Origin of the sequence: Brunnivagina elsteri CCALA 953 (assembly GCF_002289455.1) — a bacterium.
Lineage (GTDB): Bacteria > Cyanobacteriota > Cyanobacteriia > Cyanobacteriales > Nostocaceae > Brunnivagina > Brunnivagina elsteri.
The window spans coordinates 1-44,193 of sequence record NZ_NTFS01000004.1; the positions used below are offsets into that span (position 1 = coordinate 1).

Below are 44,193 nucleotides of genomic sequence, written 5' to 3' on the forward strand. Positions count from 1 at the left end.
AATTTTTTTTAATATAATAGTCCTAATCTTTCCTTCCTATCTTGGTTTTGATTAGTCTTATACTCTACAAAAAATAATCCATATCTATGGCAGTTCGATAATTTTCAGAACTCAAATAGGATTGGTACATAACATCAAATGACTATGAAACAAATATACATAAAATGAAACTATTTAAAAATTTTAGAGAGGTGATTGTGGAATTATAACCATTAATCACTATCTCTGCCAATTCGGCAATCAATAGTAGTTATCCACTGCTTAAATAGTCTCAAGATGACGAGTCTATTTGTGGCGGATATGATAGAAAAGTATCGCCGATTGATTAACAAATGGATGTTATAGGATTGTTCCCTCAAAAGCCAGTTCCCCAACCACAGTGAAAATTTATGCCATTTATCCCAAAAATGAAACGGCGAAGAATTCAGTTTTACCAACGGCTGTTCGTACTTTCTGTAGCGTTAGTTGTATTCTTGGGTGGATTTTTGGCAAGATTACCGATTGACAACACAAGCAATGCTGTCTTGGCATCTGAAGTAATCCAGCTACCACTATCAACCAGTGGTGCAAAAATTGTTGATGCCCAGGGAAAAACCGTATTATTCCGAGGTGTAAATTGGTTTGGGATGGAAGTCGAAACCCACGCACCTCATGGATTGTGGAAACGGGATTACAAAGAGATGCTTGCCCAAATCAAAAGCTTGGGATACAACCTCATCCGTTTACCATACTCAGTTGAAGCTTTACGTAGCAAAAGTGCTTCTGGGATAGACTACACCATCGGCAGCAACAAAGAGCTTCAGGGAAAAACCCCCTTGGAAATCATGGACTTAGTAGTTCAAGAAGCCGATCGCAAAGGATTGCTGGTTATACTTGATAGCCATCGTCTCAACGACAAGCGTATTCCCGAACTTTGGTACGGTGATGGTTTTAGCGAAGCCGACTGGATTGATACTTGGCAGATGCTAGCACGACGTTACAAGAAGCAAAAAAATATAGTTGGTGCGGATTTGAAAAATGAACCCCACGGTAAAGCTAGTTGGGGTACTAACAATCTGGCAACCGACTGGCGATTAGCTGCGGAACGGGCAGGGAATGCAATTCTTGGTATAAACCCTAACTGGCTAATCGTCATCGAAGGAATCGAGAACAACGTTCCCGGACAAAAACTTACCCATCATTGGTGGGGTGGAAATTTAGAAGGTGTCAAACGCTACCCAGTTCGCTTATCAAAACGGAATAAGTTAGTTTATTCTCCCCACGAATACGGTGAAGGTGTACATAAAAAGCCGTATTTTGATGATAAAAGCTTTCCCAAAAATCTGACACAACGTTGGGAAACGGGTTTTTATTATATTGCTCGTCAAAAAATTGCTCCCATCTGGATTGGGGAATTTGGCGGTAGACTTGTTGACAGCAAATCTAAAGAAGGGATTTGGCAAAACCAGTTTGTCAATTATATTCGCGATAAAAACTTAAACTTTGCCTATTGGAGTTGGAATCCTAACAGTTCCGACACAGGTGGAATTTTACTTGATGATTGGAAATCGATTGATGCACCAAAGCAAGTATTACTGTCTAAAATATTGCCTGTAAAATTCACCCCACCACCAGTAGCACCAGTAGCAATAATGCCGACTATACAGCCAATACAAGCGGGAAAAGCCCCATTCTCCAAAAATTCTTCCCCTTCTCCATCCTCTTTATCACCTCCTCCATCTTTATCATCTCCTCCATCTTCCTCACTTTCTGCTTCTTCTTCATCTAAGCAAATACAAGTGACCAGCAAAATAGATTCAGATTGGGAATCCGGGTTTTGCGTCATTTTCAAAGTGGAAAATACCAGCAGTAGTAAAATTAATAATTGGCAGCTTAAATTTAACATGAATAATGCTGCAATTAATAATTCTTGGAATGGTACTTTTAAACAACAAGGAAAGAGTGAATATGTTGTTAATCCTCTAAATTGGGGAATGACAATAGAACCAAAACAGGTGCGTGATACTGGTTTTTGTGCCAATAAGTTAGGTAGTGGAGATTATCAGCCCAAACAGATTGAAATCACCATCAACAATTAGAGGGCATTGCGTTTATAAACCTCATCTACCTTGAGAACTATAGAAATCCGAAGCGGACATGCTCCGCGATCGCAAGGTATTAAGCTAAAAATGAGTCCATGCGATCGCGACTTTACCTTCAAAACGCGGTAGTTGCTTCGCATTCTCGTAGAGTAGTGCCAATGATAAGGCTGAAATCTAATTTGCAAGTGAGCATAACCGCATCACGGTTACTGCTCAACTCGACTTTGAACTGCTTCATATTTGGGTAGGGACAGTACAGAAAGGCTATCTATATAGTCCTGAATATCAAGTTGTTGTAAGGTTTTTGTTTGCTGACAATCATGCGGTTGCCGTTCCGTAAAACGTTATTGCATAATAGGAGGAATATATTTACTGAGTTTCTTTTTACACTTCTCATACTAAAATCATGTCAGACGATTCTCAACGTAATTCCGCTACTAATGCTGCTGCTAGCACCCAAGTTCGTCACGCCCTGAGGGACGACATTAAGCAGTACACTCCAGAAAAGTTGGGGCATTTGAAGAGAGGTGGAATACGTAGTGGTCTGGGACGAGGTGACGCTCAAACTCAACAGATGATTGACAAAATACCGCCATCTCAACGTGCAGGCGTTGACGGTCAATCCGCTGCTTCCAAAGTCAAAGAGTATCTTGCAGACAAGGATGCCAGTCATGTAACACCTCACAGCAAAGGTGGCTCAAGCCATCCAGATAATATTAAATGGGAAAACAAAGCTGCGAATCGTGCTCGTGGCGATCAGCAAATGACTCGGCAAGAGCAAAAGCGGATTGATGTCAAAGTAAAAATTGACAATTTAACTGGCGCGTTAAAGTCCGGTCTACAAGCTGCGCCCAAAGGAGCAGTAATCGGTGCGATTACAACTGCTCCTTTTTCCATGCTCAGGAATGCGCTGCGAGTTATGCGAGGAGAAATATCGCCTCAGGATGCAGCTATGGAAACAGTCAAAGAAACTGCTATTGGAGGAGGGGTTGGTGCTGCAACAGCTTTTACGGTCACAGCAGTTGCTACAGCTTGTCCTCCTGTTGCTCTAGCGTTAACAGCAGTTTCTCCTGTTCTGTTAGCTGTGGGTGGTGCAGGCATGGTTTATGAATTCTTCAAGATTCTTGATGACCATAAGAATCAAACGAAAGAATATTATAAATCACTAACTCAGCGCGATCTAAACTATCTCAAAGAGGTTGAAAATGAGCTTTTATACGAACACACCAAAAATCTAGCGTTTTTGGATAATGCTCAAGCGCTAAACACTGAGATTTCAAATCGACCGATTGAAACTGGTGTTGAAGGAGCATTAAAAAGATATCTTGAGTCAGCCGCTATTGCCAAATCGTTAGGAGTTAGTCCAGTTGGTAGTAAGGCATTGCTTGGCTCTCAGGACTCTATTCCCTCTGCGTAAATAATTGAGTTAGGTAAAGCTATGTTTTTTATTTTACCTCTTGTTGGTGCTGCGGTCGGTGCTGCCTCTGCTGCTTTTGCTACTCATGCTGCTGGTGAAAAAGATCGACAAGCTGCAAAGCATCACAGGCAAGTTGCTAACGATATTTCAACCAAATATTCAAACTTAGAGAAAAAATACAATGAATATTCTGAGAAAAGCAAACAACAAATCCATGATTCGACTAAACAACATGCTCTCGATGAGGCAGAGAAAGATATTCTACGTCTAGCAATTAGGCTCCAGCAGTGTTTATATACGCTAATGTGGGACATTGATGACAATCCAACACACAAGTCCTTAGTAGAATTTGAAAAAGCAGTCTTAGCAACAAATACAGTTTTATTTGAACTAAGAGAAGAATTCATTCAAGTTCCTGATAAATACTTTTCTCGCAATTTAGAACGAGCTAATGAAGTAATTGCAGAGCTTCCAGGTGATGTACTTGGAGGTGATATATATCCAGTTAGACAATGCCTCAATTGTGGGCAGAAGAACAGAATTATCCCTCACAATCTTAGTCTTAATCCAATTTGCGGAAGTTGTCGGGCGAACTTATAGCTGGTATCAAAGAACAGGTAAAGCCAGCAAACAGGTCACTGTAGCAGACGGACAAAAGTGAGTGGGGTGGGGATGCCGAGGTTGTCTGCCGCGCTGCGTTTTGCCGTTAGTCAAGTTAATTGCTCGTTGCATCGACAAGGATACGATCGCAACTTTTGAATAAATACCAAAAAAGCGTCCCTAACTAATATTAGGAACGCTTTTTTTGCTGACATTAAGATGACTAGTAGTTATGAGCAAGTTATCAAACAATTAAACTAAAACCGCAGTTTAAATTTAATTCTAACTCCTAGCTTCCTACTTAAAAATCATCATCAACATCTATATCTACATCATCCACATCAGCATCATCAACTTCCTCGTAATCATCTTCATCAACGAGGTCGCTAACTTCAGGAACCATGTAATCATCTTCCTCGATAATAGCGCCACTACGTCTAGCACTAACACCAAAAGTTGCATCGGGAACACCAAGAGTAGGCGAATCCAAATTATAGTTACGAGCCGTGCGATCGTCGAGTACCATATCGAGTGGGTCGTCAACCTCATCTAAAACACTGCTGGTTAGTTCAGTGGAGTAGTCATCAACAATAGTAGGTTCATCGTAAGCATTGAAACCCGTACCCGCAGGAATTAAACGTCCGATAATTACGTTTTCCTTCAAACCGCGCAACCAATCTGATTTTCCTTCGATCGCAGCTTCAGTAAGTACCCTTGTAGTTTCTTGGAAAGATGCGGCGGAGATAAAACTATCGGTATTCAAAGATGCCTTAGTAATACCGAGTAGCATTGGCGTATATTGCGCCCTCGCACCACCAGTAATCGACATTGCTTCGTTAACTTGCTCGATTTGTCGCAATTCCACCAACTCACCAGGGAGCATTGTTGTGTCTCCACCATCATCAACCCGCACCTTCGATGTCATCTGACGAACGATAACTTCAATGTGTTTGTCGGCAACATCAATACCTTGGGATTGGTATACCGATTGGACTTCGTTGACGAGGAAACTTTGTACTTCCTGTAGTGCAATACTCGCACAAGCATAAATACCATCTTCATGACCGAGACTAAAGAACAAATCCAAAATCTCGTGAGGGTTAGAAGGACCATCAGTCATGGTTTGTCCGGCTTCTACTTGCTGCCCATCGGAAATATTCAAGTTTTGTCCGGGTCCAAGGTTGTATTCGGTGACAACGCCATTTGCTTCGATCACTTTAATTGCGATCGCTTCATCTCCATCACTATAAACAATCTTAACTTCACCGCTACGTCTTGCTAGAATACAACCTTCTTTTGGCTTCCGAGCTTCGAGCAATTCTTCGATTCTTGGCAAACCTTGGATGATGTCCCCAGTTTTGGCACGCTCAAACACCAGCAGCACCAAGTTATCACCCCGTTGTACCAAGCCACTATCTTCAATTTGCAGCACTGCACCAGGGCTGACGCGGTAAGGACGACCAATACGGGTTTTCACCGTGTGTTTTTGGGTTGCCAAAGCTGAGTCACCCCCACCAGTTCCAGCACCGCTAGAAACTTCGACAATTTGCCCAGATTCTTCAGCTACGGCACCAGTAGCAATTTCGCTACCCTCAACAATTAAGTCGCCAACTTTTACCTTGGGTTGATTCTTGCAGTGTGTAACTAGTACATCACTATTTCGCAGCACCAAACAACGACGTACAGCCTCCGTCCCCTTCTGGATACCCCTGACTACACCCCCTTCTTTACAAAGGATTTGAGTCCGGGCAACGACTGCTCCCGGAGCAATTGTCATTCCTTCCTCAACTTCGAGGTTGGTTTCCGTACTACCTTGGGTTGCATCCGCAGAAATATCGCGACGAACTACCAGGGATTCCAAAATAACCAGTTGCAAGCGTTGAATATCTGGGTCTTCCTCATCCGGAACTAGCTCGATATCGGCTGCTAATGGTGAGGCGCTATGGTCATGGTCGGCTTCTTGCTCGATTTCCAATACCAACTGAGTACGTAGTAGCTCGACACCTTCAACAGATTTGACCCGCTCAGAATCCTTATACGGCAAGCGTTGTACTGCACGCAATTGAATCGAACGTCCAGTTTGCTGACTTACTGATGTTGTTGATGGCACATCTGGTTGTTCGGGAACTTTAAACTCGACAGCCGGACGACTCAACAATGCTGGACCTTCGGGAGATTCAACATACTCGATGTAACGCAGTTCGGTGACAACTTGTCCCATCAACTCTTCGCCCGGTTGTACAAATGTACCATCACGTCCCATGACAGCTTCGGGATTATCGAGCATTAGTAGTTCACCCGGCTTCACCACGACTTCCCGCAGAATGTCGTTTTTCTGAGTCACTTCGACTACGCCGCTATTTTGGCAGAAGATGTCTTTAACAACTTCATCACCAGCATTGACAAATTGACCATCTTCAACTAGCAATAGCGAAATATCTTTGTTAACTTCATGGGTTTCTTCGGGAATCCATAGCAAGCTACCAGCTTGTACGACCTCATAACCTTGCTTTGCCTTACCTTTCTTCTGAACTTCCACACCAGCAAATTTGAGCAAACCACCTGTTGTAGTCCGGTAGCGATCGTCGATTAATTCGGCGACAACCTGACCGTTTTGTACTTTCGTCCCTGGGGTAGCTCTAAGGTTAAAGGCTTGATTGTTAATCGTAGTCACCAAGTAATTATTCCGACCTTGAGTACTTTGTGCCGTCACCGTTGCCTGGTCAAGTACTACCGATGCAGTAATAATTTCAATTTCCCTAGTATTCTTGCCTGGTTGCACTTCCGGCAAGCGAACTACACCACCGTGAACTGTTGTTAACTGGGTTTCAGCCAACACACCATTAGTTACGACACTATCACCTTCTTTGACAACGAGTTCTGCTCCCGGTGGTAAATTATAGACATCGCCTGAGAGTATCCAAATCAATCCACCTTTAGCGGCTGTAGTTGTTGTATTTCCCTGCCTGTCGGTTTTTTGCTCGGCAACAACATCTGAGAACTTGACTTCACCCGCCAAGTCTGACGCTACATCTTTTACAGCTTTCTCAGTACTTATACGTGTAGTTCTTCCACCCAGTGCAACTTCCGCGATCAGCTGCCCAACTTTGACCTTTTGACCGTCTGTAATATAAAGTGTAGAACCTTGAGTAAGCTCAACTTCTTTGATACCCGTTTCGCTGTTGTCAACAGTGACGATGCCGTTCATTTCCACAAATAATGCATCTTCACCGTGGCGGGTACGGAAAGGACGGGTGCGTAACTTGCGAGGAATCTTTACAGTCCCGTTAGTCTCCGATCGCACTTGTTTCGCAACTTCCCCGGTGAATACACCCCCGGTGTGGAAAGTCCGCATGGTTAACTGGGTTCCAGGTTCGCCAATACTTTGAGCGGCGATAATTCCCACAGCTTCACCCAAGTCAACCATTTTGGCATGTGCCAAACTCCAACCGTAACAGTGTCGGCAAACCGATCGCGCAGCTTCGCAAGTCAGGGGCGATCGCACCATCACTTCTTCAACACCAGCTTTTTCGATCTCGTTGGCTAATTCCTCGGAAATCGCGGTGTTGCGAACCGCAATAATTTCCCCTGTCTTGGGATGCACTATGTCTACATTGACAACCCGTCCCATCAAGCGAGTCGCTAGGGTCATCAAAACCTTAGAACCGTCTCTCATTGGCTGAATGGGAATACCCCGCATCGTTCCGCAATCAATTTCCCGAATAATTACGTCCTGGGATACGTCAACCAGACGGCGAGTTAGATAACCAGAGTCGGCTGTACGCAGAGCAGTATCAACCAAGCCTTTTCTCGCACCATAGGAAGAAATAATATATTCAGTTACAGTCAAACCTTCACGGAAGTTCGTTTTAATTGGTAAGTCAATGATTTCCCCTTGGGGATTAGCCATCAACCCACGCATTCCCACCAACTGACGTACCTGGGAAATATTACCCCGCGCTCCAGAAAACGCCATCATGTATACCGAGTTGAGGGGGTCAGTACTTTCAAAGTGCTTAACTACCTCATCTTTCAGGGCTTCAGAAGTTCCGTTCCATGTATCAATTACTTTCTGGAAACGCTCAACCTCAGTAATCTCACCCCGTTGGTAGCGCTCCTCTGTGGCGCGAATATCATCCTCCGCCGCATCAAGCAAACTCCGTTTCGATGGAGGCACCATCAAATCATCAACGCTGATGGAAACCCCAGCCTTTGTTGCGTAGCGGAAACCCAAAGCCTTGAGCTTATCTGCCATTACCGCCGTCCGTGACGATCCGTACTGGGTAAACGCCCAAGAAATCAAGTTTCGTAGTTGACCCTTGTTAACTACACGATTCCGGAAAACCATTTTTTCATTAGTCATTTGTCATTAATCCTTTAGTCATTAGCGATTGGGCTACGGGCATTGGGGAAATAATGGGCAATGGGAACGCTTTCGCTCTGCGGTCAGCCGCAGAATAGGGCAATCAGCAACAGAAATCTCTTCCTATGCGCTTTGCCCCATACCCGATTCCGATTCCCTAAGTTGCTAATGCTTCCTGAATCGCTTTATTGTAGATAACGCGACCCGGAGTAGTACGTATATATTGAGTCATCAAATTTCCCTGAGCATCTAGGCGGACGCGACGGAATTTATACATTTTGGTGACTGTGCCATCTTCATTTTTAGTCTCTTGCAATGGCTCCAAATCAGCTTCAGGGGATTCAACTTCGCCATCATATCTAACGAATACATAGGCATGTAAGTCGATTTGCCCCTGTTCAAAAGCCATAATTGCATCATCTAAAGACCCAAAATATTTTCCAGCACCTTTGGTTGCACCGGGATTTTCTGCGGTTAGGTAATAAGCACCCAAAACCATGTCTTGGCTAGGGGTAATAATTGGCTTACCAGTTGCAGGAGACAAAATATTATTAGAAGCCAACATCAACAACCGTGCTTCAGCCTGGGATTCCAATGATAGGGGAACATGTACTGCCATTTGGTCGCCGTCAAAGTCGGCGTTAAACGCCGGACAGACTAGTGGGTGCAGTTGAATTGCTCGACCTTCCACCAAAATCGGCTCGAATGCTTGAATACCCAAACGGTGAAGTGTCGGCGCACGATTCAGCATCACAGGGTGTCCTTCGATTACTTCTTCGAGAACATCCCAAACCTGTGGATCAGCCCGTGATATGAGTTTTTTCGCCGCTTTGATGTTATTTACCATCCCACTGCGAATCAACCGATTAATTACAAACGGTTGGAATAATTCGATCGCCATTTCTCTTGGCAATCCGCACTGGTGGATATGTAATTTTGGACCAACGACGATGACAGAACGACCGGAATAGTCAACCCGTTTACCGAGTAAGTTCTGCCGGAAACGACCTTGCTTACCTTCGATAATGTCTGACAGGGACTTCAATGGACGGTTATTTGCACCAACTACAGTCCGTCCACGACGACCGTTATCTATCAACGCATCAACGGCTTCTTGCAGCATCCGTTTTTCGTTACGGACAATAATTTCTGGTGCGAGAATTTCTTGCAGTCTTGCCAAACGGTTGTTACGGTTAATCACGCGCCGATATAAATCATTTAAGTCGCTTGTGGCAAACCGTCCACCATCTAACTGCACCATTGGGCGCAAATCGGGAGGAATCACGGGAATTACCGTCATTACCATCCATTCTGGTTTGGAACCAGTGGCGATAAAGTTGTCAATTACCCGCAACCGCTTAATCAACTTTGCTCGTTTCTGTCCCTTTGCAGTGCCAATTTCCTCGCGAAGATTTTCAGCTTCCTGCTCTAAATTAATATCAGCGAGTAAGCGTAGTAGTGCTTCTGCACCAATCCCCACCTCGACTCCAACTAATTGGGAATCTTCAGCATAAATCTGGTCTTCAATTTCCAACCACTGGTCTTCACTTAGGAGTTGCTTATAACTTAAAGTATCAGCGTTGCCCTGACTGAGAACCACATAGGAATTGAAATATACAATTTGCTCCACATCCCGCAAAGGCATATCCAGCAGGATGGCAATATAACTGGGAATACCTTTGAGATACCAAACGTGAGCTACAGGAGCCGCCAGTTTAATGTAGCCCATCCGGTGGCGACGCACTCGTGATTCCGTAACTTCCACACCGCAACGTTCGCAAACGATACCACGGTGACGAACGCGCTTATACTTACCGCAATGACATTCCCAATCCTTCGCAGGACCAAAAATACGCTCGCAAAAAAGCCCATCCATTTCCGGTTTGAGAGTCCGGTAATTAATAGTTTCTGGCTTGGTAACTTCCCCGACTACTTGACCGTTAGGTAACGTTCTCTCACCCCAAACTCGAATCCGTTCGGGCGATGCCAAGCCGATTTTGACGTAATCAAATTGGTTGTTTTGACCTGGTCTCATGTTTTTTATTACTGAGTTCTTACTTAAAGAGCTACTTTAAACACACGCTTTTATTAGTGCGTTGTGAGGAGTATTTAGTTGTCAGAGTTAGGAGTTGAGAGTGATGAATTAGAAGAAAGAAAATTTCAATCCCTAAGCCCTCACCCCCACTCCTAACTATTTTTTTACTCGTCTTCTTCGACTGAATCGCGGGATAGGGACTCATAAGTTGGACGAGGAGGTGTACGACGCGCTGATTGGTCTGCCATCAAATCGACTTCGACATCAAGCGAACTACCATCATTCTGAGTCTCAACCTTATGGACGGCAATATCCAAACCTAACGATTGCAACTCGCGCATCAATACCTTGAACGACTCCGGTGTTCCTGGTCGCGGAATTGCCTTGCCTTTCACGATCGCATTCAAAGCTTCGTTACGTCCTTGCATGTCGTCGGATTTTACTGTCAACAACTCCTGCAATGTATATGCTGCACCGAAGGCTTCGAGTGCCCATACTTCCATTTCTCCGAAGCGCTGACCACCTTGTTGTGCCTTACCACCCAAGGGTTGCTGCGTAACCAGCGAGTAAGGTCCGGTAGAACGAGCGTGGATTTTATCGTCTACTAAGTGTACAAGTTTGAGCATGTAAGCTACGCCAACTGTTATTGCACGGTCAAAGGGTTCCCCTGTCCGACCGTCGTAAACCATAATTTTGCCAGCATTGTCGGGGTTGTATAGCCAATCTCTACCAGTTTCATCCCGTGCTTCTTGTAATTTGCCGTGGACGATCGCACGTGAGGATTCTTCGCCGTACATTTCATCGAAGGGGGTAATCTTGAACCGCACGCCTAAGTGATGACCAGCCCAACCTAACATGCACTCAAAGACCTGTCCTACGTTCATCCGGCTCGGTACACCCAGAGGATTGAGGACGATATCAACGGTGCCACCATCGGGGAGGTAAGGCATGTCTTCCGCCGGTAATATCTTGGAAATAATCCCTTTATTACCATGACGACCAGCCATTTTATCACCGACTTGTATTTTCCGTTTTTGGGCTACATATACCCGCACTACCATATTGGCACCAGGTGGTAATTCGTCACCTTGTTCGCGGGTAAACAGCCGCACATCAACGACTCTACCTTTTTCTCCGTTGGGGACACGCAATGAGTTATCCCGCACATCCCGCGCTTTTTCACCGAAAATTGCTCTTAACAATTTTTCTTCGGGTGGTTGGTCCGATTCTCCTTTAGGGGTGACTTTACCAACGAGAATATCCCCAGCATCTACCCAAGCCCCAATCCGGATAATCCCTTGTTCGTCCAACTGACGCAAGGCATCTTCACCAACGTTGGGAATTTCACGGGTGATTTCTTCTGGTCCTAGTTTGGTTTGTCTTGCCTCTATTTCATATTTTTCAATGTGAATCGAGGTGTAAATATCCTCCTGTACCAAACGCTCGGAAATCAAAATCGCGTCTTCGTAGTTGTACCCTTCCCAAGGCATGTAGGCGACGATGATGTTTTGTCCGAGGGCTAATTCTCCACCTTCGGTAGAAGAACCATCTGCCAAAACCTGCCCTGCCACTACCTTTTCACCCATCCGCACCAAGGGCTTCTGGTTTAAACAGGTATCTTGGTTCGATCGCTGATATTTGGAAAGGTAATATTTAAGCTCTCTTAATTCTGGCGGGTTGAATCTGGGGGCTTCCCCTTCCATCACTTTCGGTCGTGGACGCACACGAATCTCCGTAGCATCAACGTAGGTTACATCACCATCGGTACGGGAGACAATTACCATCCCGGAGTCCCGCGCTGCCTGTGCTTCTAAACCAGTTCCCACTAAAGGACGTTCTGGTCTGAGTAGGGGTACTGCCTGCCGTTGCATGTTGGAACCCATCAGTGCCCGGTTTGCGTCATCATGCTCCAGGAAAGGAATCATGCTGGTGGCAACCGATACAATCTGGACTGGAGATACCGCCACGCAGTCTACCTGTTCGGGGGTTGTTGTCGAGAACTCCCGACGGTAACGGATGGGTACTATCCCTTTCAAATAACCGTTTTCATCGGTCATCGCGTCACCTGCTGCCACCCGTAAGTCGTCTTCTTCGTCGGCAGTCATGTAAATTACGGGCAAGTCTAGCCGTACTTTCGCATTTTCAACTTGACGGTAAGGTGTTTCCAAAAATCCATATTGGTTAACTCTGGCATGGGTTGCCAAGGAACCAATCAAACCCGCGTTGGGACCTTCGGGTGTCTCAATCGGGCAAATACGTCCGTAGTGGGATGGGTGAATATCCCGGACTGCAAACCCTGCGCGTTCGCGGGTCAAACCGCCAGGACCAAGGGCTGATAGTCGGCGTTTGTGGGTCAATTCCGCGAGGGGGTTGGTTTGATCCATGAACTGCGATAATTGGCTCGATCCAAAAAATTCCTTGATGGCAGCGACCAAAGGCTTGGGGTTAACCAAGGATGCAGGGGTGAGGACTTCGGCATCGGATACGGTCATCCGTTCGCGAATAATCCTTTCTAAGCGGTTTAAGCCGACTCTAACTTGGTTTTGCAGCAATTCGCCAACACTGCGGACGCGACGATTCCCTAAGTGGTCGATGTCGTCAGTATTACCAATATCAAATTCGAGGTTGATTAGGTAATCGACAGCTGCTAAGATATCGTTAGGAGTCAAAACTCGCACTGTATCAGGTACTTGCAGGCGTAGTTTCTTGTTTAATTTGTATCTTCCGACTCTTCCTAAGTCGTAGCGTTTTGCGTCAAAGAAGCGTGAGTCTAGCAGTTGTTGTCCGCCCAATACTGTTGGTGGTTCGCCGGGACGTAATTTACGATACAATTCCAGCAAGGCTTCTTCTTCAGAAAACTGACCTTCTTTTTCGATGGTTTTTTGGAAGTATTCGGGGTGACGGAGGGCATCGAAAATTTCGTTATCTGATAATCCCAAGGACTTTAGCAGTACTTGTGCCGAAAGCTTGCGGGTTTTGTCGATACGTACCCAAACTAAGTCATTACGGTCGGTTTCAAACTTTAACCAAGCACCTCGGTTAGGAATTAAGCTGGCTGAGTAGGTTCTGCGTCCGTTTTTATCGATTTCTGATTTATAGTAGACTCCAGGCGATCGCACAATTTGGTTAACGATAACCCGTTCTGCACCATTAATAATAAATGTGCCTCGATCGGTCATCAATGGCAAATCGCCAATAAATACATCTTGCTCTTTAATTTCGCCAGTTTCTTTGTTAATTAAGCGCGTCGGCACGTACATTTGCACTGCGTAGGTACTGTCCCTTCGCTTTGCCTCGTCAACATTATACTTGGGTTCCTTCATCTTGTAGTTATTACCCAAGAAATGCAGTTCGAGTTTGCCAGTGTAGTCAGTAATTGGACTAAAAGAATTTAGCTCTTCTACCAACCCTTCTTCCAAAAACCAGCGAAAACTCGAACGCTGGATTGCAATTAAGTCGGGTAATAGAAAGGCTGGTTCCATAATCGATTCGTTAGTCATGCCTCTACCTTTATCAACCTGGTTAAGCTTGTTGTTGAGATTGTTGTTAAGCTTATGATTAAGCTTGTTGAAAATACTGCGTCGAGCAATAATTGCTGCCTGCTAGTATCCATCTGACTTTACTTTTCGCTTTTTCCGATGTTTGCCAATTGCAGTAAAGAATGTTCTTTGTAGATAGATGTAGCGGTTCATCTATCTTGGATAAGTATTTTGACAAAAACATATCTACTTCCTCCAATTTATCGGAAGTAAATAATGCCAGAAGCTAGCTTTTAGCTTGATTCCTCTCAGTAGATGGTGTAGATGTGCTGGCATTTTTTTTGCTTTGCTCACTTCCCCTTCAAAAAGCCTGTTTGTTTCGATCCTGTGCAGACTACCACTCTCCATTGCCAGAAATTCCAGCAGGTTTGTGGTTGCTCTGTGATACTTTGCTACAAATCTTTGAGAATTATGCTTATAAAATAATTTTTAGCTAGTCAGGGTAATACCTTGGAATTCGTGGTTATGAAAATAATGGCTTCTTTCAGGCTAAATAATAATTGCCAGACTGTATTAAATGCAAATTAAATGCAAAAAAAAGTTATGATTTGTATACAAATCGCTACTTAATAAAGTCCGACTGTACGGATGAATCTAATTTGAGGTTGAAAAGATTTATTCATAGATTTTTAGTCGCATCCGTTGGTCGAGATGGGAGGATGGTCAAATCAAGTTAGCTTAAATTTGCCTCCTTAATCATTATGACGCAAGCAAGCCTTTTTTGGAGGAAATAATATTATCATATTTTTGTCCCCACAAAAATTTATTTTTCTTAATGCCAGTCTTCCGAAATCTAGTAGCGATCGCATTTAAAATCTTTAACCCAAATATGAAGCTCAAATCTTTAAACCAAATAACTTACAGGCATTTTCAGTTGTTTGTTGTGCGATCGCGTCTAGGGTTTCTCCCCGAAGATTAGCAACATGTTCGGCAACGTAACGAACGTAAGCAGGCTCGTTACGTCGCTCACCTCGTTTGGGAACAGGAGCCAAAAACGGACAATCTGTTTCGATTAAGAGGCGATCGCTACTAACCATTGCCGCACTTGATTGAATGGTTTTGGCATTTTTGAATGTGACTGTGCCGCTAAAGCTAATGTAGAAACCTAAATCTAGAAACCATTGAGTTTCTTCAGGTTCCCCACCCCAGCAATGCATGACACCCCGCACTCGTCCCCCTTTCATATCTGTCCATTTTTGCAGAATCTCTCTAACTGACGAAGCCGCATCACGACAATGGATAATGACAGGCAAATCAAGTTCTGATGCGATCGCAAGTTGCGACTCAAACACCATCACCTGATGTTCGTAATTATCAGCTTTATAAAAATCAAGCCCCATTTCCCCAATCGCAACAATTTTTGCATCAGAGCGGGCAAATGCTTTAATTTCATCTGCTGTCTTGTCACTCCATTTATCTGCATCCAATGGATGCAAACCTACAGCAACACTCAGTTCGGGAATTTGTTGAGCTATGGCTTGAATACTAGGAAACTCGGATGGCTGAACACAGGAATGTACCAAATGTACTACACCTGCTTCTTGCCATCGCGATCGCACCATTGCTAAGTCAGAAAGGAAAACCTCAAAGTTGAGGTGAACGTGGGTATCAATCAGCTGCATTTTGATTCTGCGAAATTAACTAGCTACCTTCTACTCATTTCCGACTCACAAGCAGCCAACGCGATCGCTTAAGCTGCTGTTTGTGCCAATGATTTTAATCGTTGTGCTAATCTCGATTTCTTCCTCGCACCATTATTGGTATGTAGGACACCACGCTTTACAGCTTTATCAATTTTGCTATAAGCCTCTGACATCCGAGCCATCATTTCTTGCTTGGACTCATCTGTGGGTTGAGCAGTATACGCTTCTAGTGATGCATAATACTTCTTCATTAGAGTTTTAACAGCCGACTTATAGGCTTTATTGCGTAGTCGGTTGCGTTCTGCTATTTTGGCACGTTTGAGAGCTGACTTATTATTTGCCACTGTTAACTTCCGGAAATAACTATCTATAAAATGTACACACACTGCTAGATATACTAATATAGCATCCATATTGCCAATATCAAGATTCGTAAAAATATTAATATCAAGAGTCTTGATTTGCAGCATATCCAAGCTGACATCTGCTTAAATGTTTGCCTATACATCTATATAGAGATATATACATACTAGTGAAACCAATTTAATCAGAAGCCGCACATTATTTCCACCCTACCCGAATCCTCCCCCTACGGATACTCGCGGAGCGAGAAGCTAGCTATATCAGTCGCCTATGGAGGGAGATGGATTCTTGTTCCCCATGCTTGAAAACGCGGGATTGAAATAGTGACGACAGATGCTCCTTTGTAATCCCAATATTTTAGATAAATAAAGTATCTAATACTACAAAGCAATCTAAACAATATTAAAATTTTATATTTTCAGCAGTGGGAATACTTAGTTAAAAATAGTAATAGCCAGTTTAATCATAACCAGTTCCGCATTTTAACTATTTAAAAAAGTAAAAAAGCACTAGCAGATACGCAAACAATCTATACATTTTTCTGCTTCTGAAATTACCTCTCTAAGAAGTATGAGCAATGAAAAACGTGCCATAAATATCACCAGATACTATTTCGTGGTATTTTGATTCAAGCATCGAAAGTGTGTCAATCCGCGTAATCTTACATAAACATCATCAATAAGTGTAAATGCTGTTTTAATACAATTTGATTAATGAAAAATTCATAAAAAATTTAATGATATATCCCATTTCTTCACAGCTTACATATTGAAAATTGAGCATTTTAAGATACAATTAGACAATAGCGCAGTAATCATATCCACTTAGTGTCATCAGGCTCTATTTATTATTTTTTACATAACTGATACTGGTGCTGCGGTCACACAGATATATACTTTTAACAAGCAATTTGACTTGAATTAAACATGAGCCTATCAGCACTGCGAAAATTTATTTTACCACCTGTCATTGCTTCCGCAGCAGTTTTTGCGGCAATGAGTTTTCCTCTAGCTGTACTAGGTGATAAGCCTATAAATATTAGGTTTGAGGAAGAACCAATTTTTGATGGCAGACTCAGAGATATTGCTCCTCCTTATGTGGTGGCAATAACAGCTTTAAGCTTAGGAGCGGGTATAGCTGCTGCTGCTGTTAGCGGATGGCGCAACTCTTCTCGTAAATCATCGGAGTTTGAGCAACAACTGACACAACTTGAAGAACATTTAGAACAAAAAGATAAATTACTCAAAGAATTAAATTTATCAGAATCACGACTGCAATTATCTGGTTTAAATAATTTCTTAGATGAGGAAGTTCCTTTCGATAGTTATGTAAATCGAAATACTCCACCAACTGTGGTGACTCAACCAGTTGTCGCCCAAATTCCAGTACAAACATATCAACAAGTTGTAAATTCCTTACCTTCGCGGGCTTCAAAACCACTAGTAAACCAATCAAAAGTCGCGAATGCATCATCAGCTTTTGCATCTGGGCAAAGTTATATGACGAAGCATGGGCAAGCACAAGCTAATGCCAAAGATGCTCAAGCTAGCGTTACAGCGCGGGAATTTGAAGCTCTACAAATCCAGCTTCGAGAAATGATGGAGCGGATGCAAATGATGCAGAATAGCCTGCAACAACAACCTAATGCTGTAAGTAACGTTGCGATCGCAAATAGATTTCAAGTCCATTACGAAGCTGCAACCACAGATGAAGTGAAGTTTTAAGGATTTTAATTTTCATCAAAAAATCAAACCGAGCAAGTTTTAGATACCTTGCTCGGTTTTTGCCAAATATAGAGATTAATTTTTAATTAGCATTTTTACGCCACCAATCAATCGTATTTTTCAACCCTTCCTCAAATCCGATCTGTGCGGTAAAGCCAAACTCTTTTTTCGCACGTTCCGTATCCAAGCAGCGACGGGGTTGTCCGTTGGGTTTGTCGGTTTCCCAAACAATCTCACCTTCAAATTTCATCAACCTACAGATTGTGGTAATCAAATCCTTGATGGAAATTTCGTAGCCAGTGCCCAAATTTACAGGTTCAGAATCATCATAAAACTGGGTTCCCATGACAATACCGCGAGCCGCATCTTCAGAATAGAGGAACTCACGGGTTGGAGTACCATCACCCCACACAGGTAATTGTTTGTCTCCCCGTTCTTGTGCTTCCTGGACTTTGCGGATTAACGCAGGAATGACGTGGGAACTGTTGGGGTTAAAGTTATCTTCCGGTCCATATAGATTCACCGGAAGTAAGTAAATACCGTTAAAGTTGTACTGTTGCCTGTACGCTTGGAGTTGAACTAACAGAGCTTTTTTTGCTATACCATAGGGTGCATTAGTTTCTTCCGGGTAGCCATTCCAGATGTCTTCTTCCTTGAATGGCACTGGTGTAAACTTAGGATAGGCGCAAATTGTGCCAACACAAACAAATTTTTCTACACCAGCTTCATAAGCAGCGTGAATTAATTGCGTACCCATCATCAAATTGTCGTAAAACAACTCTGCGGGTTTTTCACGATTCAAACCAATGCCGCCAACATGTGCCGCAAGATGGATGATAATATCTTGCTGGTCTGCTGCACGTTTGCAAGCTTCCATTTGGCATAAATCATAGTCACGCGATCGCACGACTGTAATTTTATCTTTGCTTGCCCCAGCTTTACACAACTGGTCGATTACCTGCTTACCCAGGAAACCAGCACCACCAGTCACGAGAATCCGTTTGTCTTTGAGTTCTAAGCCAGTCATAGGATTTTGGATTTTAGATTTTGGTTTAGATTTTGGTTTGGATTGTGGTTTATTAGGCTCTAGATTTTAAATTTAGGATTTTTGGATATTCTTGCAAACCAATTCAAAATAAGTTTTGAATCGAAGTTTTACAGCATTAACGACAACAGCAGCATTTTAATTGATTTTAAAATCTACCACTTAGGCAAAAGAGCAGATGACTGTGTAACTTTTACCTGAATCCCAAATCCCAAATCCCAAATCTAAAACCTAAAAATTAGAAGTGGAGGGCACGTAGTTCTTGACGGACTGTCGCTGTATCATTAGAAACTTCCGAGCCTTTACCATTTTCTGAAGTAATACCTAAAGCCTGCAAATCAGCTTCAACCATGAGTTGTACAAGCTGATCGAATGTTACCGAGGGTTTCCAACCCAATTGTTGCTGTGCTTTGGTTGAATCACCAATCAACAAATCAACTTCCGCAGGACGTAGATAACGCTCGTCAAATTCTACATAATCTTCCCAATTGAGGTTTACGTATCCAAACGCTTTTTCCAAAAACTGACGCACGGTGTAAGTTTCACCAGTCGCAATGACATAATCGTCTGGTTGTTCTTTTTGCAGCATCAACCACATCGCCCGCACGTAATCCTTTGCATAACCCCAATCTCGTTTGGAGTCTAGATTACCCATATAAATATTTTTCTGTTTGCCAGCAACAATCCGAGCCACCGCCATTGTAATTTTACGGGTGACGAATGTCTCACCGCGTCTGGGCGATTCATGATTAAACAAAATACCATTACAAGCAAATAAGTTGTAAGATTCGCGGTAGTTTATAGTTTGCCAGTGAGCATATACTTTCGCACAAGCATAAGGACTGCGGGGATAAAAAGGAGTTGTTTCGCTCTGAGGTACGGCTTGTACCAAACCATACATTTCTGAAGAACCCGCTTGATAAAAGCGTACCTGAATACCTGTACGGTGTTGGTAATCGCGAATTGCTTCCAATAAACGCAAAGTTCCTACACCCACCGAGTCAACAGTATATTCCGGTGAATCAAAGCTAACACGTACATGGGATTGAGCGCCCAAGTTATAAATTTCTACTGGTTGAACTTCTTCTAAAATGCGGCGCAGTGTGGTTCCATCTGTCAAATCACCATAGTGTAAAAATAAACGCACACCCTTTTTATGAGGGTCTTCATACATATGGTCGATGCGATCGGTATTAAATGTAGAGGTACGGCGAATAATACCGTGAACTTCGTAACCTTGTTCCAGCAGAAACTCGCTTAGATAGGAACCATCTTGACCTGTAATACCAGTAATCAGCGCTCGCTTTTGTTGCGTCATGCTCAATAATCCCTCGTTCTCTATGTTTGATTTAATCGATGAACTAGATAGATAGACATATCAACCTGGTATAAGCTAGCAACTACTAAATTTTTTGCCCAGTAGGGAACTTACTAGTTATTTGCATATGCCTGATTGCCATTTTAAGTAAATCCACTTATTTTGCTGGAATTTATGACTACCCCACTTAAGCTTAACTAGCAAAAGTCAAACAATCCTGTTAGTTTGTGCTGATATTCATGAAAACTTTATATTTTTAAAGAAGGATTGGGCACTATTGTAATATGCAATACAGATGCCCAATATCCAACAAAAAATATCTGTGAAATAAATTACCTCACAGATACTGTAAAATTCATACCCATACATTGCTAGCTATTTAGTATGCCCCGTTATTCTTGGGAATAATGACGACACCAATTGTTTTGAGAACAATCCACAAATCGAGCCAAAAAGTCCTAAATTTTACGTAATGTAGGTCTATTTGAACACGACGAGGGTAAGGGATGTCATTACGCCCAGATACTTGCCACAACCCAGTAATCCCAGGTTTGATAGTTAATATTTGCTCGATGTGACAGCCGTATTTTGGAAGTTCTTCCTCAACTAAAGGTCGAGGACCAACAACACTCATGTCCCCTTTGAGAACGTTCCAAAACTGAGGAAATTCATCCAAGCTGGTAATTCGCAAAAAATGACCAATAGGTGTAATTCTAGGGTCGTGCTTGAGTTTAAAGCTTGACTCGAACTCATCCCGCATTTGTGGTGAGGTTTCCATGATTTGCACGAGTATGTCGTCAGCATTACTCACCATTGTGCGGAATTTTATACAGTTGAAAGTCCTGTAGTTCTTTCCAACCCGTTCTTGAACATAAAAAATAGGTCCCTCCGAACCAGCTGCAATTAGTAAGGCTAACAGCAGATAGACGGGAGAAAACATAATCAAAACAAATAGCGAAAACGCTATGTCGAATAGTCGTTTGGCAAACTCTCCGTTGATTCCCGCAAAGGGTAAACCTCTAGGTTTGGGTTTCGGTATCCTTTTTAATTGACCGCGTTTTAAAAAGGTACGCGAAGATGCGCTAGCGGTCTGCCTTGGGCTTCGCTTTCCGGAGAGGAGTGAGCTCTGGGCAGTCATCATACTCCTTAAAATCCACACCACACATAGTCCCAATCTTAAAGCTAGACAGGTGCATCTGGGGTTTTATTTCCAAAAGCTTACCTATCGAGATGTTATGAACCAGGAACGACTTTCTTTTCTTCGCACAGACTGACAAATTCAAGATACTGCTGTGCAAAGACTTGGGAGGAAAATTTGGTAGCGTGCTTTTTCAAGTACTCGAAATCAAATTTTCCTTTATATACTTCAAATTCTTTTACAGCTTCTACTAACGCCGCTTCTGTTTGTTCTTTAAATAGAACACCCGTACCTGTCCCTGGCGGTGAGGAGCGAATATCCCGGACAGTCTCCGATGCTCCACCTTTGCCGTAGGCAATTACTGGAGTGCCACAGGCTTGAGCTTCGACAAGGGCGATACCAAAGTCTTCACATGCTGCATAAACGAACGCCTTGGCGGCAGACATATACTTTTTTACCACATCATCGGGTTGCCATCCCAGTATAGTTATATTGGATTTCGATATTTTTTCTATATTTTTCATTTCTGAACCTGTGCCAATCACTACCAATGGTTTTTGGAGTTGGTTGAAAGCTTTGACTATTAAAGATACTTGCTTGTAGCTAACTAGCCGGGAAACTATTAGATAAAAATCTTCTTTTTCGGCAGAAAAATGGAAATTATCGATGTCAACGGGTGGATAAATTACTGTTGCTTCGCGACGATAGCAGCGCCAAATTCGGCGTGCTGTGTGTTGGGAATTGGCAATAAAGTAATCAACTCGATTAGCACTTACTACGTCCCACTGGCGTAGACGATGTAGTAGGTAACGAGCCATCCATCCAGGTATCCCATTCCCTAGATTGCTTTCACGCAAGTAATCAAATGTTAAATCCCAAGCGTAACGCATGGGACTGTGGCAGTAGCAAATATGCAGTTGCTCTGGTGTTGTGAGTACTCCTTTGGCGACTGCGTGGGACGAAGACAGAATTACGTCATATTGGCGTAAGTCTAATTGTTCGATCGCCAATGGTAGCAAGGGTAAGTACTTTTGTATACCATTGCGGGATGCGGGAAAATGCTGGAGAATAGTTGTGCCAATTTGACGTTTATACAGGTAGCTATCGGGATTGACTGACTCAAAATCGATCAGGGCATACAAATCCGCAGCAACGTGATTCAGAATTTCGCGGACGACGAGTTCTGAACCGCCAGTGGCTTTTGGTGTGAGCCATTCATGCACTAAAGCATATTTCAAGGGCACAGCTAACTTTTGGGATAGGTAAAAAACAATACGTGCAAGTTACGAGATAGTTGGAGTTTAAATAGCAGGTGGACAGGAGTGGGAAGGATAAGGTGAACTCAAAAGTTCTCCTATGAATGAATGGGTAAGGTTCCATACCGTTTTTCCGACGAAATTCTCCCTTTACAGGTTCCGAAGGTACGCTATAAGCTGATAACCTCGTTGTTGAGATTAAATTTAACGGTCAGTAAGACAAAATAGAGGGGATTTATGCGAATTTTAATCATGGGTGGCACGCGTTTTATTGGTGTTTACCTCACACAGTTGTTGGTAGAACAGGGTCATGAGGTTGTTTTGTACAATCGTGGGAATCGTCCTGTGCCTGTGAAAGGGGTGGGACAGATTATGGGCGATCGCACTGATATTTCCCAATTGCAGGAAAAATTAGCTAGCGAAAAGTTCGATGCTATTTTTGACAACAACGGTAGGGAACTTACTGATACTCAACCATTAGCGGACATTTTTCAAGACAGGGTGCAACATTTTATATATATGAGTTCTGCCGGGGTATACCTGAAATCGGACGAAATGCCCCATATAGAAGGGGATGCTGTTGACCCCAAAAGTCGCCACAAGGGCAAATTTGATACAGAGTCTTACTTGGTAGAGCAAAATATACCTTATACTTCGATTAGACCTACATATATTTACGGTCCTCAAAACTATAACGATTTAGAAGCGTGGTTTTTCGATCGCATTGTCAGAAATCGTCCGATTCCCATTCCTGGCAACGGGATGCATATTACCCAGTTAGGACATGTGAAGGACTTAGCAACAGCGATGTCAAGGATTTTGGGTAATTCCCACGCTATCGGACAAGTGTACAATGTTTCGGGCGATCGCTTTGTCACTTTTGATGGTTTAGCGCGTAGTTGTGCGATCGCGGCTGGTAAATCTGCTGATGAAGTTAAAATAATTCATTACGATCCGAAGAAGTTCGATTTTGGTAAGCGTAAGGCTTTTCCGATGCGGGTACAGCATTTCTTTGCTTCGGTGACAAAAGCGATGAGTGAGTTGGGATGGCAACCGGAATATAATTTGGTTTCGGGGTTGAAGGATGCTTTTGAGAATGATTTTATGAGTTCGGGAAGGGATAAAAAGGAAGTTGATTTTTCGACTGATGAAGAGATTTTAAAAGCCGTCGGTTAGTAGGAATGTTTTGGTGGAACGTATGTATTTTATGACGAACCGCCAAGACGCAGAGGACGCTGAGAGAATAAAGAATAAATATTTTGGTTTTATCGAAAGCATTATTCAAATTTTTGTGTTTGCGCGTTAGCGTTCGCTCTTAGCGTTCCCGTAGGGTAGCTATCCGCAGGAATCGCATTTCCTGAAATGTGATCGAGATTTGTGATGTTTTGTAACATATTTACTCAAAAACTGCATAAGTTAACGTTGCTTACAGCTATCTAGTTTGGGTGGGGTAATTATTAAAATCAAAATTTTGTTATCTGTCAAAAGACTGATTTTTTTGTAATTAGTCTTTTGACAGATAATTCCCCAAAATATTGATGTTGGGTTACGACGCTTTCATTGAATTGTTTATTGAGCATCAAAGATTTATCGTGCGTCTAACCCAACCTACTCAAGCTACTCAAACTAAGCCATCATAGTAAGAACAGAAAATTACAAAATAATTTTATCCTGATGATGACGAATCAAAATCAAGCTCAACTTCCGATTCCCTCACATTTTAACCCTAATAGTGTTGGTGAAGTTTGGCGTGTACCTTATCAACAGCGTGCTGCGGAAGCACGAGAATGGGCAAATACACATAATATTCAACCTACATCAACTGATGAAAGTCGTATTTGTTTGCTTCTAATCGATGTCCAAAATACTTTTTGTATTCCTGATTTTGAATTATTTGTTGGTGGAAAATCTGGGAAAGGGGCAATCGAAGATAATGTCCGTTTGTGTGAGTTTATCTATCGCAATTTAGGAAAAATTACAACGATTATACCAACGCTGGATACCCATACAGCAATGCAAATTTTCCACCCGATTTTCTGGATTAATTCCGCAGGTGAGCATCCGATTCCCGCAGCAACTAATATTACACCAGATGATATTGATAAAGGTATTTGGAAGGTGAATCCGGCAGTTGCTTTTAGTTTGAATTATAGTTATGAATTTTTAGAAAAACATGCTTATCATTATGTTAAAAAACTCAGCCAAAATGGCAAATATCCCCTAACTGTATGGTCTTATCATTCTATGTTAGGTGGGATTGGACATGCTTTAGTTTCGGCTGTGGAAGAGGCTATATTTTTCCATTGTATTGCTCGAAATAGTCAAACACAATTTGAAATGAAAGGTGATAATCCGCTTACTGAAAATTATTCTATATTACGTCCTGAGGTGATGGATAGTTTTGATGATTTGATAATTGCTGAAAAAAACTCATTTTTGATTCAACAACTTTTAGAATATGATGCTGTGGTGATTGCTGGGCAGGCAAAAAGTCATTGTGTTGCTTGGACTGTGGATGATTTGTTAACAGATATTCAATTGGTTGATGCGAGTTTGGCGAAGAAAGTTTATTTGTTAGATGATTGTACTTCGCCTGTTGTTGTACCTGGTATTGTGGATTATAGCGATGCGGCAAGTGATGCTTATATGCGGTTTGCAAATGCGGGAATGAATGTGGTGAAGTCGGTTGATTTAGTATTTTGAATTGGATTAATGAAATTAATGAAATTAATGAAATTAATGAAATTTTAGACGTTCCACCGGAACGTCTCTACGAGGGTTATTTAAAATAATCTTGGGGTTTTTTTGCTACCCAACCTAAATCGGAACTGGTACGGATTTCAAAATGTAAGTGCGATCGCATTGATGTTGGCTTTCCACTGGTTCCGACTGTGCCAATTACATCACCTGGTTTGACTTCCTGACCAACGGCGACTTTAATTGTCTCTAGTTGGGCGTAACGACTTTGCAACCCGCTACCATGATTAATTATTACCAAATTTCCATATGTACCCTGGGTATCAGCAAACGCCACAACCCCTTCAGAGATGGAATTAACTGGTGTTCCGACTGGGGCAAGTATATCAATTCCGCTATGAAAAAATACTTCGCCTGTTTTCGGGTTTGTTTGCCATCCGTAGGCTAACAAAATATTTGTTACATCTGCTAGGGGATAATTTGCGAACTTTGTGGGAGTAGAATTAGAAGCAGGGAGTGGTGCTGACTGAATTGCAGTACGTACTATGGCGCGATTTGAGTCAGGTACAAAGACGAATCGAGGGTTTTTTTGACAACCATTGACCTCGAATAGTACATCTGCACGAATTTTATATCTTTTGGCGATATCGCGCCAAGTCTGATTTCGTGGTACTTCGATGATGATGCCATTATAGGGAGGTATCAGTATTTGCTTGCCGATTACGACTCCACGGTTTTGCAATCCTGGATTCATCGTCGCGATCGCGGTTTTTGTCAGGCTGTATTGTTGAGCAATGCTATCTAAGGTTTCACCACGGGACACGGTATGACGCAAAAAGCGTGATAAAGCTGAAGTCGGGCAACTTGACACTGTTTGCGCTAATGTCTTTTGTGCCGATGTGGTTGGCAGAATTGTTGATATTATCCCCACAGTGCTAGCTAATAATAGAAGAGATAAAGGGAAATGGGTAAAGGATGATTTCATGCATTAAGTTAAATGTGAAGCTGGATTTATCTAATTTAGTTAGGTATGACAGACTATTATTATCTGTGCGTGGCGCTACTAATGCTAATCTACTGTTGTGTATGGGACTTCCAGAAAATAAAATCTTCAAATTGTATACTTACCAACATTATCACGCGTAAGGGTGGGGAGACCCCACCCCTACAAAACCTGGATGGTTGTTACATAAGTATAAATCTGGTGGGAAGAGACTTAGTTTTAAGTTGTAGTTTGATTTTAGTCGGGTTTTAATCAGATTGTATTGAATGGTTAGTAAGTAGTTACGCAAAGCACTATAAGTAATTTTCTACTTTTTCTTAACTCCTAGTTCCTATTTTAAAATCAAGATTGTATGGGAGATGTGGGGGAACTAATGAATCCTGACAAGTGACTTACTGAGTAGTTGGTTGTGGCAAAAAAATTAGTTATAAAGCCTAAAATCCTTGACTGTGTTAGGTTTTCTAGCAAATGGAACTTTTAATTAGCTTTTTACTTGATTAAACTTATAAATTAGCGATCGCTTTATATTTCTTTTACATTTTTTTACATTTCTTCTGAATTTCTTCTAAATTTACTTCTCCTTCAGTGTAATGACTATGAAGTTCTCCTTAAAGCAGCTTGGCTTGTATTTCTCTTTGGTGACGATTGGCGGTATGTTTGGCGGTAGTGCGGTTTTGTTTGCCAGTTCTTTTCTCATCCCCCAGAAGCGAGTGTTTCAGGAGTTAAAAAGCATAACCCTGGGTTCTGTTCCCGAAACAAATGTAACTCCTAAAGTTGGTGGTGTAATTGGGGCTGTCGGTAGTAATGAGAATGTAAATTTTGTTGCTTCTGCTGTTCAGCGTACTGGTCCTGCCGTTGTGCGAATTAATGCAACCCGTAAGGTCGCTAATCCAATTTCTGATGCCTTTAAAAACCCACTACTAAAGAGGTTTTTTGGTGAAAATGAAGAACCCATACCCCAAGAGCGAATTGAACGAGGTACGGGTTCTGGTTTTATTTTGAGCCAAAATGGTCAATTACTCACAAATGCCCATGTGGTGGCTGATACTGACACCGTACAGGTGACGTTGAAAGATGGTCGGTCTTTTGAAGGGAAGGTGGTAGGTGTGGATTCTGTTACCGATGTTGCCGCAGTTCAAATTCAAGCTGAGAAATTGCCCACGGTAAAAGTCGGGAATTCACAAAATTTGATACCGGGAGAATGGGCGATCGCAATTGGTAATCCTCTCGGTTTGGATAATACTGTTACAATTGGCATTATTAGCGCTACCGATCGCACTAGTGCCCAAGTTGGTGTCCCAGAAAAACGAGTTAGTTTTATTCAAACTGATGCGGCTATTAATCCTGGAAATTCTGGTGGACCACTTCTAAATTCTCAAGGTGAGGTTATTGGTGTGAATACGGCAATTCGCGCTGACGCACAAGGATTAGGCTTTGCAATTCCGATTGAAACTGCTGTTCGTATTGCTAATGAATTATTCACTAAAGGACGTGTCGAACATCCCTTTTTGGGAATAGAAATGATAGATTTAAACCCTAATAAAAAGCAGCAGATTAATCAAGATAATAATTTCAAAATTAAACAAGACACTGGTATTTTAATTAAAGGGATAGTTGATAAATCTCCGGCGGAAAAAGGGGGTTTGCGTCGTGGCGATTTAATTTTAAAAGTGAATCGCAAGCTGGTAAAAACGGCAGCCCAAGTTCAAAAAATAGTTGAGTCTAGTTCGGTTGGTCAAATTTTAGAAGTAGAAGTCAATCGTGACGGAGCTATCCAAAGCTATAAAGTTGAATCAGGTGCCTATCCATCAAAGTAGTTAGTGGTTATTTGGTAGTGATGTTGTAGATTGTAGGGGCGGGGTAATCCCGCCCTTACAAATGGTTATGGTTGATAAATTTATAGTTGGGATATTGTATTTTTAGGGATTCCCTTATCTATCAACTGCGACCAATTAACTATTACCAATTAACTTAATGATTATTATTCAACTCGTCTAAATGCATCCGTTGTTCCATCTGACGCAGGAAATATCCCGTCATCATTGCCGATGCGATCATTCCGGCTAAATTGTCGCGATCGGTAGATATGTGGACATTGAAGTTATCCGCAGGCAACATCCCCACTAGCCCTTGGACATTTTGGGAAATAATTTGCTTGATTTCAGGGGTGACAGACTGGGCGACACGCGCTAAAACGTCAGGCGACTGGTGTTGCAGGTACTTGAGTAACTGGTTGGGATGTTCCTCAAAGCTCTCACTCAGAAGCTCGTTTGGGTATTCATCGAAGTTGTCGTTTAAAAAGTTAGGGTCAAACACCATTGGCAATTTTTTTTAGCTGAGTTGCTAATTCTACTCTAAACCATAGCATTTATGTGAAGCATATTGCTTTGGAAGGGAATGGGAATTCCGAATTTATATGGGGGGATAGACGACTCACCGAGTCGTCTCTACTAGCTTGCTTCTGCTTGTGGCTGGAATTCCAATTCTAGTTGACGTTCCTCTTGACGAGTGACGAATGGTTGGGGAAGTTGGTCGATTTGGAAGTATTGATTAAATTTAGGGGTAACTTGTAGGGAATGGGAGCGGGATTCGCCATCGCGTCGTTTGCGGACAAATCCTTGTTCGACTAGTTCTTGAACGTGTTGGTAAGCTCCAGAACCGCGCACGTTAATTAAATCGCTTTGCCGGATGGGATTGTGAAGCGCGATCGCAGCTAATGTTCTTAGTGCCCCTACACCTAATTCTACTGGTATCAAGGTTTGTACTAAATCTTGGTAGTCGGAGCGCACTTGCAGACAGTAACCACCTGAAGTTTCCACAACCTCCAAGGCTGTGTCTCTACGACCATATTCATCAATTAGTTCAATAATTCCTTCTTCTGCTGTTGCGCGATCGCAAGCTGCATATTCAGCAATTTCACCGATGGACAAGGGTTTGCCCTTTAAATAGAGAATCGCTTCGATTTTTGTCGCTGCTATAGTCATTTTTCTTGGTTCTCTAGTCATTAGTCATTGGTCATTGGTCATTAGTCATCAGTCTGTTGACAAATAACATTAATGACAAATCGGACAAATAACAAGTGGCACGGATTATATCACTGTTTAACTGAAATGTATATTAGATTTATTCCGGAATCTAAATTAAGAGTGAGCCACAAAATGAGTGATCCTCTATTGTCATGCTGTAGCTTGCTACTTACAGAAGAGCATTTCTTTCTGTGGAGTTCTCTAAATACATCTCTTGATTGTGTAGATTTATGTTGGGTTACTACTACTGAATTCTGACTACTAATTACCGAATCTAGTCTGAAGGATAAATTCTGCGATCGCTAAGTCTTGGGGTGTGGTAATTTTCAAGTTTGTCTCTTCCCCTTCTACGATTTTGACTTTATAACCACATTTCTCAAATAATGCGGCATCGTCTGTGACTTCCCAGCCTTGCTGTATGCCTTCAGCATGACATTGTTTCAATAAATTTACATCAAAACCTTGGGGAGTTTGGGCTGCCCATAAATATTGGCGGTTGGGGGTACTTTGAATTATGCCACTGTCATCAACTACTTTGATTGTATCTTTGACGGGAACAGCCGCAATAAAGCCGGGATAATTTAGTGCTGCATCGGCACATTTATCTAATAATTGGGGTGTAGCGAGGCATCTTGCCCCATCGTGAATTAAAACCTGTTGGGCATCATTGGGTAGGGCTTGCAAGCCATTATAAACAGATTCTTGGCGAGTTGAACCACCTACAATTAGTTCTACAGGCTTTTTCAAATTTAATTTAACCAAAATATTCTTTAAATCGTCCCAATCTTCGGGTTGTACGACAATCCCAATCCAGCGAATAGCCTGGGAAGCTTCAGCAGCAAGCAAAGTCCAAGCAATTATTGGACGCGATCGCAAGTTTAACAAAAGTTTATTGCGATCGCTCCCCATTCTCTTACCTATGCCAGCAGCCGGAATTAGTAAATACATAGTATTAGTTAATAGTTGATGAGTTAATGGTTAGTAGTTAGTGGTTAATGATTAGTGGTTAATGCTTGATAGCTAATCGGTTAATGGTATTTACCTATCCCTATCCCCAATGCCCAATACCTAATTAATCATTAACTACTAATAAAATAAAAAGTGAATAGGCGTAAACAAATATTATGCGAATAATAGCCCTAGTAAGCGGTGGAATAAGCGATCAGATTCTCTTCTTTCCGACTATCGATGACATCAAGCGCTATTACCCTAACGCGCAAATCGATGTTGTTACCGAACCTCGTTCAAAGATTGCTTACCGAGTCAGTAAGTCTGTATCGGATGTTATCACGTTTGATTTTCGCGATCGCAATAGTTTGGCTGACTGGGGTAACTTGGTTGGGACAATCCGCGATCGCGAATACGATGTTGCTATTACCTTTGGACAAAGCTGGTTTATCAGTTTGCTACTCTGGTTAACTGGGATACCTACCCGCGTTGGTTTTAAAGGTAAAGGTTCCGGCTTTCTTACCCATGCAGTGCCTCTCAATAAGCGTCAGTATGCACCTTTTATATACCATGACCTCCTCAAGGGCATAGGTATAAACTCACCTTGTCCCGAATTAACAGTCAATGTTCCAAAATCCGATATTGAATGGGCTACTAACGAACAAAAACGACTGGGAATTAAGGATTCTGGATATGTATTAATTTACGGTACATCCAGCGAGTCTCCTTCTGGTTTTATTAGTTCAAAAGAAATAAAACCTCTCTCGAAAACGAATTCACCCCAAATAAGAGGAACTGATAACATTTACCCAGTCGAAAATTGGGTTCATATAATTCAAGCTTTTCAACAAAAACAACCCGAAATGCCCATAATTGTCATTGCCGAACCCAATGACGAAGTATTTATACGCAGCATCAAAGAATCTATCCCCAATATCAAAGTTATGCTGGCTGATGATATCGGCAAGTTAACCGCAATAATTGCAGGTGCAAATTTGATGCTATGTACTGATAGTGCCCCCATACATCTCAGTGTGGCAGTACAAACCTACACGATTGTTTTGTTTGGCTCCGCAGAACCAACTACTCTACTTCCTCAAAGCGATAAATTCCTGGCAATTAAATCACTTACTGGCAAATTAACAGATATTCCTGTCGCAACCGTGTTAGAAAAAGTCTGGGGCGGCTAATAATCTTACTGAAAGCTATCTCACTGATTTGCTACTTAGGCAGGCACAAAAATTGCCTGCCAAATCCAAATTTTTATTCTCACAAAAATAATAGTTTATCTACTCCATCAGCGCGTCTCTACTCTCGTTCAACACTGGCTCAAGACCATTGCGTATCAAACAAGATAAAACAATAAGTCTGTAAAATGTATCATCCCTAATGTTAGTTTATTTTTATTTAAACCTCGTCTATCTTGAGAACTGTAGTTTTCCATAAAGACTTTGAGATTGCTTCCTTACGTCGCAATGACGTATTTGAATCGCTAAAAAACTCCGGGTTTCATCATCGACGAGGTTTACTAGAGAATTAACATCACAATTCAGCGATATTTTACAAAATGTAATATTTGTCTCAAAAGCATTTTATATAGTATTATTTTAGACATTGATATTGAAAAATAAAAATGAAAAATAAAAGCGAGTATGTCTCTGTAATTTATCTTCTTCAAGAGTATTTTGATATGACCATTAACAAACTAAATTGAGATAAAAGTATAGCTTGATACTAAAGCACGAGCTTAAAATCAGGTTTAGCATAAAATAGTGGAAAACAAAAAATCAAGTACTTAGCGTGACAATCACATATTTAATTTTTAAATTTTATTAAGTTCTAAAAGTACTGCCGAACACGACATTTAATAACTGAAATATGTAGTCCTAATTACATTTTAAGATTCAAATTAACCGAAATGTAGCTATTAGCTGAAATGAATGGTCTGACCCCTCTGTACAAACCAAGTCATGTCTAACTAAGATAATAATCTTCAAAAGAAGGTATTGAGTTTTAAGGTTAGTGCATTGAGTTGTGGTTTCTAGATGGGGATTGTTTGTTGAGCTAATTGAACGCTGATATTTGTCGTTGATAAATATTGCGATCGCACGTTAGTTATCGGTAGTTCTTAGTTAGAAACAAGGTTGTTAAACCTCGTCCATCATGAAAAGTGGAGTTTTGTCATTGCGACATAAGGTAGACGCTAACGCGGCTACCTTCGGAAGTCACTTCGTGCCTACCCGCAGGGTAGCAATCTCACAATCTTGATTTCAAACTACAGTTCTCAAAATAGGCAAGGTTTAGATTCAAATCGAAGCTGACATTTTAGCTTCGGTTCGTCATCAAGGTCAGCCAGAAAGTAAAAAGCTTACACAGCAAGGTTTTTCACAAGTTTAAAATTTTTTCGTAAAAATGTTAGTTTCAATAAGTTTCTGGGAATACTAGTAAAGACAAATAAATTAGCTTAGGAAAGCAGGTTTTCATTTAACTTGATTTCGCAGACTTGTATCTGAATTTTGGATTGTCGGGGTATATGTCACTTTCACAAGTATCATATATATTCCGTAGTATAAATTGAGCTAGTAAATCAGCTAGTACCACACGGCGCAAGTAAACCGACTATTGTGAATACCAAACCCGTCACAGCCAGAGAGCCAGAGGTTATAAACCTCTGTCTAATAGCGAAAGTCCTCTTTTAGAGGACTAAATTCAAGCCCTAAATGGTAGGCATATTTACGCCAAGCGGTACTAGTGAATTTAAATATTCCAAAAGAGAGATGCGATCGCGTGAAATTTCATTTTAATGGAAGGTTATTGCAATCAATTTTTAATCGTTCGGAAGTTTGGAGTCATTTAACAAAAAAAATCCACCAAAGTATAAAAAAGAGCTAGAACAAAAATAGAAAACTTGGTAAAGCAAGATATGTTTTTGTTATTTGATTAACAAATCAGTTAGCTATATTGGTTGGTGAGATTGATGTATAGGAAAATACAACTGTTATTTTTTGTGTTCTTTAACTTCCCTCTTGCTTTGAATCAGTTGCATCTAAAAAATTAATATTAATCTCAAGGGGATAAACAAAATGGCAATTAGATTACATAGTTTTGTAATTACTGAAAAACGATACGTACAAGTAGAAAGTCAGCCTTACCACATCACAGGCTTATTAAAACGAATAATTAATTCAGCTAATATACGTGGATGCGATTTTATTGATATTCATAATGCTTACTATTCTTGTGAAGAAGATGGTACAGTGACTTTCTATCAGGCAAATAGACCAGAGATTGAATGTCCTGGTATCTGGACTTATTTGTTATATGAATGTCCAAAAAGTCAAGAAAAAATCTTTCGTGACTCAAAAGTTAGCACCAGTATTGAACCTCTTTATAAATTGCTAGCAGGTGAAAAACTAATTCAAGAAACAGTAAATATTAATCAGTATTTAGAATATCAATATCGAGAAGGTGAATATCTTGATGTAATGCTTCCTTACAGTTGGGATAATCTGGAAGGAAGAAAAATTTCTCAGTTAATATTAAATGAATATACAGCTTTTAAATCATCAAAAATTTTTACAGAGGGAGTAGGTAAAGAATACATGGGAGTTGTATTAGAAGAATTTATTCAAGCTGGATCAGAAATATTAGAATCTGGTGGTAAATTGAATGAGTTTGAATCAGTACAATGTGGAATATTGAAAAAAATTAAAATTGATGAGATGGCAAATTTAATTTTGTCATATAACGATTACCGGATTTGGCAGACATTATTGCCAAGCAACTCAAAAGCTGTAGAATATGCATTTGATGTTGCTTTGCATCAAATGTCCTATATCAAGTAGATTATTTTCTTATTTTTAACCAAATCAAATATATATTACTCCTATCCCTGCCTTTTTAAAAAGGTCAGGGATATTTCAATTGTAGGTGACTTTTTATATCGAATTTACGAATTTACGAACTTACAAATTTATGAATTTATGAATATTAGATATACTAAAAACGGCTAGAAACTTAACTTTTTTAGTATGGCAAAGTTGAGTTTTTAAGCCTCTCTCCGCTATGCCTAACGGCAGGATTACGCCAACGGGGAGAGGTACCCTACGGGTATTCCAAAGGTAGCGCTACCCTAACGGGAACGCTCTATGGAGAGGGGTTCTATATTTAGTCAACTTTTAAGCCGTTCGCAGTATATCTCCTGACTAAGTAGTTATTAGTATCATTTTTAAAAATTTATATAGATAATTATTGACTTTTATAATGAAATGACTATAAATTTAGAGTAAGAGTATTGAAACTTATTCGCATTATTACTGCAATCTTTTACTAAAGGAGTACTACAGATGGCTTGGAGTCGTAAGAGTTTGTTCGCAGTCAGCGCTACATTAACAGCACTTGCTGGGTTTTTTATAAGTTCGGTTGCTGGAGTCGAAGTTTGGTCAAATCCTTATGCTGTGGGAAGCAAGCAAACAGTAGTAGCTCAAAGTACTAGAAATTTAACTATCGTTTTTCCTAGTAGATCGGATTCTAACGATTTGCAAAATAAAGCAAATGCAGTAGCTGCATTTCTTTCCAAAGAATTAGGAATATCTGTCATTGCTCAAGTTGGTGATGATACAGCAGCAGTAGAAGCGTTACGGGCAAATCGTGCTGACATTGCGTTTCTCAGCAGTCGTCCAGCATTGAAAGCAGAGCAACTGGCAAATGCTAAGTTGTACCTTGCAGAAGTGCGTGAAAATTACTCTGGTGGTTCCACATATAACTCAGTATTTGTCGTTCCTGCCAATAGTGCGCTCAAAGGCAAAAATACCGGAAAAGCCACACTCGAACAGTTGCGTGGTAAAAAGATGGCTTTTACATCACCTACTTCCGGTTCGGGTTTTATTTTCCCCACTAGTGAATTAGTCAAATTGGGATTGGTCCAAAACCGCGATCGCTTGGGTAATTTCTTTGGTCAAGTTAGCTATGGTGGTAACTACAGCAAAGCTCTGCAAGCGGTATTGCGCGGGCAAGCAGAAGTTGCGGCAGTGTCTGAGTATGCACTTTTTCCTCCCTACATCACAAATGAAGAAAGAGCAAGATTACGGATTTTGCATAAAATCCCAAAAGTTCCAGCACATGGTATCGCGATTGATGATGATGTTCCAGTGGAACTGCGTAATCGAGTCATCACTGCTATGTTGAAACTCAACCAAAAAGCTAATAATCCGTTACTTCGCAATCTTTATAACTCGACTAAATTGGTAACTGTTGACCATAATCGTCACCTTGCACCAGTTCGCGATGCTCTGAAACGTGCTGGTATTGACCAATAAACAATACATAAACAATACCAGAGAGACGACCCATCGGGTCGTCTCTACATATGCCCAATTCCCAATTCTCAATTCCCAATTCTCAATTCTCTTAAATAACGATGAACGAAACTGTAATCGATTGTCAGAATATGGAAACTATCTATTCTAAATCCCTCAAACGTCCTATTCTGAATGGAGTGAATTGTCAGATTCGACGCGGTGAGTTTGTGGTTTTGTTGGGTTTAAATGGTGCGGGTAAGTCTACATTGTTGCGATCGCTTGTTGGACTTGTACCTGTAATTAAGGGTAATATTCGGATTGACGGGGTTGTAATGAACTCGCAAACATTACCAAAAATCCGCCGAAAAATTGGTATGTTGTTCCAAGGTGGTGGGTTAATTCCCCAATTATCTGCTGTGGAAAATGTGTTATGTGGTCGTTTGGGAATACGAAAACCTTGGGAAACTCTATTTGGATTTCCACAAAAAGACCAATATTTGGCGATGGAATTGTTGCAGGAAATGGGTTTGCAGGAACATAGCTATCAAAAAACTAGCTTATTGAGTGGTGGACAACAACAACGAGTTGCGATCGCACGTGCTTTAATCCAATCACCACAAATTCTCCTCGCTGACGAACCGATCACTGGGTTGGATGTGATGGCAGCAAAACAAGTGATGGAAACGCTTTTACATTTAACCGAACTCGGTATTACTGTGGTGACAGTGCTGCACGATTTGGGTATGGCAATGGAATATGCTCAACGTGCGATCGTGATTGATGATGGATGTATTATTTATGACGGTAGTCCCGATAATCTCCCGGTACAATTTGCTCAACTTAACCAAGCTGTATATAAATGACAAACCTAGCAAAAACGACTAAAAATCATTCTTGGATCGGTAATTTACTTATCATTCCCGCAATCATTTTGCTGGTTTTTATTTATGCTTGGTCACTGGAAGGTATTGGAATAAACGGGGAAACCCTGAATAATTCTTGGTTTTACGTTACAGACTTTATCTCTCGCTTTTTCCCACCTAATCTCAGTGTTTTGGAAAATGCTTGGAAAGCATTGGTACAAACTATCCAAATGTCGCTGTGGGGAACCACCATTGGGGCGATTATATCAGTTCCCATTGCGATCGCGAGTGCGAGTAATATTGCACCTGTTTGGTTACAGTGGTTGGCGAATTTCTTACAAAATACAGTTCGTTCTGTACCTTCGATTATTCTCGGTTTAATTTTTGTCGCTGCAACTGGCTTGGGAGCACCTGCGGGTACGTTGGCTTTATCTATATATACTATAGGTTATCTAGCAAAATTTTATCAACAAGCTATAGAAGCAGTGAATTCTCGCTCTATAGAATCTTTAGGAGTAATTGGTGCTTCGAGATTGCAAGTTGCTCAATACGGGATTTTGCCTCAAGTATTACCGCTTGCATTGGGTTACACAATATGGATGTTTGAATATAATATCCGTGCAGCTTCAGTTTTAGGTGTAGTTGGTGCTGGTGGGATTGGGTTTGAGTTGAAGAGTTATATTGATGGGTTTGAATATAACAAAGCGACAACGTTTATGTTGGTGCTTTTGGTTGTCGTCACGATTATTGATTTTTTGAGTAGTTTGATTCGCAGAAAATTAGATTCGATGTAGGGTAGGGCAACCCACGGTTGTTTGCCCTTAAATTGTTGTTTCCCGTTTCGACAATATCATCTATCGTTTGGAGTTTTCTCATAGCGGAGAAATCGGTTTTCTGGTATTTTGTGTGGGGGATAAACCCGATTTATAAGGTTTAGATAGCTGATTTTTCTCTGCTGTTTCCAACCACTTTTTAATCAGAAAATAAAGCCTCTAAATCTCGATAACCGTTAACTACATGCACCACATCAATTCCATCTTGCCTGGGATAATAAAAGATAAGGTAGTCCTTAACAATAAAACCCCGTAAATTAGGTGCAAGTTGTTCATAGCTTTTACCCATATTCGGAAAATCAGCTACTAACTTGCATTTTTGACGAATCTCATCAAAAAGTTTGCTAGATGCTTTAGGATTAAGACGAGCAATCGATTCGCAAATATTATCTAAATCTTGGACTGCTTCATCTGAAAATGAATAATTACTCATTATTCATTTTCCTGAGCAATCGAGCGAATTTTTGCTTGTAAACGTTCAAAAACGACTTCACCATCTGTTACAGAACCTTGCTTGATTTGTTCTGTACCTAATACTATTTTTCTTTTTAATTCTTCTAACTGATTAGCTCGATTTTCTAACAATTTAACAGCTTCATTTATGACTTCATCAACAGTAGTAAATTGACCGTTAGCAATTTGCGATTGAATAAATTGTTCGTATTCGGGTTTTAAGTTGATGTTCATCTTATTTACCTGTAGATTTACAAGCTACTCTTGGTAAGAAATTTTCTGCTAATTGTGTTCTTTGATTTATTTTATCGTAATTTATTTAATTTTCTCTGCTGTTTTCAACCACTTTTTACCCATTTCGATGGGAATACCCAATGGTGGACAAAGTATTTTAATTAGTTCAATTCCTCCTTGTAATAATATTTGAGCAATTTGTGATTTTGTTCTAATTGATTGTTCAAATTGAATATTAAATAAGCGTTTATCTTCTGCACTTGTAATTGGGTATGTTTGAATAACTTCTTCAAGTTCCGCAATAAATAATTCTTGTGGAGGGTTGTTTTTAGGTAAAGTTTCTAGTATTTGTTCTAATTTATTAGTCAGTTCAATTACATTGCGTGTAGGTGCATAGTTGTTTTGAATTCCAACTTGATCACCTTCTATTTTTACATCTCCTTGATTGAAGTTACTTATAGGAGCATTAAAATTGTTTTGATATTTAGGAGTTTCTGACATTAATTTTACCGATTCAGGATTAACAATTAAGACTAAAGCATCAGCAGCTTGAAACCTAACATTGATATCTGTATCTTGCTGCAAAGCTTGGCAAAGTGCAGGAATTGCCAACTCACTACTAATTTTACCTAATGATTCAGCAGCTTTGGCGCGAATTTGTGGATTTTTATCTTCTAATAAAAGCTTGCATAAGGAATCCACTGCCATCAGTAGATATTCTTGACGAATTGTCACAATTGCGCCCCAATTTTACCAATTGCTTCGACAATATTTGAGCGTACTGTGTCATTTTCATCATTCAATGCGTTTACAAGTTTGGGAATTGCGTCTTCTAAACCAATTTGTCCTAATGCATTTGCTGCTGTGGAACGTACTTCTGAACTTTCATCTTCTAAAGCTTGAAACAAGTAAGTTAGAACTTTTTCGCTACCAATTTTACCTAATGCATCGACAGTAAAAATGCGTATTTGCTGATTTTCATCCAGGAGCATTTTGACTAAATCTGGGATAGCTGCGGAACTAGCAATTTCACCTAAAGCATAAATTACATTTAAACGAACGCGATCGCACTTATCTTCAAGTAGTTGTACAAGTGCAGGAACGGCAGTTTCACTACCAATTTTTCCCAAGGATTCTGCTGCTTTTGCTCGTACTTCTGGTGTTGAATCTTGGAGAGTTTTACAGAGAACTTCGACTACAGTTTGTTTATCGATGCTTTTTACCACAGAATATTCTCCTGTTGAGTTTGAATTACTGCTATTTCTTATTGTATTGATTTACCATCTTGTAAGCCGATTTGATTTCCGTGTATGTCTACTTTTCCTGTGTTGACAATACCGACAGGTGCATAAAAGTTATTGGTCGTAGTTGATTGAGATTTATTCTCTGTTTCATCTTCCACTGGAGGAGAATCAAAAATTTCATGGTTGTAAAATTTGTAGTTCTCTTGAATTTTTAAAATTATATCCTTGGCTTCGTATACCCCAGACAATAAGAATTTCCACATTTGATATAAAATATCATAAGTAGCAATTTTTACTAATGCTTCTGCAACTGTCCAACGAACTAATGAATGTTCATCTTGTAATGCAGTAATTAAGGGATTAACTGCGGCTTCATTACCTATATTCCCCAACGCTTCTGCAACTCTCCAACGAACTTCTGAGTTTTCATCTTGTAATGCAGTAATTAAGGGATTGACTGCGGTTTCATTACCTATATTCCCCAACGCTTCTGCAACTCTCCAACGAACTTCTGAGTTTTCATCTTGTAATGCAGTAATCAGAGAATTAATTGTAGGTGATGCTTCAGTACCAATTTGTGCTAATACTTCTGCAACTCTCCAACGGACTTCTGAATTTTCATCTTGTAATGCAGTCATTAATAAATGGACAGTTGTTTTGTCACAGATTTTTATTAAAAATTCTGTAGCACCTATACAAACACTGCTTGTTGGATGATTCAATAAAGGAATAAGATATTCTATCTTTACCTGATAGTCAACATTATTAGCTAATATTTTGTTGCTCTCAAGTTCAACCTCTAACTCTTCATCTTCATCTTCTACTACCTGCGGGGCAGAAGCTATTTTTTTAGAAAATTTATATAGAGGTGAATCATTCAGAGCATTAACTGCGTCTTCATTACCAATATTATCTAATGCATTTGTGGCACTGAAACGGACTCCTGAATCTTCATCATTTAATGTAGCAATTAGTGGGTGAACTGCCGCTTCATTACCGATTTTTCCCAATCCTATTGCTGCTCTCTTACGAACGTTTGGATGTACACTTTTTAAGGCAGAGATTAGGGCATTTACTGCGGTTTCATTACCAATTTTGACTAATTCACGTATTGCTTGAAAACTGATGTAATACTCTTCATCATCTAAAAGAGTACTCAGGATATCGACTGCGGCTTCATTACCAATTTGAACTAATATATTTACAGCACGAATACGAACATCTGAGTTTTCAGATTGTAAACAATTATTTAAATAATTAACAGTAAACTCCGACTTCGTAATACCTAAAAATTCAACCTTGATTAATTCAGGAACCTCTATCCCCAAAACCAACCGCACCGTCTTCTCCTGAAACTTCTGTTTTACCTCCCCTGCTAACCTCGCACCTAACATTAAATCCACATCCAACGCTAACTTCACAATATGAACAGCTTGCGCTTCATCCTCCACTAAACCTAGCGCGATCGCAATACTTTCTGTCCATTTCAACAAATTCAAATAATCACGCTGTAATTTGCGATCGCTCAACTCAGGTAACAACCGCAGCAAGGATTCCGCAGCATAATATTCTTGCAGTAATTGATGACGAAACTGTATTTGTTCTCCACTTCCCACTTCAATCAAATGATGGTTGAGCAAATCATCCAAACAGCGCAATGCAAAATCATCTGCATAAGCTACTTTCTCTTGGAGAAACTTCTGAAACACCATTTTTACTTCCTGCTTCGGAATAGTAACGCGAAATTCCGTCGCTGGTTTTCCCTGCATCATCACAAAAGCCAAATGTTCTAAAAGCGGTTTCCACCAATTGCGATCGCTCTTTATCGGTACATCCTGTTTAACCCGATTTTCGTATCCCTGAGTAAACAAACGAAACACCATCCCCAAATTTGCCGGAATACTATTCTGTTGTCGGAACAGTTCGCACAGCATCCACAATAATAAAGGTGTTTGCCCAAATTCCCGCACGCGATCGCGCAATTGTCGCAATAATTCCTCTCCCTGTTCTGGTAAATAAGCCAAAACAAACTGACGCATCTGTGATTCTGTCAGAGGTAGCATTTCCAGCTTTTTCTTAATTCCCAAATCACCCCCAATACCTAAGTCTCTGGTGGTAAAAATCATTGGTGTTTGGGAAAATTCCCCTCGACGAAATGCTGCTACTTGTCGTCGTGCTTCTTCTGAGGGTAATTCGTTTAATCCATCGACTAGCAGCAATAATTTACGCTGGGATAATAAGCTTTTAATTTCGTTTTCGGTTAATGGTAGTTCGTGTTGGTTAAAGAATGCTTCAATTAATTGAAAAACTGAATTTTGCCAATACCGTAATTCGATTAATACGGGAATTTGGGGTAATTCTCCAGATTGGGAGATGGGATGTATCTCTCCAGGGGTATAGAAGACGCGATGTATCGCGTCTCTACATTTTTCTAATAATAATCGGGTTAATGCTGTCGATTTTCCTGAACCTGGTTTGCCGATTAATAAAACATGGTTTGATTCTGCTAAATATTTACAAATACCTTCCAACACGGGTACACGATCGCATACCTTCTTCTTATCCTCAATTCCCAAATTTTGCGATCGCTTGGGTACAACTTTTTTCACCATCAACCCAAAATCAAAAGGTGAATCAAAAGGTGAATCAAAGCTTGAAAAACCAGCTTTATCTTGGGATTGCCGATCGAAGGTATCCGTCAACGTGTAAAAATTCCACCAGCGATCGCACTTCTTGCTGATGGATGCAAAATATTTATGAAATTCAGGTTCGACTGGTTCGGAAGTTGCTGCCATCTCAAATAAATTCAGTATTGAGGCTGATTATTCAAATTATAGATACAACAATCTCGACTCACAACTAAGGTAGAGAAAATAGAAATTATTTGCAAAAACAACATCAAGTGATGCCATTAATTAGGTAAAAATACTATTGTTATATTTTCTCATTAATAAAAGAAAAAAAACTAGCAAACTATAGGTACTGTCCTATCTCTTTCCTGAAGTTGTTCTGTAGGCTGTTTCTGGAGAGTGACTTCGGGGAAATGTTTATCTAACAAAGCGGGTACGTCTTTAGCCTGAATGCCACTGTAGCGGGTTTTGCATGGCATGACTAAATTTGGCGCACCTTTGCAGTTTTTCATGCAGCCTGTCGCTTTGATTGTAACTTGGTTATCGAGATTGCGATCGCTTAATTCATTTTCCAAACTTTGACAAAGCGTTTTACCTCCACGCTTCATGCAGTCGGATTTTTGACACATCAAAATTACTGCTTTCTTTTCTGGTTTTGGATTGCTTGGTTCTGCTGGAGTTGGATTAGTTTCGCGATAAACCGACTGTTCGCTTACGCGATCGCAACCTGATGCCATGACGCGTTCGGCTTTGAATTTGACTTTACCACTCTCAGTACAATATTTTTTTGTGCCGACGATTTGTAACCAAGTACCGGGAGGCAATCTTAAGTCAAACCCAAACTGCAAATGCTTTGCTAGTTTAATATAAAATTCACTTTCCGCAGTCATTAACATCAAGCCCTTGAGCTTGTAGCCATCTTTAATGACAAAATCGAGAAAACGTCCTTCAAGGCAAAATTGAGTCACTTCTACACTGTCATATTTACTCATTGTGTTAACCTCACTACCGTAAAATATAGAACAAGTAATTAGCTATAGACACTGATGCCAGCATCGTTCCAAAGTTGAAATTAGCTGTTGACGGGAAGAAGTCAATTGACGTGTGACGCTCCAAATTTGAATAGCTGCGATCGCACTTTCAATTTCCACCACCAAAGGTTGATTTGCCTCACAACAACAGCAGATATTTAGCTCTTGCAAACGGTGAAATACTTGCCAGCGATCGCACCAATCAATTGCGATCGCTTGTTTTATGACTGGTTGTCTCAAAAATAATCCTCACAAAATAGAATAAGTTGCAGTAAAATCTACCCATTCAATCCAGACAATCAACAACGCTCAGAAATTAGCCCCTTGATATAGGATAGCTTAAGTGCTAACTTTTCCCATTTGGTTTAAAAAAAAATAAACAAAGTATTTGGTAAGCTTAGACGCATCTAAATGACATGTTTTAAAACGTGAGAGCCTTGCTGCAAGCATTTCAGACTTCAAACTTAAGTGCATATTAGCTTATTCACTATTGTAGGGGTGGGAAAACCCCACCCTTCAGATTAACTTCCCCCCTTGCAGTTGATACAGTTGGTAAATTTATAATTGGAATATTTTATTTTCTGGAAATCCCTTAATTTCCCAATCTCCAGTCAATACTTACTTAAAAAGCATCAGCTTTCAAAATTGATACAGATTTTTGTTATGCATATTATGGCTCCTAAGTCAAGATGGGCTTAACTATGCTTGGTTTTTGATGATTACTTATATAGAGAAACTGTGCAAAAAATCAAACATTGATGCATTTATAGCATCAAAAATATCCAAACTTTTTAATATTGATTAGGGTTCTTTTCATACTTTTGAATGCTAGGATGTAGAGACTAAACAGTTTCTCAAAATAAAACTGTTAAATAACGGAGGAGAACAATGTCGGATACACAAACTTTGTTACGGAATTTCGGTCAAGTTTATGACAATCCTATCCTTCTCGATAAAAGTGTAACGACTCCAGTATGCGAAGGATTTAATGTTGTGCTAGCAAGTTTTCAAGCACTTTACTTGCAGTACCAAAAGCACCATTTTGTTGTTGAAGGTGCAGAATTTTACTCGCTACATGAGTTCTTCAATGACAGCTACGGACAAGTTCAAGGACATGTTCATGAGATAGGAGAACGCTTGGATGGACTTGGTGGAGTTCCTGTTGCTTCTTTAGCTAAATTGGCAGAACTTTGCTGTTTTGAACAAGAACCAGATGGTATATTTTCTAGTCGTCAAATGGTAGAAAATGACCTGAAAGCCGAGCAAGCAATGATTGGGCTGATTCGTCGTCAAGCTTCTCAGGCAGAGAGTTTGGGTGATAGAGGTACTCGTTATCTGTACGAACAAATTCTGATCAAAACTGAAGAACGAGCTTATCATTTGTCTCACTTCTTAGCAAAAGATAGTTT

The 44,193-nt window shown here is 40.7% G+C and carries 34 protein-coding genes; 13 read left to right on the forward strand and 21 right to left on the reverse strand.

Annotation, left to right across the window (positions count from 1 at the left end; genetic code table 11):
• Positions 1-389 precede the first annotated feature (389 nt).
• Positions 390-2,078 (forward strand): cellulase family glycosylhydrolase, encoded by a 1,689-nt coding sequence (locus CK510_RS00725; RefSeq protein WP_095719851.1) that lies wholly within the window; start codon positions 390-392, stop codon positions 2,076-2,078.
• On the opposite strand, the gene CK510_RS31365 is transcribed toward CK510_RS00725, so the two are convergent.
• Positions 2,075-2,221 carry a hypothetical protein gene (locus tag CK510_RS31365; protein ID WP_158224816.1) on the reverse strand — a complete coding sequence of 49 codons (147 nt, stop codon included), beginning with the start codon at positions 2,219-2,221 and terminating at the stop codon, positions 2,075-2,077. The two genes, CK510_RS00725 and CK510_RS31365, sit on opposite strands and share 4 nt — an antisense overlap.
• 266 nt (positions 2,222-2,487) lie before the next feature.
• Here CK510_RS31365 and CK510_RS00730 point away from each other — a divergent pair, with 266 nt between their 5' ends.
• Both CK510_RS00730 and CK510_RS00735 read left to right on the forward strand, forming a co-directional pair.
• Positions 2,488-3,498, forward strand: coding sequence for a hypothetical protein (locus CK510_RS00730; RefSeq protein WP_095719852.1), 1,011 nt, complete (start codon positions 2,488-2,490; stop codon positions 3,496-3,498).
• 21 nt (positions 3,499-3,519) lie between these two features.
• On the forward strand, positions 3,520-4,098 hold the full coding sequence (locus CK510_RS00735) for a hypothetical protein (protein WP_095719853.1): 579 nt from the start codon (positions 3,520-3,522) through the stop codon (positions 4,096-4,098).
• A 301-nt stretch (positions 4,099-4,399) separates the two neighbouring features.
• On the opposite strand, the gene CK510_RS00740 is transcribed toward CK510_RS00735, so the two are convergent.
• The 5 genes from CK510_RS00740 to rpsT form a co-directional block, all read right to left on the reverse strand.
• The gene (locus CK510_RS00740; RefSeq protein ID WP_095719854.1) at positions 4,400-8,461 is read right to left on the reverse strand and encodes a DNA-directed RNA polymerase subunit beta''; all 4,062 of its coding nucleotides are present in this window, start codon (positions 8,459-8,461) and stop codon (positions 4,400-4,402) included.
• 157 nt (positions 8,462-8,618) lie between these two features.
• The gene (locus CK510_RS00745; protein ID WP_095719855.1) at positions 8,619-10,496 is read right to left on the reverse strand and encodes a DNA-directed RNA polymerase subunit gamma; all 1,878 of its coding nucleotides are present in this window, start codon (positions 10,494-10,496) and stop codon (positions 8,619-8,621) included.
• A 164-nt stretch (positions 10,497-10,660) separates the two neighbouring features.
• Positions 10,661-13,996 carry a DNA-directed RNA polymerase subunit beta gene (gene rpoB / locus CK510_RS00750; RefSeq protein ID WP_095719856.1) on the reverse strand — a complete coding sequence of 1,112 codons (3,336 nt, stop codon included), beginning with the start codon at positions 13,994-13,996 and terminating at the stop codon, positions 10,661-10,663.
• Positions 13,997-14,871: 875 nt separating this feature from the next.
• Positions 14,872-15,657, reverse strand: coding sequence for a TatD family hydrolase (locus CK510_RS00755; protein ID WP_095719857.1), 786 nt, complete (start codon positions 15,655-15,657; stop codon positions 14,872-14,874).
• Between the two features lie 68 nt (positions 15,658-15,725).
• Positions 15,726-16,022, reverse strand: coding sequence for a 30S ribosomal protein S20 (gene rpsT, locus CK510_RS00760; protein WP_095719882.1), 297 nt, complete (start codon positions 16,020-16,022; stop codon positions 15,726-15,728).
• A gap of 945 nt (positions 16,023-16,967) precedes the next feature.
• On the opposite strand from rpsT, the gene CK510_RS00765 reads away from it, so the two are divergent.
• Complete coding sequence (locus CK510_RS00765) at positions 16,968-17,765, forward strand: hypothetical protein (RefSeq protein WP_095719858.1); 798 nt, start codon at positions 16,968-16,970, stop codon at positions 17,763-17,765.
• 82 nt (positions 17,766-17,847) lie between these two features.
• Here the strand turns inward: CK510_RS00765 and CK510_RS00770 are convergent, their stop codons facing one another.
• From CK510_RS00770 to CK510_RS00785, 4 genes are all read right to left on the reverse strand, one after another.
• Entirely contained in the window at positions 17,848-18,792 is a 945-nt protein-coding gene (locus tag CK510_RS00770; RefSeq protein ID WP_095719859.1) for a GDP-L-fucose synthase family protein, read from the reverse strand.
• 256 nt (positions 18,793-19,048) lie between these two features.
• The gene (gene gmd / locus CK510_RS00775) at positions 19,049-20,128 is read right to left on the reverse strand and encodes a GDP-mannose 4,6-dehydratase (RefSeq protein WP_095719860.1); all 1,080 of its coding nucleotides are present in this window, start codon (positions 20,126-20,128) and stop codon (positions 19,049-19,051) included.
• 379 nt (positions 20,129-20,507) lie between these two features.
• Complete coding sequence (locus tag CK510_RS00780) at positions 20,508-21,266, reverse strand: undecaprenyl-phosphate galactose phosphotransferase family protein (protein WP_095719883.1); 759 nt, start codon at positions 21,264-21,266, stop codon at positions 20,508-20,510.
• 95 nt (positions 21,267-21,361) lie between these two features.
• A complete protein-coding gene (locus tag CK510_RS00785; RefSeq protein WP_095719861.1) occupies positions 21,362-22,510 on the reverse strand; it encodes a glycosyltransferase in 1,149 nt (382 codons plus the stop codon).
• Between the two features lie 249 nt (positions 22,511-22,759).
• Between CK510_RS00785 and CK510_RS00790 the strand changes: the two genes are divergently transcribed.
• Positions 22,760-23,698, forward strand: coding sequence for an NAD-dependent epimerase/dehydratase family protein (locus tag CK510_RS00790; RefSeq protein ID WP_095719862.1), 939 nt, complete (start codon positions 22,760-22,762; stop codon positions 23,696-23,698).
• A gap of 501 nt (positions 23,699-24,199) precedes the next feature.
• Positions 24,200-25,225 (forward strand): cysteine hydrolase family protein, encoded by a 1,026-nt coding sequence (locus CK510_RS00795; protein WP_095719863.1) that lies wholly within the window; start codon positions 24,200-24,202, stop codon positions 25,223-25,225.
• 76 nt (positions 25,226-25,301) lie between these two features.
• Here CK510_RS00795 and CK510_RS00800 read toward each other — a convergent pair whose 3' ends face one another.
• Complete coding sequence (locus CK510_RS00800) at positions 25,302-26,204, reverse strand: LysM peptidoglycan-binding domain-containing M23 family metallopeptidase (RefSeq protein ID WP_095719864.1); 903 nt, start codon at positions 26,202-26,204, stop codon at positions 25,302-25,304.
• Positions 26,205-26,818: 614 nt separating this feature from the next.
• Between CK510_RS00800 and CK510_RS00805 the strand changes: the two genes are divergently transcribed.
• Complete coding sequence (locus tag CK510_RS00805) at positions 26,819-28,039, forward strand: HhoA/HhoB/HtrA family serine endopeptidase (RefSeq protein ID WP_095719865.1); 1,221 nt, start codon at positions 26,819-26,821, stop codon at positions 28,037-28,039.
• A 154-nt stretch (positions 28,040-28,193) separates the two neighbouring features.
• Here CK510_RS00805 and CK510_RS00810 read toward each other — a convergent pair whose 3' ends face one another.
• The 3 genes from CK510_RS00810 to ispD form a co-directional block, all read right to left on the reverse strand.
• On the reverse strand, positions 28,194-28,541 hold the full coding sequence (locus CK510_RS00810) for a DUF760 domain-containing protein (protein WP_095719866.1): 348 nt from the start codon (positions 28,539-28,541) through the stop codon (positions 28,194-28,196).
• A gap of 131 nt (positions 28,542-28,672) precedes the next feature.
• On the reverse strand, positions 28,673-29,206 hold the full coding sequence (gene scpB / locus CK510_RS00815) for an SMC-Scp complex subunit ScpB (RefSeq protein WP_095719867.1): 534 nt from the start codon (positions 29,204-29,206) through the stop codon (positions 28,673-28,675).
• Between the two features lie 303 nt (positions 29,207-29,509).
• On the reverse strand, positions 29,510-30,196 hold the full coding sequence (ispD, locus tag CK510_RS00820) for a 2-C-methyl-D-erythritol 4-phosphate cytidylyltransferase (RefSeq protein WP_095719868.1): 687 nt from the start codon (positions 30,194-30,196) through the stop codon (positions 29,510-29,512).
• Positions 30,197-30,372: 176 nt separating this feature from the next.
• On the opposite strand from ispD, the gene CK510_RS00825 reads away from it, so the two are divergent.
• From CK510_RS00825 to phnE, 5 genes are all read left to right on the forward strand, one after another.
• Positions 30,373-31,386 carry a glycosyltransferase family 9 protein gene (locus CK510_RS00825; protein WP_095719869.1) on the forward strand — a complete coding sequence of 338 codons (1,014 nt, stop codon included), beginning with the start codon at positions 30,373-30,375 and terminating at the stop codon, positions 31,384-31,386.
• A gap of 1,893 nt (positions 31,387-33,279) precedes the next feature.
• Complete coding sequence (locus CK510_RS00830) at positions 33,280-34,041, forward strand: hypothetical protein (protein ID WP_095719870.1); 762 nt, start codon at positions 33,280-33,282, stop codon at positions 34,039-34,041.
• 501 nt (positions 34,042-34,542) lie between these two features.
• Positions 34,543-35,514 (forward strand): phosphate/phosphite/phosphonate ABC transporter substrate-binding protein, encoded by a 972-nt coding sequence (locus CK510_RS00835; RefSeq protein WP_095719871.1) that lies wholly within the window; start codon positions 34,543-34,545, stop codon positions 35,512-35,514.
• A gap of 101 nt (positions 35,515-35,615) precedes the next feature.
• A complete protein-coding gene (locus CK510_RS00840; protein ID WP_095719872.1) occupies positions 35,616-36,359 on the forward strand; it encodes a phosphonate ABC transporter ATP-binding protein in 744 nt (247 codons plus the stop codon).
• Positions 36,356-37,153: a phosphonate ABC transporter, permease protein PhnE gene (gene phnE, locus CK510_RS00845; protein ID WP_095719873.1), complete on the forward strand. Its 798-nt coding sequence runs from the start codon at positions 36,356-36,358 to the stop codon at positions 37,151-37,153. Before CK510_RS00840 ends, phnE begins: the two co-directional genes overlap by 4 nt.
• A 178-nt stretch (positions 37,154-37,331) precedes the next feature.
• Here the strand turns inward: phnE and CK510_RS00850 are convergent, their stop codons facing one another.
• From CK510_RS00850 to CK510_RS00880, 7 genes are all read right to left on the reverse strand, one after another.
• Positions 37,332-37,625 (reverse strand): type II toxin-antitoxin system RelE/ParE family toxin, encoded by a 294-nt coding sequence (locus CK510_RS00850; protein ID WP_095719874.1) that lies wholly within the window; start codon positions 37,623-37,625, stop codon positions 37,332-37,334.
• Entirely contained in the window at positions 37,625-37,879 is a 255-nt protein-coding gene (locus tag CK510_RS00855; protein WP_095719875.1) for a type II toxin-antitoxin system ParD family antitoxin, read from the reverse strand. The genes CK510_RS00850 and CK510_RS00855 overlap by 1 nt, the downstream gene beginning before the upstream one ends.
• A gap of 81 nt (positions 37,880-37,960) precedes the next feature.
• Positions 37,961-38,614 (reverse strand): HEAT repeat domain-containing protein, encoded by a 654-nt coding sequence (locus CK510_RS00860; protein WP_095719876.1) that lies wholly within the window; start codon positions 38,612-38,614, stop codon positions 37,961-37,963.
• Positions 38,611-39,105, reverse strand: coding sequence for a HEAT repeat domain-containing protein (locus tag CK510_RS00865; protein ID WP_095719877.1), 495 nt, complete (start codon positions 39,103-39,105; stop codon positions 38,611-38,613). Before CK510_RS00865 ends, CK510_RS00860 begins: the two co-directional genes overlap by 4 nt.
• A 38-nt stretch (positions 39,106-39,143) precedes the next feature.
• Entirely contained in the window at positions 39,144-41,918 is a 2,775-nt protein-coding gene (locus CK510_RS00870) for a HEAT repeat domain-containing protein (RefSeq protein WP_095719878.1), read from the reverse strand.
• A gap of 170 nt (positions 41,919-42,088) precedes the next feature.
• Positions 42,089-42,745 carry a (2Fe-2S) ferredoxin domain-containing protein gene (locus CK510_RS00875; RefSeq protein ID WP_095719879.1) on the reverse strand — a complete coding sequence of 219 codons (657 nt, stop codon included), beginning with the start codon at positions 42,743-42,745 and terminating at the stop codon, positions 42,089-42,091.
• A gap of 42 nt (positions 42,746-42,787) precedes the next feature.
• Complete coding sequence (locus CK510_RS00880) at positions 42,788-43,024, reverse strand: Asr1405/Asl0597 family protein (protein WP_095719880.1); 237 nt, start codon at positions 43,022-43,024, stop codon at positions 42,788-42,790.
• Positions 43,025-43,672: 648 nt separating this feature from the next.
• Between CK510_RS00880 and dpsA the strand changes: the two genes are divergently transcribed.
• A partial coding sequence (gene dpsA / locus CK510_RS00885) for a DNA starvation/stress protection protein DpsA (RefSeq protein ID WP_095719881.1) occupies positions 43,673-44,193 on the forward strand: 521 nt, incomplete at its 3' end.

Coding starts and splice junctions, on each gene's coding strand:
- CK510_RS00725 (WP_095719851.1), top strand. CDS start 390: ATGCCATTTATCCCAAAAATGAAACGGCGAAGAATTCAGTTTTACCAA.
- CK510_RS31365 (WP_158224816.1), bottom strand. CDS start 2,221: ATGCGAAGCAACTACCGCGTTTTGAAGGTAAAGTCGCGATCGCATGGA.
- CK510_RS00730 (WP_095719852.1), top strand. CDS start 2,488: ATGTCAGACGATTCTCAACGTAATTCCGCTACTAATGCTGCTGCTAGC.
- CK510_RS00735 (WP_095719853.1), top strand. CDS start 3,520: ATGTTTTTTATTTTACCTCTTGTTGGTGCTGCGGTCGGTGCTGCCTCT.
- CK510_RS00740 (WP_095719854.1), bottom strand. CDS start 8,461: ATGACTAATGAAAAAATGGTTTTCCGGAATCGTGTAGTTAACAAGGGT.
- CK510_RS00745 (WP_095719855.1), bottom strand. CDS start 10,496: ATGAGACCAGGTCAAAACAACCAATTTGATTACGTCAAAATCGGCTTG.
- rpoB (WP_095719856.1), bottom strand. CDS start 13,996: ATGACTAACGAATCGATTATGGAACCAGCCTTTCTATTACCCGACTTA.
- CK510_RS00755 (WP_095719857.1), bottom strand. CDS start 15,657: ATGCAGCTGATTGATACCCACGTTCACCTCAACTTTGAGGTTTTCCTT.
- CK510_RS00765 (WP_095719858.1), top strand. CDS start 16,968: ATGAGCCTATCAGCACTGCGAAAATTTATTTTACCACCTGTCATTGCT.
- CK510_RS00770 (WP_095719859.1), bottom strand. CDS start 18,792: ATGACTGGCTTAGAACTCAAAGACAAACGGATTCTCGTGACTGGTGGT.
- gmd (WP_095719860.1), bottom strand. CDS start 20,128: ATGACGCAACAAAAGCGAGCGCTGATTACTGGTATTACAGGTCAAGAT.
- CK510_RS00780 (WP_095719883.1), bottom strand. CDS start 21,266: ATGACTGCCCAGAGCTCACTCCTCTCCGGAAAGCGAAGCCCAAGGCAG.
- CK510_RS00790 (WP_095719862.1), top strand. CDS start 22,760: ATGCGAATTTTAATCATGGGTGGCACGCGTTTTATTGGTGTTTACCTC.
- CK510_RS00795 (WP_095719863.1), top strand. CDS start 24,200: ATGACGAATCAAAATCAAGCTCAACTTCCGATTCCCTCACATTTTAAC.
- CK510_RS00800 (WP_095719864.1), bottom strand. CDS start 26,204: ATGAAATCATCCTTTACCCATTTCCCTTTATCTCTTCTATTATTAGCT.
- CK510_RS00805 (WP_095719865.1), top strand. CDS start 26,819: ATGAAGTTCTCCTTAAAGCAGCTTGGCTTGTATTTCTCTTTGGTGACG.
- CK510_RS00810 (WP_095719866.1), bottom strand. CDS start 28,541: ATGGTGTTTGACCCTAACTTTTTAAACGACAACTTCGATGAATACCCA.
- scpB (WP_095719867.1), bottom strand. CDS start 29,206: ATGACTATAGCAGCGACAAAAATCGAAGCGATTCTCTATTTAAAGGGC.
- ispD (WP_095719868.1), bottom strand. CDS start 30,196: ATGTATTTACTAATTCCGGCTGCTGGCATAGGTAAGAGAATGGGGAGC.
- CK510_RS00825 (WP_095719869.1), top strand. CDS start 30,373: ATGCGAATAATAGCCCTAGTAAGCGGTGGAATAAGCGATCAGATTCTC.
- CK510_RS00830 (WP_095719870.1), top strand. CDS start 33,280: ATGGCAATTAGATTACATAGTTTTGTAATTACTGAAAAACGATACGTA.
- CK510_RS00835 (WP_095719871.1), top strand. CDS start 34,543: ATGGCTTGGAGTCGTAAGAGTTTGTTCGCAGTCAGCGCTACATTAACA.
- CK510_RS00840 (WP_095719872.1), top strand. CDS start 35,616: ATGAACGAAACTGTAATCGATTGTCAGAATATGGAAACTATCTATTCT.
- phnE (WP_095719873.1), top strand. CDS start 36,356: ATGACAAACCTAGCAAAAACGACTAAAAATCATTCTTGGATCGGTAAT.
- CK510_RS00850 (WP_095719874.1), bottom strand. CDS start 37,625: ATGAGTAATTATTCATTTTCAGATGAAGCAGTCCAAGATTTAGATAAT.
- CK510_RS00855 (WP_095719875.1), bottom strand. CDS start 37,879: ATGAACATCAACTTAAAACCCGAATACGAACAATTTATTCAATCGCAA.
- CK510_RS00870 (WP_095719878.1), bottom strand. CDS start 41,918: ATGGCAGCAACTTCCGAACCAGTCGAACCTGAATTTCATAAATATTTT.
- CK510_RS00875 (WP_095719879.1), bottom strand. CDS start 42,745: ATGAGTAAATATGACAGTGTAGAAGTGACTCAATTTTGCCTTGAAGGA.